This is a genomic window from Sphingobacterium alkalisoli (assembly GCF_005049105.1).
Classification (GTDB): Bacteria; Bacteroidota; Bacteroidia; order Sphingobacteriales; family Sphingobacteriaceae; genus Sphingobacterium; species Sphingobacterium alkalisoli.
On the sequence record NZ_SUKA01000008.1, the window covers coordinates 1 to 57,671 of the forward strand.

42 protein-coding genes (1 of these 42 running past the window's edge) are annotated in these 57,671 nt (G+C 39.7%); 17 read left to right on the forward strand and 25 right to left on the reverse strand.

Features of this window, described 5'->3' with window-relative positions; genetic code table 11:
- Positions 1-1,002 precede the first annotated feature (1,002 nt).
- The 6 genes from FAZ19_RS20180 (at position 1,003) to FAZ19_RS20205 (ending at position 9,214) form a co-directional block, all read left to right on the forward strand.
- The gene (locus FAZ19_RS20180) at positions 1,003-1,632 is read left to right on the forward strand and encodes a hypothetical protein (protein ID WP_136822580.1); all 630 of its coding nucleotides are present in this window, start codon (positions 1,003-1,005) and stop codon (positions 1,630-1,632) included.
- A gap of 81 nt (positions 1,633-1,713) precedes the next feature.
- Positions 1,714-2,238 carry an RNA polymerase sigma factor gene (locus FAZ19_RS20185; protein WP_136822581.1) on the forward strand — a complete coding sequence of 175 codons (525 nt, stop codon included), beginning with the start codon at positions 1,714-1,716 and terminating at the stop codon, positions 2,236-2,238.
- Between the two features lie 115 nt (positions 2,239-2,353).
- On the forward strand, positions 2,354-3,475 hold the full coding sequence (locus tag FAZ19_RS20190) for a FecR family protein (RefSeq protein WP_136822582.1): 1,122 nt from the start codon (positions 2,354-2,356) through the stop codon (positions 3,473-3,475).
- 12 nt (positions 3,476-3,487) lie between these two features.
- Positions 3,488-6,526 carry a SusC/RagA family TonB-linked outer membrane protein gene (locus FAZ19_RS20195; protein WP_136822583.1) on the forward strand — a complete coding sequence of 1,013 codons (3,039 nt, stop codon included), beginning with the start codon at positions 3,488-3,490 and terminating at the stop codon, positions 6,524-6,526.
- Positions 6,527-6,544: 18 nt separating this feature from the next.
- Complete coding sequence (locus tag FAZ19_RS20200) at positions 6,545-8,197, forward strand: RagB/SusD family nutrient uptake outer membrane protein (protein ID WP_169305723.1); 1,653 nt, start codon at positions 6,545-6,547, stop codon at positions 8,195-8,197.
- Between the two features lie 9 nt (positions 8,198-8,206).
- Entirely contained in the window at positions 8,207-9,214 is a 1,008-nt protein-coding gene (locus FAZ19_RS20205) for a metallophosphoesterase (protein WP_136822584.1), read from the forward strand.
- Between the two features lie 240 nt (positions 9,215-9,454).
- Here FAZ19_RS20205 and fabF read toward each other — a convergent pair whose 3' ends face one another.
- The 3 genes from fabF to FAZ19_RS20220 form a co-directional block, all read right to left on the reverse strand.
- A complete protein-coding gene (gene fabF, locus FAZ19_RS20210) occupies positions 9,455-10,699 on the reverse strand; it encodes a beta-ketoacyl-ACP synthase II (protein WP_136822585.1) in 1,245 nt (414 codons plus the stop codon).
- Positions 10,700-10,805: 106 nt separating this feature from the next.
- Positions 10,806-11,360, reverse strand: a complete 555-nt coding sequence (locus FAZ19_RS20215) for a TetR/AcrR family transcriptional regulator (protein WP_136822586.1) — start codon at positions 11,358-11,360, stop codon at positions 10,806-10,808.
- A gap of 96 nt (positions 11,361-11,456) precedes the next feature.
- Complete coding sequence (locus FAZ19_RS20220; protein ID WP_136822587.1) at positions 11,457-11,834, reverse strand: Fur family transcriptional regulator; 378 nt, start codon at positions 11,832-11,834, stop codon at positions 11,457-11,459.
- A gap of 229 nt (positions 11,835-12,063) precedes the next feature.
- Between FAZ19_RS20220 and FAZ19_RS20225 the strand changes: the two genes are divergently transcribed.
- Entirely contained in the window at positions 12,064-12,972 is a 909-nt protein-coding gene (locus FAZ19_RS20225) for an NAD(P)/FAD-dependent oxidoreductase (protein WP_136822588.1), read from the forward strand.
- A gap of 59 nt (positions 12,973-13,031) precedes the next feature.
- On the opposite strand, the gene FAZ19_RS20230 is transcribed toward FAZ19_RS20225, so the two are convergent.
- The gene (locus FAZ19_RS20230; protein WP_136822589.1) at positions 13,032-14,270 is read right to left on the reverse strand and encodes an MFS transporter; all 1,239 of its coding nucleotides are present in this window, start codon (positions 14,268-14,270) and stop codon (positions 13,032-13,034) included.
- A 304-nt stretch (positions 14,271-14,574) separates the two neighbouring features.
- Between FAZ19_RS20230 and FAZ19_RS20235 the strand changes: the two genes are divergently transcribed.
- Positions 14,575-15,882 (forward strand): cryptochrome/photolyase family protein, encoded by a 1,308-nt coding sequence (locus tag FAZ19_RS20235; protein ID WP_136822590.1) that lies wholly within the window; start codon positions 14,575-14,577, stop codon positions 15,880-15,882.
- A 105-nt stretch (positions 15,883-15,987) separates the two neighbouring features.
- Entirely contained in the window at positions 15,988-17,229 is a 1,242-nt protein-coding gene (locus tag FAZ19_RS20240) for a YaiO family outer membrane beta-barrel protein (RefSeq protein WP_136822591.1), read from the forward strand.
- On the opposite strand, the gene FAZ19_RS20245 is transcribed toward FAZ19_RS20240, so the two are convergent.
- The 11 genes from FAZ19_RS20245 to ettA form a co-directional block, all read right to left on the reverse strand.
- The gene (locus FAZ19_RS20245) at positions 17,226-20,645 is read right to left on the reverse strand and encodes a sulfatase-like hydrolase/transferase (RefSeq protein ID WP_136822592.1); all 3,420 of its coding nucleotides are present in this window, start codon (positions 20,643-20,645) and stop codon (positions 17,226-17,228) included. The two genes, FAZ19_RS20240 and FAZ19_RS20245, sit on opposite strands and share 4 nt — an antisense overlap.
- Positions 20,642-21,715 (reverse strand): hypothetical protein, encoded by a 1,074-nt coding sequence (locus FAZ19_RS20250; protein WP_136822593.1) that lies wholly within the window; start codon positions 21,713-21,715, stop codon positions 20,642-20,644. Before FAZ19_RS20250 ends, FAZ19_RS20245 begins: the two co-directional genes overlap by 4 nt.
- Entirely contained in the window at positions 21,715-22,071 is a 357-nt protein-coding gene (locus FAZ19_RS20255) for a response regulator transcription factor (RefSeq protein WP_136822594.1), read from the reverse strand. Before FAZ19_RS20255 ends, FAZ19_RS20250 begins: the two co-directional genes overlap by 1 nt.
- A gap of 1 nt (position 22,072) precedes the next feature.
- Positions 22,073-25,987, reverse strand: a complete 3,915-nt coding sequence (locus FAZ19_RS20260; protein WP_136822595.1) for a response regulator — start codon at positions 25,985-25,987, stop codon at positions 22,073-22,075.
- Positions 25,988-26,221: 234 nt separating this feature from the next.
- Positions 26,222-26,389 carry a cbb3-type cytochrome oxidase assembly protein CcoS gene (ccoS, locus tag FAZ19_RS20265; protein WP_136822596.1) on the reverse strand — a complete coding sequence of 56 codons (168 nt, stop codon included), beginning with the start codon at positions 26,387-26,389 and terminating at the stop codon, positions 26,222-26,224.
- Positions 26,390-26,431: 42 nt separating this feature from the next.
- Entirely contained in the window at positions 26,432-28,822 is a 2,391-nt protein-coding gene (locus FAZ19_RS20270) for a heavy metal translocating P-type ATPase (protein WP_373287748.1), read from the reverse strand.
- 10 nt (positions 28,823-28,832) lie between these two features.
- Complete coding sequence (gene hemN / locus FAZ19_RS20275; protein WP_136822598.1) at positions 28,833-30,197, reverse strand: oxygen-independent coproporphyrinogen III oxidase; 1,365 nt, start codon at positions 30,195-30,197, stop codon at positions 28,833-28,835.
- Positions 30,157-30,621 (reverse strand): Rossmann-fold NAD(P)-binding domain-containing protein, encoded by a 465-nt coding sequence (locus FAZ19_RS20280; protein ID WP_136822599.1) that lies wholly within the window; start codon positions 30,619-30,621, stop codon positions 30,157-30,159. The genes hemN and FAZ19_RS20280 overlap by 41 nt, the downstream gene beginning before the upstream one ends.
- 182 nt (positions 30,622-30,803) lie before the next feature.
- The gene (locus FAZ19_RS20285; RefSeq protein ID WP_136822600.1) at positions 30,804-31,865 is read right to left on the reverse strand and encodes a response regulator; all 1,062 of its coding nucleotides are present in this window, start codon (positions 31,863-31,865) and stop codon (positions 30,804-30,806) included.
- Positions 31,866-31,868: 3 nt separating this feature from the next.
- Entirely contained in the window at positions 31,869-33,062 is a 1,194-nt protein-coding gene (locus FAZ19_RS20290) for a PAS domain-containing sensor histidine kinase (protein WP_136822601.1), read from the reverse strand.
- 1 nt (position 33,063) lies between these two features.
- Positions 33,064-34,746 carry an energy-dependent translational throttle protein EttA gene (gene ettA, locus FAZ19_RS20295; RefSeq protein WP_136822602.1) on the reverse strand — a complete coding sequence of 561 codons (1,683 nt, stop codon included), beginning with the start codon at positions 34,744-34,746 and terminating at the stop codon, positions 33,064-33,066.
- A 250-nt stretch (positions 34,747-34,996) separates the two neighbouring features.
- On the opposite strand from ettA, the gene FAZ19_RS20300 reads away from it, so the two are divergent.
- On the forward strand, positions 34,997-37,549 hold the full coding sequence (locus FAZ19_RS20300) for an ATP-dependent Clp protease ATP-binding subunit (protein ID WP_136822603.1): 2,553 nt from the start codon (positions 34,997-34,999) through the stop codon (positions 37,547-37,549).
- A 55-nt stretch (positions 37,550-37,604) separates the two neighbouring features.
- Here FAZ19_RS20300 and FAZ19_RS20305 read toward each other — a convergent pair whose 3' ends face one another.
- Positions 37,605-38,165, reverse strand: coding sequence for a 2'-5' RNA ligase family protein (locus FAZ19_RS20305; protein WP_136822604.1), 561 nt, complete (start codon positions 38,163-38,165; stop codon positions 37,605-37,607).
- Positions 38,166-38,240: 75 nt separating this feature from the next.
- The gene (locus FAZ19_RS20310; protein WP_136822605.1) at positions 38,241-39,239 is read right to left on the reverse strand and encodes an endonuclease/exonuclease/phosphatase family protein; all 999 of its coding nucleotides are present in this window, start codon (positions 39,237-39,239) and stop codon (positions 38,241-38,243) included.
- 184 nt (positions 39,240-39,423) lie between these two features.
- On the opposite strand from FAZ19_RS20310, the gene FAZ19_RS20315 reads away from it, so the two are divergent.
- The 3 genes from FAZ19_RS20315 to FAZ19_RS20325 are packed head-to-tail and all read left to right on the forward strand — an operon-like array spanning position 39,424 to position 42,780.
- Positions 39,424-40,599: a glycosyltransferase family 4 protein gene (locus FAZ19_RS20315; protein WP_136822606.1), complete on the forward strand. Its 1,176-nt coding sequence runs from the start codon at positions 39,424-39,426 to the stop codon at positions 40,597-40,599.
- Between the two features lie 17 nt (positions 40,600-40,616).
- Complete coding sequence (locus FAZ19_RS20320; RefSeq protein WP_169305724.1) at positions 40,617-41,594, forward strand: lysylphosphatidylglycerol synthase transmembrane domain-containing protein; 978 nt, start codon at positions 40,617-40,619, stop codon at positions 41,592-41,594.
- Positions 41,578-42,780: a glycosyltransferase family 4 protein gene (locus tag FAZ19_RS20325; RefSeq protein WP_136822608.1), complete on the forward strand. Its 1,203-nt coding sequence runs from the start codon at positions 41,578-41,580 to the stop codon at positions 42,778-42,780. Before FAZ19_RS20320 ends, FAZ19_RS20325 begins: the two co-directional genes overlap by 17 nt.
- Positions 42,781-42,800: 20 nt before the next feature.
- On the opposite strand, the gene FAZ19_RS20330 is transcribed toward FAZ19_RS20325, so the two are convergent.
- Positions 42,801-43,439 (reverse strand): sterol desaturase family protein, encoded by a 639-nt coding sequence (locus FAZ19_RS20330; RefSeq protein WP_229707662.1) that lies wholly within the window; start codon positions 43,437-43,439, stop codon positions 42,801-42,803.
- Positions 43,440-43,529: 90 nt separating this feature from the next.
- Positions 43,530-44,333, reverse strand: a complete 804-nt coding sequence (locus FAZ19_RS20335) for an alpha/beta hydrolase (RefSeq protein ID WP_136822609.1) — start codon at positions 44,331-44,333, stop codon at positions 43,530-43,532.
- Between the two features lie 280 nt (positions 44,334-44,613).
- Here FAZ19_RS20335 and FAZ19_RS20340 point away from each other — a divergent pair, with 280 nt between their 5' ends.
- Together FAZ19_RS20340 and FAZ19_RS20345 are read left to right on the forward strand one after the other, a co-directional pair.
- The gene (locus FAZ19_RS20340) at positions 44,614-47,280 is read left to right on the forward strand and encodes a DNA gyrase/topoisomerase IV subunit A (protein ID WP_136822610.1); all 2,667 of its coding nucleotides are present in this window, start codon (positions 44,614-44,616) and stop codon (positions 47,278-47,280) included.
- Positions 47,281-47,450: 170 nt separating this feature from the next.
- Positions 47,451-48,206 (forward strand): tyrosine-protein phosphatase, encoded by a 756-nt coding sequence (locus FAZ19_RS20345; RefSeq protein WP_136822611.1) that lies wholly within the window; start codon positions 47,451-47,453, stop codon positions 48,204-48,206.
- Between the two features lie 25 nt (positions 48,207-48,231).
- On the opposite strand, the gene msrA is transcribed toward FAZ19_RS20345, so the two are convergent.
- Positions 48,232-48,747, reverse strand: coding sequence for a peptide-methionine (S)-S-oxide reductase MsrA (msrA, locus tag FAZ19_RS20350; RefSeq protein WP_136822612.1), 516 nt, complete (start codon positions 48,745-48,747; stop codon positions 48,232-48,234).
- Between the two features lie 195 nt (positions 48,748-48,942).
- Here msrA and FAZ19_RS20355 point away from each other — a divergent pair, with 195 nt between their 5' ends.
- A complete protein-coding gene (locus FAZ19_RS20355) occupies positions 48,943-50,166 on the forward strand; it encodes a C40 family peptidase (RefSeq protein WP_136822613.1) in 1,224 nt (407 codons plus the stop codon).
- A 6-nt stretch (positions 50,167-50,172) separates the two neighbouring features.
- Positions 50,173-51,225: a dipeptide epimerase gene (locus tag FAZ19_RS20360; protein WP_136822614.1), complete on the forward strand. Its 1,053-nt coding sequence runs from the start codon at positions 50,173-50,175 to the stop codon at positions 51,223-51,225.
- Positions 51,226-51,283: 58 nt separating this feature from the next.
- On the opposite strand, the gene FAZ19_RS20365 is transcribed toward FAZ19_RS20360, so the two are convergent.
- The 5 genes from FAZ19_RS20365 to FAZ19_RS20385 all read right to left on the reverse strand — a co-directional run.
- Positions 51,284-52,792 carry a M14 family zinc carboxypeptidase gene (locus FAZ19_RS20365; protein ID WP_136822615.1) on the reverse strand — a complete coding sequence of 503 codons (1,509 nt, stop codon included), beginning with the start codon at positions 52,790-52,792 and terminating at the stop codon, positions 51,284-51,286.
- A gap of 204 nt (positions 52,793-52,996) precedes the next feature.
- Positions 52,997-54,331, reverse strand: coding sequence for a dihydroorotase (locus FAZ19_RS20370; RefSeq protein ID WP_136822616.1), 1,335 nt, complete (start codon positions 54,329-54,331; stop codon positions 52,997-52,999).
- Positions 54,332-54,392: 61 nt separating this feature from the next.
- The gene (locus FAZ19_RS20375; protein WP_136822617.1) at positions 54,393-55,079 is read right to left on the reverse strand and encodes an ATP-binding cassette domain-containing protein; all 687 of its coding nucleotides are present in this window, start codon (positions 55,077-55,079) and stop codon (positions 54,393-54,395) included.
- Positions 55,080-55,347: 268 nt separating this feature from the next.
- Entirely contained in the window at positions 55,348-57,186 is a 1,839-nt protein-coding gene (locus tag FAZ19_RS20380) for a UbiD family decarboxylase (protein WP_136822618.1), read from the reverse strand.
- Positions 57,187-57,262: 76 nt separating this feature from the next.
- Positions 57,263-57,671, reverse strand: the 3' end of a protein-coding gene (locus tag FAZ19_RS20385) for a Rossmann-fold NAD(P)-binding domain-containing protein (RefSeq protein WP_136822619.1). 452 nt of this gene lie beyond the right edge of the window; only the last 409 of its 861 coding nucleotides appear in the window; its start codon lies off the right edge, out of view; the stop codon is at positions 57,263-57,265.

Below are 57,671 nucleotides of genomic sequence, written 5' to 3' on the forward strand. Positions count from 1 at the left end.
GTCTTGTTTTTATATCTATTCCGGACTGACCTGGCTGGTCAGTTATTGCTAACTTATCGTTCTTAACTTTCGCCAAAAACTTCAGCTACTCGTTACGTTACATGATCATTTCCTTAAAGAACTTTCTTCGCATCCGCTTCGCGCTTCTGCTGCTATTTCAAAGCCTTTCGGCCCTTTTTATCTTTTTTAAAATCCCCCTTCGTTTCCGACGGGACTGCAAAGGTAGAAATCTTTCCCGAACTTCCAAAATAAAAAAATTTATTTTTTCGTCCCCTCTCCGATTTCCGCGTTTAAATATTGTTAAACCCTTCTTTTTTCAGGTGCCGGACCCTGCGGCCCGACCGTTCCTCCCTTGCGGAGTGGTGCAAAGATAGGAACTTTACAACATTACCTCCAAGTAAACTAAACGTTATTTTTATAACTTTATTGTAAACCACTGATGCAGATAAAGATAAATTTAGACCCCACAGCAAAAGACCTAGCGCATTCACGCCGCCCGACCGGCAATCCCCGGTTTTCTCCTGACTAACACCCCTTCTTTTCAGCCCGGTGTATTAACCCTGCCTCAGCCCTATCTTGCTCCTGCTTTAGGTCTGTCCGCGAAAATGTAAATAAAGTCTCTTGAACTTTTAAAGACATCCACAACGGAAATTGAAACGCCGTCCAAAGATTTCATGATTAGCGTGACATCATTCTTTAGAGACAAGGGAGTAGGGAGTAGGTATAAGCACGGACAGCTATACATGGTTATTCGACCGTTATTTTAGGGTAGGAAACAACAAAGCAAAGTTTGTTTTAGGTTTTGGATTAGGGCTATCCATTCTGCTGAAATTATTAAAATATACTTTGTTAAGGTATGGGTAGAAAGTAAAATTAATCAAGTTCCTCATTTTTCTTTAGTTTGTCTCTTCTTACACGCGAAGAGAACTCAAAACGATAAAACATCTATTCGTCAGATGTGTTATCTTACCATCAATTCATGATGATAAATTAAATACTGCAATGTTCTCTACACGTTTTGCACGCTTCTGTTCTCCAAAAGCCAAATGTTTCCGATCCTTTGGCATCGGCACAATCTTGCTAAGCAGCTCATTTGTCTTAAGCTCTTGTATCAAACGCTTATATCAGCAAAGTGATTATCGGTTATATGAAAAAGATTTTACGTTATCATCCCAGTCACTGTTGCGTACCGATGGTGTATATGTTTTGGACAGCATCTATTCTTCGGAAACATCACGAGCAGGAACAACGCATCAGTTTTTTACTTTTTTCAAAAGTGGACAAGCCAATTTGACGCTGGATATCGACAATGATATCCATAGCCCAGAGGAATACGAAGAATCAGTGCGACGCCATCTGCAATCGACAAGTAGTTCAGATAGGAAAACGCTTTTTGAAGGATATTTTCGAATTGATGGTAATCGGATCGTGATCGAACGAGCTTCCGTACCTCGCAATATGTTGGTTTACCAATATGGCCGGCTGAATCCAAATCGTCTGGAAATTGTTTCCCAAACAATTAAAGGCAAAGGAAGACTGCGTGATCGGTATTTCAAAAGCAACTACCGTGCGGTTTATAAATTTGTTCCGCTGGATGAAAATCAGTGGAATGAATTGATTCCTGGGTGGTAAAGACGGAAAAACAGAATATTCATATAACCATAACATTTTCTTAACAATCATATCCCGGTGTCACTTTACCTTTGTCTTGAAATGGAACATATTAAAGCGATAAAGGCGGATAACCATCAAGTTTTTAGTTGGGTGTATGAGCAGTATCATCAGCAGATATATGGTTTCATCATGCAACGCACCCGTTCCGAATACATTGCTGAAGAAGTCACTCAGCTCACCTTTATCAAATTCTGGAAACAACGAAACATACTAAACGAAGAGTTGGACGTTAACGTTCAACTCTTCGGTATGGCGCGTCAGGTCATGATCGACCTTCTTCGCAAAGAAGCTACCCGTTTCAAATACGAGGGCGAATCGGCAACCACCCCCTTTACAGATAGTTTGATCGATGCCATAGAAAGCAGAGATTTACTGCAGTTGATGGAGCAAGACATCCAAAATATGCCGAAGATGCGGCGTCTCGTGTTTGAACTAAGCCGTAAGCAGGGACTGTCCCACAAAGAAATTGCCCACCTGTACTCCATCTCTCCAAAAACTGTCGAACAGCATATTGGCAAAGCCTTAATGCAGCTCAAGCAGCATCTGTATTCCATTATGCTCTAAACTGCGTAAAGTTTCACTACCATATTTATTTCCTAATCAATAGTCGCCCACTCCCCCCTATATTAAATAATTGTTAAGCAACTAGGGATACCGTTCTGAGCGCCGTAATGTTAGTATGAAGTTCGGAAAGAAGAAGCCAAGCGATCAAGGTGATCGTCTTAACAAACAGCAGCAGCTACGTCAGAAAATATGGAAAGATCCTTCTATTATTGAAGATATTTTTGCAGACAAGGAGTGGCATTCCTTTGAAGGAAATCCGTCGCAAAATATACCCTCTAACAAGATGGCAAAGCACATCAACGAGGAGATAAACCACGAAAAAGAAAAACAAGAATGCAACGAGCGCCGCAGCTATCGTCTACGGCAATTTACACGTTATGCGGCAGCCGCCGCGGTGTTAGTATTGCTGTCGTTCAATCTGTGGCGTTGGGCTACACAACATCAAGATACAGCAGCACCATCTTTTGTCGAGCAGCACGAAAATTCACGCGTAGCGCAAGATAGTATTTGGATTTCAGTCACAAACAGCGAACAGCAGGTGCAGGTACTCACACTACCCGATCAATCTACCGTCCGACTCTTTGCGCAAAGTAGGGTGCGCTATACGCGTGAATTTTCAAGCCACAGCCGCGATATTTATCTAGATGGTAAAGCCTATTTCTCCGTTGCCAAAGATGCGTCACGTCCTTTTAGCGTATATGCTGGCGAAACGAAGACGACTGCCTTAGGTACGTCATTCACCATTGATACACGTACTAAATCCAAGTATACAACTGTAGAGCTCCATACGGGGAAAGTCGTTGTCGCCTCTCGTGCACAAATTCCCGCTTTCGACAATATAGTCCTAAACAAGGCAGGCGAGTCCCTTTCCTTTGACACAAATATGCGTCTCGTAGCACATAAGCAAGGTATCCCTAAAAAACCAACAACTCTAGCAGCAACACCTGCCGCTGAAAAAAACAAAGCTTCCCTGCTTCAAATGGATAATATTCCATTGCCAGAGGTGTTTGCAGCACTTGCAGCTGCTTACGATACATCGATAAAAATAGGAGAACAAAATATCGCAAAAATTCAATATACCGGCAGCATTAATCCACAACGCGAAACAATACAAGACGTGCTGACAGTGATTTGTCTAATCAATGACCTGCGTTATGTTACGGAAGCCGATGGCTCTTACACGATCTATCATCAAGACGAAAACACAAAAGAAGAAAAAATAAAAGAAAACCTATAAGTAAAAAAAATCATGTTTAACAAACCGTATCAATTTAAAAAAAGTGTGTGGTTTCTAGCGCTGTTGGCCGCAGGTCTTTCCCAGGCAAAGGCACAGCAAGAGCAAGTAAAAGGAGCAACACAAGACGAATCCGGAAAATTCATTTCTGGTGTGAGCATCAAGGCCGTTCATGGTGGCTCGGGTAAAGCGTTCACGACAAGCTCTACCGACAAAGGACTGTTTTCTTTTCGCACTTTACCCGAAGGCGGCCCTTACCAATTTATCTTTACCTCGGTAGGCTTTCAGCCCGATACACTCTCAGGTTATACCATACAACAGGGAAAACCATTAGCCTTAAGTGTGAAACTCTCTCCCATCACGACCGACCTAGAAGAGGTGGTGATCGGATATGGCCGGATTGCTAGAAAAGACGTTACCAGTTCCATCACAACGGTTCAGGCAGAAGATATGAATGTAGGTGTTTTTACATCACCTGCACAAATGTTACAGGGTAAAGTACCGGGATTAACTATATCGACCAATAATAGCAATCCCAATGCCACACCATCCGTTAGTTTACGCGGAGCTTCTACATTACGAAGTGGTGAAGCTATGGAGCCATACTATGTGATCGATGGTGTACCAGGTGCTTCCCTTGCACTTGTTGCTCCCGACGACGTTCAATCTATTGATGTCTTACGCGATGCATCAGCAACTGCCATCTATGGATCCAAAGCAGCTAACGGTGTTATAATTGTGACAACCAAACGAGGTAAGACTGGTCAAACCAGCATCAATTATAATGGTTATTTATCCCTAGATCGGGTAGCTAAGCGTTACGAAATGATGAACGCGGAGCAACATCGAAATTTCGTACTTGAGAATGGATATTCGCTGGAACCAGCAGATGATCTCGGTGCCGATACCGACTGGCAACGTGAAGTAGAGCGTACTGGCGTATCTAACAATCACAATATATCCATCTTGGGAGGAGCAGAGAAAACGCAATATAGTGTGAGTCTCAACACGATCAAAAACAATGGAGTAATTAAGGGTACTGACATGGGGCGCCAGATAGGCCGAGGCTTTTTACAGACCAAAGCCTTAGATGATCGCCTAACTGCGTCATTCAATATAAATACCAGTATCACCAAGCAAAATGATGTACTGGCGCTTGATCAAGGCTTGAGTGTCTATGATGCAATGTACTACTATCTGCCGGTATCTCCAGTACGCAGAGCAGACGGATCCTGGTTTGAAACTCCAGACCGATCGCAGTACGCCAATCCTGTTTCGTTGATTGAAGAGAACACCAATTTCTCGAAAACAAAAGTGATACAGGCGCACGCCAAAGTCGGCTACGAAATTTTACCAAGTCTGACGTATAATATCGACCTCTCTATGCAGAACAGACAGTTTAACAATGCACAGTATTACTCAAGTCTATCTATGGCGGCAAGAGGTCAAAATGGTAGATCTATACGTGCAGCCGTAGAAGATGAGCGTAAGGTCATGGAGATGAACCTAAGTTACGACAAAACTTTCAACGACCTACATAAGATTTCGGCATTGGCTGGTTATTCCTGGGAAGAAAACAACAATAACGACGGTTTCCAGCTAACAACGTCTGATTACTATGATGACGAAGTAGGATACTACAACCCAGGAATGGCGAATGTAGTGGATATGTTGGGATTTGGTCCATATTATCTTTCCACCTTACGTATGATTTCGGTATACGGGCGCTTAAATTATTCGTATAACAGTAAATACCTTTTCCAAGCAACCGTACGACGCGATGGATCCTCTGCCTTCGGTGCCAACAACCGATGGGCGACTTTCCCCTCGGTATCGGCAGCTTGGCGTCTTTCCGAAGAAGACTTTATTCGGAAAGCGGGTATTTTCGACGATCTGAAATTACGAGCCGGCTATGGTGTAAGTGGAAACTCACTCGGCTTTGATGCATTTACCGCGCAGCGGGTCTTTGGGGCGACTAGGAATTTCTTTGACTATGTTATCGATGAGGACAAAGTGACTCCACTTCGTACGCTTGCTGCACTTCGCAATAGCAATCCGAATCTCAAATGGGAAACTACGAGTATGATTAACCTAGGATTAGATTTCGGCTTCTTACGTAACCGCTTGACGGGTTCAGTAGAAGTTTATCAAAAGAAAACCAGTGATTTAATCTATGATTATCAGGTCAGCTTGTCCAAATATATTTTCCCAATACTAACAGCCAATGTGGGCGAGATTGAAAACCGTGGTATTGAACTTACCCTGAATGGAAAGGTAATAGACAAAGAAAACGTCAAATGGAATACAGGCGTGGTCTTATCCCATAATACCAACAAAGTGGTTAGCATTGCCAACGAAGAGTTCACGAGAGACTTTATTGAACTTTCCGATCTAGGAGGAGCAGGACAAACTGGTATATCCCAACAGCGGCTAACACCGGGTGCACCGATAGGCCAATTCTATACTTGGGAATGGGCGGGATACAACGAGGATGGTATATCGGTATTTAATGAACGTGATGAGCAGACGGGAGAACTTACCGGAGGCACCACCGCTACACCGCAGCGCAAAGATCAAACAGTAACCGGAAGTCCACAACCAAAATTGGTCCTCGGTTGGAATAATACTTTTACTTATAAAAATCTGTCTCTGACAGGAATGTTCCAGGGGGCTTTTGAACAACAGATTATGAATGCAACACGTGCGCGCCATTCCAATGTTTTCGGAAATGCAGGACAAAAGAACTTGTTAGCTAGTGTACTTGAAACGGAAAAACCAAGAGATATTAATTCGCACTACTTGTCCGATCGCTATTTGGAAAACGGCAGCTTTTTAAGACTAGCTTATCTAACGTTAGCTTATACCCTACCGATCAAAAACTTACCGATCAAAAATTTGAGAGTCTATACTACGATGAACAATGTTTTTGTATTGACGAAATACAAAGGTATTGATCCCGAAGTAGGACTCGGAGGATTAACACCAGGAATTGACAATCGCCAAACGTATCCACGCACACGTACGTTTATGTTTGGGCTTAACTTTAACTTATAACTGAGGGGAAAATTACAGATGAAATCAAAATTTCTTATTCGCTTGTTTTCAATGTCGGCATTGGCGCTCACAGTAGCTTCATGTACTGACCTAGAAATAGATATAAAATCACAAAACACCGTATTTCCGGACTCGGAACGGGCAGCAGAAGCTATATTAGCCGATGTTTACGCAGCCTATCGCGGCGCACTAGGTCGTGACCATTGGATGGCGCAGACACTATCAGCAGATGAAGCCGTTAGCGTAGCAATGGGTACAGATTATTATGATGGAGGTCGATACCGTGAGCTACATGTGCATAATTGGACTCCAGACAATAGCATAATACCTGGCATGTGGAATTCAGCGTCGGTCGGTATTACCTTAGCCAATAATGCCATTGTTCTTTTCGGTGAAGAAAGACCGAACCTAACAGCGCCGGCGCGGGCTATTCGTGCCTACTATTATTTTATCCTTATGGATAATTTTGGAGCTGCCCCGCTAATCACTGCACCTGTAGATCAAGTTCCCAACCGAACAAGTCGTGCCGAGATCTGTCGTTTTATTGAATCAGAATTGTTAGACGTTATCGATTTGCTACCGACTGAAGTATCCATCGCAACGTATGGAAAATCAACAAAATATATGGCACAAGCACTGCTTGCCAAACTGTATCTCAACTGGGCAGTCTATACCACGGAAGATGTGGCTAATTATAATCCCGCAGTACCAAACGAAAAATTAAATCAAGTGGTGGCAATGTGTGACGGCATCATTGAGTCCGGGAAATTTAACCTGAGCAGCCATAAGTTCATGGAAAAATTCCGTCCCAACAATGGCTATCAAATCAAGGACTTTATTTTTGCAGTACCTTACGACCGGGAAAAACAGCAAGGTATGACTTACTCCCGTTTCTGGATCCACCGTAGCGCACAAAACCAGTTTGCTGCTTTGCCACAAAGTGTAGGAGGCACCTTCCGTGTATTACCGAGTTATCTTGATAAGTTTAATCTGCCGGGAGACGAACGCAATCAATCTTACATTGGAGGTAAGCAGTACTATTGGTCGAACTACACCGAAGACACAAATCGTCCTTTCTTGATAAGGACCTCCAAACGTGGTATCGATCAAGATTACACCGCTGCAGACGCTGATGAACAATTCGACTGGCAATTGGAGACCACAAACGATATCGTGCTACGCCCCGATGGTGCGGCGACGTTGAATGTGGGTAACGATCAAAAAGGGCGATCCATGGGCTATCGTTCCATCAAGTTTTATATGGATGTCGCCGTTACTTCTGCCAATCAACGTAACCAGAGTAACGATGTACCTATCTTCCGATACGCCGATATACTGCTTATGAAAGCAGAGGCTATCCTGCGTGGCGCTGCACCTACAAACGGCGAAACACCGCAATCGCTTATCAATCAGATCCGTGCCTATGTAAACGCACCGTTACTCGCTACCGCCCCAACCTTGGAGGACATACTTGATGAACGTGCTCGCGAATTTGCTGATGAGTCCTGGCGTCGAAATGATTTGATCCGCTACGGAAAATTCGAGGATAGTTGGGGATTCCGATCTTTATATCCCGCTGGCGCAAACGAGAAATACCGCAGAATCTTCCCGGTACCCACTAGTGTACTGAATGTGAATACACACTGGGACCAGAACAACGGTTATCAATAGCAGATAGACATGAAAAGAAGAGACTTTATGAAAAGTACCTTGGGCACGGCCCTTGGTGCTAGTCTTTCCGGCGTATCGCTGGCTAGTATGGCAGCCAACGCTGCTACGAAAATAGAGAGTGAAGATATCAATAGCCGTGCTTTGTTAAAAGATGAGTACGATCTGCATTTCCTAGCCATTGGCGACTGGGGTCGTAATGGGGCTGACCATCAGATACAGGTCGCTAAGCAAATGGGAAAATGGGCTACAGAACATCCTAATGATTTTATAATCTCAACGGGCGACAACTTCTACCCTTCGGGCGTAGTGAGTGAGCACGACCCCTTATGGCATTATTCCTTTGAGAATGTCTACACCGATTTCTCCTTGCAATGGGATTGGTACCCTATTTTGGGCAACCATGATTATAAGTCGGATCCAGATGCGCAGGTACGCTACACTGCTATCAGTCGCCGATGGAAGATGCCGTCGCGCTACTACAGTAAAACATTTAAAATTAAGGAAGAAGCGGAGGTATTGATTGCGTTTATCGATACCAACCCCCTGGTACCTGAATTCTACCAGAACAGTGAGTATGGCCCGCATGTAGCCGGACAGCAACCCGAAAAGCAACTAGCTTGGTTAAACGAGTTACTTCAAACTTCGGATGCAAAATGGAAAATTGTGGTGGGACACCATCCGATCTACACGGCAGGGCCACGGACCGACAACTATGATACATTGGCAGTCAGGAAAGTTTTACAACCTCTTTTAGAGAAACATCGTATTCCCTTATATCTATCGGGTCACGAGCATTCCATGCAACATTTAAAAGTGCAGGAAAAACACTTTCATCAGTTCATCTCTGGTAGTGGATCGGAAGTAACTCCTGTCAAAAAAGGCGTAAATTACAGCCGATTTGAAGCTTCTACCTATGGCTTTATGTACTTCGCCATCAATAAAGAGCAATTGCAAGTGCAGTGCATCGATCACGAAGGAAAAGCGATCTATAGCAGCATCATTCCTTGGAATGCCTAGCTTCGCCGCGTGATACATTAAGCTCTCGAGGCGTAACACCTCGAGAGCTTTTCGATTAAAGATCTCCGATCTTCCCATTCAATTTGATTACCCTTTTCTGTCTTGCCATGATACTGTATCCTGAATGACACCACAAAAATGAATCACGCAAAAACGGGTTGTGTCCCAGATGCTCCCTTTCGGACATCGATGGAGCAGAATAGAACACGAACATCTTTTAAATTGAGCAGCCATTGTCTTCTATTCCATATATTTCTTAAAAATTGTGGTTGCAATGTGTCCGCCAAAACCAAAAGTGTTGCTCATAGCATAATTTACTTCTCTTGTTTGAGCTTTTCCCAATGTTAGGTTAAAAATATCTTTAAATTCTGGCTCAATGTCTACAGCGTTAATCGTAGGCGGAACTATATTATGTTGAATTGCCTTGATGCAGGCAATCGCCTCCACTGCACCGGCTGCGCCCAATAAATGTCCGGTCATTGATTTTGTTGCACTAATATTTAATTTGCTGTTTCGGCCAAAAACACGTTCTACGGCCTTCAGTTCACTATTATCACCTTGTGGTGTAGAAGTTGCATGCGTATTTAGGTAATCTATTGCAGTGGCACTTATATTCGCATCTTCCAATGCTGCAAGCATACCTAAATACGCACCCTCACCCTCGGGATGTGTACCCGTCATGTGGTAAGCATCTGCTGCCATACCACCACCGACAATTTCAGCAATAATTATGGCCCCGCGTTTTTTCGCATGTTCCAACTCTTCTAAAATGATAGTTCCCGCACCTTCGGCCATCACAAACCCATCTCTGTTAACGTCAAAAGGTCTTGAAGCATTTTCAGGGTTTTCATTATGCGTTGATAGTGCTTTAGATGCATTAAATCCACCAACACTACTTTCTGTTATAGGTGCTTCAGATCCACCGGTTATAATCATATCTGCTTTACCCCATTTGATATAATTAAAAGCATCTATAATGGCAGTGTTGGAAGTGGCGCAGGCTGATACGGTTGTAAAATTGACGCCACGTAATCCGTATTTGATTGAAATAAGACCTGAAGCAATATCGACAATCATTTTTGGTATAAAAAAAGGATTAAATCTCGGCGTTCCATCTCCTTGTGCAAATTCGGCTACTTGTTGCTGGAAAGTGCCAATTCCGCCGTTGCCAGATCCCCAAATAACACCAATTCTGTTCTTATTCAAGTTGTCGAAAGTGATATTTCCGTTTTTTATGGCCTCTTCCGTAGCAATTAAAGCATACTGTGAAAACAAATCGAACTTCCGAGCTTCAGATTTCGGAATGAAATCTAAAGGGTCAAAATTTTTAAGTTCGCATGCAAATTTCGTTTTGAATTTAGTTGTATCAAATTTAGTGATGCCTGCAGCGCCACTTATTCCATTGACAAGCGATTGCCAAAAATCTTCAACATTATTTCCAATAGGAGTTAAAGCTCCCATTCCTGTTATCACTACTCTTCTCATTGCTAAATAATTTTGTTAATTAATATTTCGACTAATGGTGCTATGATTGTTACCTTTTTTTGATAATACTGGTTTCAGCAATATTTTTTTCACCATTCTTTCATAGCTATTTTTTAATCAATTCGTTTTTTATTGATTCTTTTAGAACTTCAAAATCATTGTTATTGGTGAGTCGTGAAAGTTGCACAATGGCAAGCATATTAGTTATAATCATTAACGCTTTTGTTCTCGATAAACCTTCGTATTGAAAGACATTTTCAGTTTTTCCCTCTTCCAAAAAATTGCTTACCCACGCCAGCATCAAATCCGAAAATTCCTTCAGTTTATGTTGTACTTTTTCTTCTAATGTATTAAAGTCGCTTGCCAGAGAGCCAACCAAACACACGTTCTTTTCCTTTTGGATGTTGGAATAGATGGAAAAGAACATATCCAATTGCTCAATTGGAGATCTCCCTCCTAGTTTCTCGATAGATACCTTGAGATTATTAAAGTGGTACGCTATAACAGCCACAGCCAAATCGGATTTTTTTGGAAAATGATAATGTATAGAAGCCGTTTTTATACCCACCTTCTCAGAAATTTCATAGAAACTAAAGGCATTGAAACCAATTTGCCTAATCAAAGTATCTGCAAGCTGTATAATTTCTTCTCGCTTTGACATTGTTAATTCTTTCAGTAAAGACACATACCTATTAGTTGGTAGGCAAATATTTTTTATACAATTTATTCAGTTAAAGTTACATGTAAAGCGATCTGGCTACGACGAGCATTCTTTACATGTTCCTGTAAGTACGCAGTTGACACTATCGACATGGTATCCTTGTGGAACAGAAAAATGAACATTTTCGGGTAAACATTCTATCGTTTGACAACGGATGCAACGAAAATGAAAATGATGATTTCTAACACTATTCTCATCGCATTTCATACATACTGCAAAATACTGCTTTCCGTCTTCGGCTACAATCTTGTGAACCAAACCGTCTTCGCAAAAGCGATTCAAAACCCGATAAATAGTTGCGCGATCTATTTCTATGTCTATATTTTGTTCAATCGCATCGTGACTCATTGCCTTTCTTGCATTTGTCAACAAATTTAAAACAGCTTCTTTTGAGGGTGTATTCCTACGTTTCATGTTTAATATTTTCGTCCGAAAATCTGTCTGTCTAAATTAGCTTGCACGAGCAAATTATTGCTATCCTTTTTGGAATAGAAATGCGTACAAGATTTCTCTGTAAATTTAATGTAAAATAGTCGCATTAACATATTGCGATATAATCGCAATAATAAAACATTACTTATCTTTATCAAGATATTTAAATTTAACAACAAAATAGATTATACTATTCAAAAAATTAAACAGTATGGCAGATAATAAAAATTTTGATATAATAATCATCGGCGGGAGTTACTCGGGGCTTTCTTCCGCAATGGCGTTAGGGCGTTCTATGCGAAGCGTTTTGATAATTGACAGCGGATTGCCCTGCAATAGGCAAACTCCTCATTCTCATAATTTCATTACGCAAGACGGCCAGAAACCAAGCATCATTGCAGAAAATGCTAAAGCTCAGGTATTAAAATACAACACGGTACAATTTTACGATGGACTAGCTATTAGTGGGGTAAAAACTGCAAATGGCTTCACGATTACGACACAAACTGGTGAAGAGTTTAATGCAAAGAAACTTATTGTTGCCACAGGTGTAAAAGATATCATGCCCGACATACAAGGCTTTTCTGAATGTTGGGGAATTTCTGTCATTCACTGTCCTTATTGCCACGGTTATGAGTTTCGCAACCAGAAGACAGGGATTATGGCAAACGGAGAAAGAGCTTTTCACCTGGCCTCGCTAGTCAATAACCTGACAGATAAAATTACTATTCTGACTTCCGGAACAGCGGAATTCAATACCGAGCAAATGGCAAAACTGAACAAGCACAATATACAGGTTATCGATCAAAAAATTAGGGTGATAGAACACAAAGACGGGATCATTCAAAATGTAATTTTAAAAGATGGCAGCAAAATTAGCTTGGATGCTATGTATGCGTCGGTTGCATTTCAGCAACATTCGGATATTCCGATGAATTTAGGTTGCGAGCTGACAGAACAGGGTTATATCAAAGTAGACAACTTCCAGAAGACAACTATTGAAGGGATTTTTGCATGTGGAGATAGTACGAGTATGATGCGTTCTGTTGCTAATGCGGTTGCTACAGGCAACTTTGCGGGGGCCATGGCAAATGCAACCCTTACAGAAAAGGAATTTTGATGGTAAGTGACTAGCCCAAATAGGGCTAATCATTTACCGTCAAGAAGTTATGCTTTTAACTACATATTTTGCTGCTCGACCGTTTTGCTTCTTCCTAACTTCATCAACGATGGCGTTAAGAACGAAAGAATTCCTATCAAAATCACCAACCCGCCACAAATTAAAAAGGCATTCGCAACACCAATTCGCTCCGCGATCAAACCTGTAAATAGTAAACCAATCACACTCGGTAAAACGGCCACACTGAAGTACAAAGAAAATACACGCCCCAACATACCCGGAGCGACTTCCAACTGCAAAATAGTGGTAAAAGATGCCGAAAATACAGACAACGCAATTCCACTAAGAATAGTCGCAGCTGCAAAACCAACGAACCATCCTGATGGCAGCCAACCGCATAATATAAAAGACAAGCCTAATACCAGATGCATCGCGTTTATTAGAATAACCTTGGAGGCTTTCACCTTGAAAACGCCTAAAACTGTACCACCAATGAGCATCCCGATTCCCCAGACAATCTCGATAATACTCATTTCCCATTTTCCACCGCCATAATGTCCCGTTGTTAATAATGGAAACATTATCGCTGCCGGCATAATGAAAAATGTGACCATCATGGCATAAAAAAACAGAAAACTCAGCCCTTTATTTTTCAATACGGCATTAAATCCTTCTTTTAACTCAATGACGACTGCGTTGATCGACAATCTTGCTTCCGTTTTAATATGAGGTATGGTCACGAACAAAAGCGAGATGATCGCTGCTGCTGCTCCAATTACATCAAGGTATAACACATTTGAAATCGATAGGTAGGTAATTGCTAACGTTCCGACTGCGGGTCCGGCAATGCTACTCCCCGACTGCAACATTTGATTAATTCCAGAAACACGAAGCAAATCCTTTTCGGGAACAATAAGAGGCGCTATAGCCTGCATTGCAGGTGAATGGAAAGCATTTCCGACTGAACGGAAAGCCAACATTAGGTAGACCCAGTTGAGATTTACCGTTTCGTTTTGTAGCAAAAAGACCATGATTAAGGCACAGAGCGCTAAAAATGCATCTGAAAAGATCATCACTTTCTTACGATTCCATCGATCAATAAATACACCCACAAAAGGTCCTATGATGGCCTGTGGAAGCATGGCAGCAATGCCGGCATACGCTAAAATTTCGGCAGATTTGTGCTCCAGACTTAACCATATAATTACTGCAAAATGCACCGCATAGCTGGTCAACATCGATATAAATTGTCCCGACCATATAAACAGATAGGTGCGCAACCATTTTTTATTTTCCATAAAATTTAATAGTAATAAGTATACAACAATATATGTTAGCCTAAGCTAGGCTATAAGTAAACTGGGTGGTAAATTCAGCACCCTTAGACTAAGCGGTCCAAGGTTTTCCGATGAATGTTGTATAGTTTGCGAACTTCATGATGGCACAAAAATAGAAAATATCTGTAATATTGAAAATAAAAATTATTTTTTTGAATCACGACCATAGCTAGCTTCATATTTTCTGTTCTTTACTCCCTGACGAAAATAAATTGGTATTTTTAGCGAAAATAGTTAAATCGTAGTAGAAAACTTCCTTTTTCAAATGAAGAGTAAACTTGTTATATTTTGGTTCAGACGTGACCTTCGCCTCGAGGACAATACGGGTTTGCAGCAGGCCTTGGCTTCTGGCTACCCTGTGCTGCCTATGTTTATATTTGACACAGAAATTCTAGATAGATTGGTCAATAAGTACGACCGAAGAGTGGATTACATACAGCAAGCGTTGACCTCTGTGAATAGCGCATTACAAGACGCACATACCGCACTACAGACGTATCATGGCAAGCCTATAGAAATATTCGAACAAGTAACAGCAGCTTATGATGTACAAGCGGTATATTGCAACAAGGATTATGAGCCTGATGCAATTAAACGAGACGATACCGTACGAAATTATCTGCTACACAAAAATATTCCATTTCATACATACAAAGACCACGTTATCTTCGAACAATCGGAGATAACGAAAATAGATGGCACGCCCTATACAGTGTATACGCCGTACGCAAAAAAATGGCTATCTGAATTAAAACCGGAGCATTATGCAGCTAAATCAGTTGATTTAACGCCCTGGCAAAAAGTAGATCACTCATCTATCATAACGCTGGCCGATTTAGGATTCAAAAAAACAGACCTAACTTTCCAGGCACCAGAGATAGATCTAAATATCATCATGGACTACGATAAGTACAGAAATTTCCCAGCATTAAACCGTACCACACATTTAGGTATTGCTCTACGATTTGGCACGATAAGCATCAGAAAATGTGTGGCCTTTGCTTTGCAGTATAACGCGACATGGCTTTCTGAACTAATTTGGCGGGAATTCTTCACGCAGATTTTGCATCATTTCCCAAAAGTGGTGGACACCTGCTTCAAAGCAAAGTACGAGCAAATAAATTGGCGGAACAACGAACATGAATTTGAATTATGGTGTAAAGGGGAAACGGGCTATCCCATTGTTGATGCAGGAATGCGACAATTGAACCTAACTGGCTTTATGCATAACCGGGTGCGGATGGTGGTAGCAAGTTTTTTATGCAAACACCTGCTTATCGATTGGCGCTGGGGCGAGGCTTATTTTGCCGAAAAACTAGATGACTATGACCTATCGGCCAACAATGGCAACTGGCAGTGGGCCGCTGGATGTGGATGTGACGCCGCACCCTACTTCCGTATTTTCAACCCTACAGCGCAGACTCAAAAATTTGACAAGGATCTTGCTTACGTGAAAACTTGGTACCCGGAGTACGACCTGCAATTGACACCTCCTATAGTGGACCATACTTTTGCGAGAGAAAGAGCTTTAAGGGCATATAAACAGGCGCTGCAAGACACAGAGATCCAATGATTGTTTAGCAGCAGAAATTGCGAATAAATGGTGCTTGTTTGCATATAAAATCAAATTTGTCTAAGTTTAAGTAATATTACAATACGATCATAAATGACATCTGGAATGAAGAACCTTTTTTATCTTTTTCTCTGTACATTCTTATCTCCGTTTACATCGATGAGCCAAGAAGATGATCTTTCTGCTGATGAGATCTTTCTGCGGGCACGCCATCACGCATTCGAACAGAAAGATTATTCAGAAGCCATAAAATTAAGTAAACAAGCATTACAGAAGGCCCCCGAATACATAGATATCAGCATCTTTCTTGGACGCTTATATACGTGGTCCGATTATATTGACTCCGCCCGAATGGTTTTTACAGATCTGGTTAACAGAAAGGTGGAGGATGAGGATTTCTTCCTCGCTTACGCCTCCCTTGAGTTCTGGAACGACCAGCCTGCTAATGCTAATGCGATTGTAGATAAAGGAATTGCGTTGCATTACGATTCGCAGGATCTGTTGTTGTTGAAAACTAAAATAAATTACAGTAATAATAACTATGAAATAGCGGAGCGTTCGGTAAACCGCTTGTTGGAATTAAACCCAAAGCATACAGAAGCAAGAGCATTGATTAAAAATATTCAAGAATTTACCGCTAAAAATGCGCTTGGAATCACCTATAACTTCACCCATTTTGACAAGCAATTCGAAGATGACTGGCATATCGTCGGCTTGAGCTATCGAAGAGCGACACCGATCGGATCTGTTATTTTTAGAACAAACTACGCTAATAAATTTGCAGATAACGGAGTGCAGTTTGAATTAGAAGCTTACCCACGACTTTCTAAAATATTTTATCTCTATGTCGGAGCTGGTTATTCGGACAACGTGGGAATATTTCCAAATTACCGAACTGGTGTATCGCTTTACGCAAATCTCCCGCAAAGTTTTGAAGGAGAAGTGGGCTACCGTCAGTTGTATTTCAATGATCACATTTGGATGTACACGGCTTCGATAGGCAAGTACTACCAAAATTACTGGTTCAACTTTCGCACCTATCTTACGCCAAGTCAAGAAAATATTTCCCAATCTTATGCAGGTACTGTCCGTTACTATACCAAAGGTGCAAATGACTACCTTGGATTCATTATCGGTACCGGTTTAAGCCCTGAGGAGAATCGCAACAACTTACTAGACAATGCTTCTTATAAATTAAAAACATTTAAAGTAGGTGCTGAGTATAATTTCTCTGTAAATCGCACAAACCTTTTCTCCATTTCTTCCACTTATTATAACCAAGAGTATAGACCTAACGAAAAGGGAAACCAAATAGATATTACCGTTGGTTATATCAAAACATTCTAAGGCTTGCGTCCTTCGAAATAGCCTCGGTAAACGCTATCGGGGAGAAGCTTCTTTTTGGTATGGAAAAATTTATTTTTATGCTTAAATGTTTCAAAACGGTGCAACAACAGCTCACGTGCAGAGACATCCGAGATAAGATCTCCATTCAGTCGTTTATCCAATTTGTAAAGTTTTCCGTCCGAGAGGTGATAATTACGATAGACAAAATCACTCAACTGATTTTTACTTTGCATGAGCGCAATCCCGTTACTTTTTTCGGATATCCCTTCTGCCAATCCCCGGCCAACCCAAGTGACGTGACTGGGTGTATACAATCCAAAGTTCTCCCGGTAATATGCCAAAAGAGAGGGGGCTATATCAAAATGACTGACTGTATTCAAGAAAGTATGAGGTTCTTTCAACAAAGGCGAGTAGATGATAAGCGGAACATGGTAGCGATCCATTTTACTTTGCAAAGGAATCTCTGGCATAGCATGGTCTCCTGTTATTAAGAACAAGGTATTACCGAAGTCAGCTCTTTTTTGATACGCGGCAAAAAATTGGCGTAACGCATCATCTAAGTTCAAGACGGACACCAACTGTTTCTTATTCTCAAGCGCCCATTTTCTATTATCAGCGGCTAATGATAGGCTCGCCACTCTTTGATCAAAAAGTTTATCGTAATAAGCTTCATTATTAATTAAAAAAGGATTATGTGTAGACAAGGTTAGCAAGACATGAAAATAGGGGCTTTGCTGTAAGCCCTGCAATTCGATAAATTTATTAAATACAGCTTGATCCTCGTATCCCCAACTTTCCCCCCCTTGCTCAGGAAGCTTTTTATAAGGAGGTGAAAACGCATTCTGATCGATAAGTTTATCCACTCCACTGTAGTTGATAAACTTACTCATCTGATCAAAACTGGCGTCTCCACCATAAAAAAAACCAGTGGAAAATCCATTTTTTTTCAACACATTAAACAGATTGAAATGCGGAGGCAAGCTGTCTTGTTCTAAAAAACCATGCGGTCCGAAAGGTAATGAACCAGTTAATGTAGGCAATACGGCAAAAGTTCTTCCCGAGGAACTCAGGTTATTCTCCCAATGGAGAGACTGCTTAGCCAAAGAATCAATAAATGGTGTAAAGTTGCCAACGTAACCTAAAGGCGAACTATAGGCGTGCCCCAAACCTTCCACGATAATAATCACTAAGTTGGGTACGGTATCTGTGTTTTTGAAGTATCCACCTAAAATATCTTTTGTATCCTCTTTTCTAAGAAAGGGAAATCCATCGTTCGGATTCGTCGAATCCACTTCATTATCCAACCATCCAGTAAACATACCTGAATGTTCTTCTATATAGATAGTGAGATTAGAATCAAAAAAATATCGCCACTTGCTTCGTCCTGCATTTTGTACAAATAAATCATTTTTGGTGGATGAGAAGAAAATATCTAGGGGCAAAAAGCTCGTTACGATTCCAAGTACTAGCATACCTAAACCTACGTAAACTGTATTTAAAGACCGCTTGCTAAATATCCAAAATGGCAGGTAGCACGCCACTAAAAGAACCACGAGCAACGCAATATTGGTGAAACTTAACATACCGCTCGTATCTAGTATCTGTTTCATCTCCGCGATATTGTAATAGAAAAGGTCCGCCCCAAGTAAATTACGTGATTCTGCAAAATACAGAAACAGGATGTAATGCATTACGACGATGAATGAAAATGAAACTACCAGCACCGTATTTGCCCACCATCGACTGATAAACTGTAATACGAGGTAAATTATTCCGCCTCCTAGAAGCGCTTGAAATGCGAAGTAGAGATTATCTAAAAGAAGTTGTCCTCCGGTATTTACAGCAGCAAGATGTGTAAAACGATGACCATACCACCACCATTCTACGCCCACCGAAATCATATAGAGTATAAGGAATACTAGTGCTATAACGCCAAAGTTTCTCAAGGCAAACGCTAACTGTCGACCTAAGCGTTTCGTAAATGGTTCTTCGATTGCGGCTTGTTGAAAGCCTTGCCGGGTCATTTCTCCCCAGCCATGCTTCTTTCGGAAATAGTCGACTACCCCTCGCACGCCAGCACCTACCACGATCGGGTGAAAATAGAAGGGTTCTAGAATAGCCGTAGCGATTAGCTTGGAAAGATCTTGCTTTTTACTATATACCTGATGACTTACGAGGTCGACCAGGATAGCATAAATAGAATACAAAATCCCAGACGAAATGACCAGCGCAAATAAGGCGAAGAAAAAAGGCCAGTTAATGATCCCGAAGAATAAAAAGAGCAAAAAGATGAAGTATCCTGCAAATTCAACCAGTGGCCCTAAGAATTCAAAGAAAAACCAATAAGGAACACTTATTAGTCCGAGCCGACCATATCTCGGATTAAACATCAACTTGCGGTGCTTCCATAGCGTTTCTATGGTACCACGCATCCAGCGGTTACGTTGTTTCTTTAGTACTTCTTTGGATTCAGGAACTTCTGTCCAACATAACGGATCTGGAATATTCACGACTTCATAAGGTCTTCCCCGCTCTTCCATATAGCGCCGCATCCGAACTACCAGCTCCATATCTTCTCCAACGGTGGTCGTATCGTATCCACCACAGGCTAACACGATCTGCTTATCAAAAGCACCAAAGGCTCCGGATATTAGAATTAAACCCGAAGCCCTGGACCAAGCCATACGTCCTAAAACAAAAGCGCGAATATATTCTAATGCTTGCATTCTGCCTAGCCATGATTTCGGCAAATTTACCTCAACAACCTTTCCGTTCTCAATTTTACAGTTATTGGCCAAACGAATAACACCCCCACAGGCAATGACCTGCTTATCGGTCTGCTCTAAAAAGGGCTTTGCCAATTTCAAAATTGCATCCTGCTCCAGAATACAGTCCACATCTATACAAACGATATAGTCGCCAGAAGATATGTTTACGCCTACATTAAGTGCATCGGCCTTACCCCCATTTTCCTTATCGACGACTATCAACTTCTTGAATGCTGGATTTTTACTCTTGTATACACCTCGTATTTGCTTGGTTTTTATATTCCCCTGCACAAAAAAAGATATCGATTCCAGGTTATACGCTTCAATTAGTTTTTGCATGGAATCGTCCCGACTACCATCATTCACGATAATAATTTCTAGGTTATGGTAGTAAATCGAGAGTAGTGAACGCACATTGTCTATAATGGTCATGCCTTCATTAAATGCTGGAGCGATCAAACTGAGGGTGGGCGCGTCAGTATTTGTGGCAATAAAGTTATAATCGGTAAACGTATTGTCATGCTTGTAGCGTGATACGGCACCATATGCATAGAGCCCGACCCAGATATAAATGAGAAATATTGCTGCTGAATACAAGAGAAATAGCCAGATCACAATTTCGTAAACAATATGTGCGAATTCTATCATACTTTTTCTTGCAACGCGTGTTTAATAACTTGTTTAATTTCTAGGGGTACTATTTCGGTTGCAGCAATATTCTTTAAGTAACTATGCTGTCCTAAAGCAATCAGTGCCTCGGCTGCTGCAATCTTGACCGAAATCGCTGGATTATACCATAGCTGCTCTTGGAGGAACGGTTCACTTTGCGGGCTTCGCGATTTCTTAAGAGTTCGTAAAATCTCGATTTGTGACTCGTGGGGCTGTGTAGCAAAAATTGCTATTAGTTGATAAACGGTATCGACATTTTCTAAGGCCGCTAGGGTACGTATAGCTTGTACGCTAACAGTTACAGACGCATGGTCCAATAAATTAACGACGTCATTGTAAAATGGTAATAACTGAAACTTTCGTATCAAACGGAGGGTAAAAATGATAACCGATTCATTTGGACTGATTAACCAATTTTTCATCCATTTTTCATATGCATCGGGCAATTTTGCTACGGAACGGAGCAAACGCAATTGTTGCCAGTCTGACAAAGGAACTACAAGTGTATTTAGAAAATCTAGACCGTCAAATCCCTTAAAGCCAACTATAGCGTATTGTGCTTCTTGGTAAACCTGTCGCTTTGGGTGGTCCAGTAGGGAGATAATGTCTGGAATAGCATCCTCAACCCGCATGACTGCTAATTCGAGTATTCCGCCAGCGATGAGATACGACTTCTTTTGTTGAAGTTTTTGCCAGGCTGCATCTTCCATTTTATATATTTTAAAGAGATTATTCACTTCATTCCGGGCTACACCCGAGAATTTGCGATCAGAAGCGACCAAAACACCTAAAAACACGTTGCGAAAAGACGGCTCTCGGAGTTGCATCAAGAATGTCTCGTCCAGACTAGCCCCATCTTCACCACGCACAATAGCTTCCATAACCTTTTGCTCGCTCGTTTGTACCCAAGCTTGTCTTCGATAAAGAATCCGGTATTTGTAAAAACTGTAAGACAATACCGTTATAGTCAATAGCAACACCAGGATCAACACCACGACGATGGCGATAACAAGTTCGTGAATGGTAACCCGATGCAACATAGAATTCATTACTTATTGGTTAAACGCTTGATCCTTAAGACTAGTTCATTCGGACTAAAAGGTTTGACCATAAAATCTGCTGCGCCTAGATCGAATGCATCGGCAACGACTTCTTCTTGTCCCAGACTTGACAACACGATAACAGGTAGCTCTTTCTGAAATGACCTTATCGCGGCTAAAATCTCGATCCCAGAAGCGAATGGCATCATAATATCAGTGACCACAAGATCCACATTCAGCTCTTTAATCTTTTCAATTGCGTCTTTGCCGTTACGGGTCAAAATTATTTGATACCCCTCTTTCAGTAGTTTATGCTCTATTGTTCGTAATATTAACTCGTCATCTTCAGCTATTAAAATCAACATGCTATTGCTCCTTTAAAAGTTTCGTAATTAAATTTATTCCTGTTTCAATTTCGTGTTCAATACCCGTTAGCACCACGCTCAGATCGTTGTACGATGACAGGTTGTTTTCCAGTTCAGATGTAGACTTAGCCAATTTGACGAGTCCGGCTGTGGAAGAAGTTCCTCTCAGTTTATGCAGTATTTGCTTTATTCGATCAAAATCTTGCCCCTCTTTCGCTTCTCTGACGTTAAGAGCAGCGTTATTTAGCTCCTTCACCACCAGATCCAAGAAGAACGTCATAAATCCGGCATCATCGCCAACCTGTTGTTTCAATGCCTGCATATCCAAATGGTCGTCTGGTGTCGCAGTAACCATCGTCTCAGAGGGCTCCGGTTTTACAAATTTTTGCAATATGGAATACAGATCTTGTTGTCGTATGGGTTTTGGAAGAAAATCCGACATTCCAGCTGTTAAACATTTCTCCCGCTCTCCAATTACATTTCCTGCTGTAACTCCGATTATTGGTGTAAATTGGTAACCGGGAAGCTGACGGATTTGCTTCGTCGCTTCTATACCGTCTACCTGTGGCATTTGGACATCCATCAATATTAAATCAAAAGACTGATGCAAACATTTACTTACCGCTTCGACACCATTTGACACTTCCACTAGCTCTGCATTGGGCATAATCGACGCCATCATGCGTAAGTTCAAAGCCATATTTACGGCATTATCATCAGCTATTAATACAAGTGCTTGTTGCTTATAAACATGGGATATAGAACCTGACACTTTCAATTTAGCTTGCTCATCATCTTGCTTATTTTGCTGAATAACCCTGCGAAGTGCATGGTACAACTCATTAGATTTAATAGGTTTTAACAGACAGAACGAGTTGGTTTCTTGACGAAAGGTAGATAAAACCTCATGTTCCTCTGATGAGGTATGCAAAACTATCAATGGAACGACCTCACCTTGCTTGTGAAACAGTTCTTTAATCTTATCTATCGTCTCTAGTCCGGAAAGGATGGGCATATGGTAATCCATCAGGATAACATCGAAGCGTTCTCCTTTAACCAGTAGTTGCAACGCTTCCATTCCGTTTGCGGCCAGAACAGACTCTACATTTTTATAGCCCAACATATGTTGAAGGATAACCCGATTGTTCGCATTGTCATCTACGACAAGTACCCTACTTACAGGAAGTTCTCCGTTATTGTCCTCGCCTCCTTGCTCGTAAGCCACGTCGATATCAAAATAGAACACCGACCCTTCTCCCAAAACACTTTCGAGACTAAGCTTACTTCCCATATACTTGAGTAAATTATTCGATATCGTAAGCCCTAATCCCGTGCCTCCGTATCGTTTGCTCACTGAGCTATCTTCTTGCGTGAACGCATCAAAAATCCGCTGCTGCTTGCTGAGCGGGATACCAATACCGGTATCCCGAACCGAAAATCGTAAGGTGAGCGTGCTGCTGTCACAATGAATTTTCTCAATTTTTAGCTCTATTTCTCCCTGTTCGGTAAATTTAACAGCATTTCCTAAGAGATTGATCAAAATCTGTTTGATACGAGGTTCGTCGATCCAGATAAAGGCGGGTAATCCCTGCTCTATGTTGAGTAAAAGCTCTACCTCTTTCCGCTGTGCTTGATAAAGTATTACATTAATTACTTGATGTGCCAGATCGTAAACATTAAATTTGTCGATAAACAGTTCCAGTTTACCAGATTCAATCTTCGAAAAATCTAGAATATCATTAATAATATTTAGCAGGCTATTTCCAGACTCGTTGATATAATTTAGGTATTGTACCTGAACGTCATTCAGCGGTGTTTTCAACAGCAGGTCTGAAAATCCAATAACACCGTTTAGCGGTGTCCTTATTTCGTGACTCATATTTGCCAAAAATTCTGATTTGGCTTCGCTCGCTAACACGGCGAGCTCCTTTGCTTTTTTCAATTCTTGATTTACCTGAACCGATTCGCTAATGTTCTGTGTAAAAATAATAATACCACCGATAAGACCATCAGCCATATGCCAGGGTCGTACTTCCCAATTGAAATGCTGGGCTTCTGAAGTACCCCCCACTTCGATTAGTTCATCGACATTTTTATAAGGCTTACCGTCTAGTGCGTCACGATAGATCTGCTTTCGCTTTTCGGGAATATGCGGAAATAAGTTAAACAGATTTTGATTTAGCAAGTCAGCCTTTCCTTGATGAAAGTCATCGATCCACTGATGACTAACCGAAACATAATTGAAGTCCCGATCAAACATCGCGACGGAGGCTGGAACATAATCTACAAAGGCTTGCAGCATCGCTTCTTTTCGTTCTAGCTCCAAAAACAGTGATTTACTTCGATCTATATCTTGAATAATGCCAAAAACCCGTTTACACGAGCCATTTTCGAGCTCGGGTATTCCTTTTACACGCACCCAAATGACTTCGCCCTGCTCCCTACGAAGTCTCAATTCCGTATCATAAGGTATGCCTTTTGTTATTGCACGTTCAAAAATCTCCTTCAGTTTCGTTTGGCTTTCTGGTTCAAAAAAACTAATCGCATGATCAATAGTTGGAACAAAGTCTTTTTGTACACCATGGATCAGCTTCGTAGAATCAGACCAATAGACCTGGTCTTGAGCAAGATCAACCTCCCATCCACCTACCTGCGCGACGGCATTCGTTTGCTCCAAGATCTGCTTAGTATGTAAGAGATCTCGCTCTAACTGTATTCGTTCGGTCATATTCAGCGCCGTACTCACCACATACGATCTGCCTTCGGTGTCGGTTTCAAGCATATTATGATACAGCCAATAGATCTTTTCTCCGTCCTTGGTTTGCAAAATCATCATATCGGAGTCTTCTCCAACCCGAGCAATCCGCTCCAGATATGCTTCCATATTTTCTAAATGACGAGAGGGGATCAACTGCCGGAGATTTAATTTTTTTACCTGATCTTCCGAATACTTTAATAGTTCACGACCTTTTTGATTGACAGCGAGAATATTGCCATCCAAATCGTGCATACTCATGAGCCCAATGGCATTTTCAAAAAATTTTCGAAACCGTCGCTCAGAACTCTCCAGTTTCTGCTGTTCCTCTCTTTCTTTGGTGATATTTCTACCAAAGGCAAAGATCTCGCGATGGACAGGGTCATATTTGAAACGCCACTCAATGGTAATACCATTATCGTCCATTTTCTTCGTAATGGTAGTCAGTTGAAGTCCCGGATCACTTTCAGACACTTTCTCTAAGGTTGTTAATAAAGTATCGTCTTCATTACCAATAATATCGTAAAAAAAATCATCAATGACAGAGGATCTAGAAACCTCTAATCCTTCTGTGAAAGCAGGATTGGCTTCCTTGACACGAAATACTTCATCTAAGACGCAGATCATGTTTTCTGTGAGGTGAAATATCTCTCCGAAATATCCAGCCTGTATTTTTCTTTTTTTTCCAAGAAGAATTTTGGTCACCGCTTTCCCCAATTGCTCCAAAGACGCAATCTGCTTCGTAGTAATGGATTTAGGAACGAAATCTATGACACAAATGGTACCTAAAACAATACCGTCTTCGTCGGCTAAAGGTACACCGGCATAGAATCTAATGTTACCTTCCCTAATTAAGGAGTTGGAAGACGATCTTACATCCTCAAACGTATCTTCGATGACAAGTACCTCTCTCGTCATAATGGTATATTGGCATAAGGTACTACGTCTGTCGACGGATTCGAAATCGAGGCCTACGCAGCTCTGAATACGTTGCGTATCCTCTTCCATCATCGCTATAAGTGACGCCGGACAATCTGTTATCAGGCAAGCAGCGTGCGCGAAAACATCAAGATCAGGATCTTTTCCAAGCCCCAGAAGTTCATAGGATTTCAACCTTTGAATACGATCCAATTCATTTTCTGGGATAGGGAAATTTTTCATGCACGTGCCTTAAGTAGATTTATTTTATTGCTTCTGAAATTAATAAAACTTTTACGAATGCTTAGCAGATTCAGCATATAAAGTTCACTTTTTTTTAGCTACTATTAAAATAAACAGTTTTAATGCAAAATGGTTCAGAAAAGTTCAAAGAACGCAATTTGCGGGTACGGCACGATAGCTTGAACGGTTATCGTTTAATTACGTGAAAAGGAAATGGTAAATAAGAAAACCGAACTATTTGGAAGAAGAGTCATCCTCAGTGACTTCATCTTCAAATAAAATGCGAATGGAAGGTGTGAAGGTATCTTCGTGCTGTCCGCTTTTATTGGCCCAGAAAAAAGCACACAAGAACAATAGTGCGATCAGTACACTGCATCCGATTAACATAAAAATGATGTTCATTTTTTAAACGTAAAAATTAAATAGTTAAAAATCAAGCCCAACCTAAATCAATTTTCTGCGATTTGCATACCAACGGGTCATGAGACTGGTAAAGGAAATGATCGTAACGGTACTGATAGGCATTAATATAGCGGCAAAGAGTGGGGACATCGTACCTTGCACTGCAAAGCTCAAACCTACAACATTATACAGCATGGAGATCACAAAACTTATTTTGATGACTTTTACCGCATCCCCAGCAAATGCAAAGAATCGAGGTAATTTATCAAAACTCACTCCATCTAAAATAGCATCGCAACCCGGTGAAAAATTATTGATATCATCGGACACAGCGATGCCAAGATTGGCTGTTCGGAGTGCGCCCGCATCATTGAGGCCGTCTCCTAACATGCAAACACGCTTGCCCTCGTGCTGCCAAGCTTCAATACGAGTCATCTTATCACTGGGAGTCTGATTGAACAATAATTTTGTCTGCTCTGGGAAGATCAACCGAAGGGTATCTGCCCGTCGCTCATTATCACCTGATATTAAATGTAGATGGTAACTATTTTTCTTTAATTCGTTGATCACATCTGACAAGCCGGTACGCCAGGACTGCTCTAAGGTAAAAAAGCCTTTAATATTATCATTCACACTGACGTAAACTACAGACCCGCCGACTGTCATTCGAGATTGATTCACAAAGCCGGCACTACCGATACGGACAACATAATCCTGATAGATACCTTCCTGCCCCATACCCACTGTTTCGGCATACCGTTCAATGGGAACAATAAAATCTTCAGCAAGCCATTTTACAATCTCCCGACTTAACGGATGACTGGAATTTCGGCAGATCGAAGAAACAATCTGTCTTTCCATCTTCGTAAGTTCTCCTTCAAAATACATAGCAGATGATGTAGGTGAAGAAATCGTTCCAGTTTTATCAAACACAATCGTATCTATTGCCGCCATTTGTTCAATAGCGGATGTATTTTTTATATAGAGTTTGTTCTTATCAAATATACTCAGGGCTGCGGACAAGGTAAAAGGAGAACTCAGAGCTAGTGCACATGGGCAGGCAATAATCAACACTGCCGTGAATGCCCCCCAGGCCCTATCAGCGTTGCCACCGAAAGCCCATAACAAAGCGGCCAGCATTGCAATTGAAATCAATGCGACCGTGAAATATTTGCTTATAAGACCGACAAAGGTATCAAAGTTCTTGTCATAGCTTTTGAAGCTTTCATTATTCCAAAGACGCGTAAGATAGCTTTGGGAAACGGGTTTCACGACCTCAAGCTCTATCGCTCCGCCTATTTGACGCCCACCTGCATATACTAGTTCGCCCAACGTTTTTTCAATAGGTTTGCTCTCGCCTGTGACAAAACTAAAATCTACTGCTGCGTAACCATTTAATAAGATCGCATCTGCTGGAATAATTTCATTATTTCGCACCAATATCCGATCGCCTACTTGCAGTTCCGCAATTTGTATGGGTCTTTCGTCGTGATCTTGTATCACGGTAACCGCTACGGGAAAATAGGAACGGTAATCGCGTTCGAATGAAATATGATAATATGTACGTTGTTGCACCCACTTGCCGATGAGGATAAAAAAAACCAAACTACAGAGGGTATCTATAAACCCCGCTCCCGACTGATTTAAAATATCAAAGGCTGATCGGAGAAATAAAACTAGTATGCCTAGCGCAAGTGGTACATCCAAATTTAACCGCCGTTGCTTCAAACTATACCACGCGGAGGTAAAATAATCGGAAGCACTATAAAGTAAGACGGGTATACCGAATGCTAAATTCATATACCCGAAAAAACTCGCATACTCGCGCTCGAAAACACCCATTCCGAAATAATCAGGAAAACTAATCATCATTGAATTTCCAAAACAGAAACCAGCAACCGTAATTTTACGTACCAATGCCCCTTGATTGATTTTCTTACCCTCTTTAACAACATCCTGCAAAGTGATCTTGGGTTCGTATCCAATGTTAACAAGAAGCTGCACGAGCTCTCGCAAAGAGATTTCTTGATTTTTAAAGGTAATGCTAGTTTGCTTTTTCATAAAATCCACTTGCGAGCTCGCTATAGCAGGATTTAATTTATACAGATGCTCTAACAGCCAAACACACGAACTGCAATGAATAACGGGAATATAAAAAGTGATAACGCCAATCTCTGTGTCTTGATAATCAACAAGCTTTGCAATTATATTGGGTTCGTCGAGGTAGCTTAGATCTGCCTGAGATGATTTTTGCGCCTTGCCCGGGTGCACATTATAGGTATAGTAGCTTTGTAGATTATTTTCGTTTAAAATCTGATAAACAGTCTGACAGCCTAAGCAGCAGAATGTATGATCCTCCATAACATAAGGTGTATCGGTTACTTCATCTCCACAATGATAACACGATGCCACTATCTCTACATTCCTGCGCATTGCCATACTTTTAAATTGCTTGACTAAATAAATTTTCGCGTTCCTTGCTTCTCTGTAATCTTTCGTCAAACGCCATACATATATTCCTTAAAAACGATTTACCTATCTCCGTAGCAGTGACAGTGTATTGATCGATTTCTACTAATCCGTCTACTATCAACGCTTGTAAACGCGCTATAATTGCTGTATTCAACTGGAATCCAACTATTAGATTCACCTTACTTCGACACATCATATCTAAAATATATTGACGAATAACAACATCTTCTTCATTTAACAAATGTCCTTTGACTACCGGCAGCCTCCCTTCACTAATGAATGTATGATATTCCTCCACTGTCTTGACATTCTGTGCAAAAGCGGTCCAAACATCACTAATAGACGACACACCTAGTCCAATCATAAGGGGCGTATAACGATCTGCATAGCCCATAAAATTACGATGTAGCTTTTTCTCTCGCGAAGCGATAAATAACTTATCCGTTGTTTTGGAAAAATGGTCCATACCAACGTCTTTATACCCCACTTCCTCAATCATCCTCTTTCCTATTTTATACAGATTTAACTTATCTTCTCCCACAGGAAGATCTTGCTCCGTAAACCGTCTCTGACCTGGTTTAATCCAAGGCACATGCGCATAACTGTAAAAGGAGATGCGATCGGGCGACATCAACAGTGACTGCTGCACCGTCATCTCGACCGATAAGGGGGATTGTAAAGGTAAGCCGTAAATAAGATCGAAATTTATAGATTCATATCCGATAGCGCGTGCTTGGTCCATCACCCGCGATACATCTTCTACTGGTTGATGGCGATTTATAACAAACTGCACCCGTTCATCAAAATCTTGTATCCCTAGACTCAATCGTTTAAAACCCAAATCGTACAAGGTTCTCAAGTGTTGTTCTGACGTATTGGCGGGGTGTGCTTCGAAAGAGAACACGGCATCACTGGCTTTTTTATTTCCGGCTAAAATACCATTGATTAGTAAAGCTAAACTTTCAGGCTGAAAAAAAGTAGGTGTTCCTCCTCCCAAATGAATTTCACTAATGTTAACAGCTTCACTTCCTAAAATCACTTTGTACATCTCCCATTCTTTGAGTACCGATTGTATATAAGGATCTTCTACTTGATGGTTTTTAGTAATACGCGTATTACAGCCACAATACGTACATAAGCTTTCGCAATAGGGCAAATGGATATATATGCTGATTCCTCTTTCTTTTGATAGCGTATAATTTTCATGTACCTGCACACTCCAATCACCACTGTTAAAAGAGCTATTTTCCCAAAAAGGTACAGTTGGATAACTCGTGTATCGGGGAGCGGCAACGTTATATTTTGTAATTATCGCGTTTAAACCTATTTCTTTCATCTTCCAAAAATTTCTCTCTTTTCGCACATTTCATGGTACACTGACAAGCGGAGCCTGCACAACCATTATTGCTCCACTGATTTAAGTTTACCACCACTTGATCTGCGATTCCTTTAAGTGACTGATCATTAAAGGGTGTATTAGCTACGTGCAGTTCCAGGAGGCCGGCGTGCATTAGATCAATATGAGTTGTGGATATAGAACGTGTAACAATATGTTTGATTCCAATATTATTTAATTCATCAAGCAATTGCGTATCCAGATTGTCCCGATCTGAAATGATGACCGCATCTTTCCCTCTTGCATAGTGAAGGGTACTAAAACTTAGTGGATTGGAAATCAGTGTTAAGTCATGAACTTTCGCATTTGCTTTGGCAAGCAACTCTTTTTCGTATTCTTGGATATTATATGCTACTACTTTCATGATTAAGATCAAAGCTACAGGAGAATTGAGTAGTAGGGAGTGTAGTGCATCAACTTATTAAATGACTTTCATCACAGATTATATCTATCACAATTCGATATCTAGTAGAAACCTGATAAAACTAAAGGAGAGCGGTGCTCAATCGCACCGCTCTCCTTTAGTTCTCCAATAACAGGCTACTTTTACTGCTTAATATTCCGGAGTTTGCTGATAGAAAAAATTCGAATTGCGTTTCCTTCTTTGATAATCAGCTTTTCGTCTTTAAAATCTGCCAGCATACGACTGATGGTTTCATTCGCCGTGCCTGCTAGCGCAGCAAGATCATCTCTCGATATTCGAATTAAGACTTCGTCTCCATTTTCTCGTTTAGCAGTTTTATCAGCAACGTTTACTAGCGCGTTGGCCACACGCTTACGAACCGAGTCATAAGCAAACCCCAACATCTGCTCCTCCTTTTCCTTCACATTGCCTGATAACAGTTTAATAAACTTTCCTGCAATGCCAGTTTTTTTGATCATAAGTTCATAAAAACGCTCTTTTGGAATTAATGCTAGCTCCGATTCTTCCAAAGCTGATGCATTATCTGAGTACTTTTCATTCAGCAAAAGCGACTCGTATCCAAAAAATTGCTCATCGATATGTATACCTGTCGATAACTCCCTTCCATCCTGATAATAGAGATATGACCTAACTTTACCTGAGATAATAAAATAAAGGAAAATTGGATTGTCTCCGGCCTCAAAAATCGATTGCTTTTTTCGAAAGGTTTTGATCCGAGAATCTTTAACCAAGTCCTGAAGGAGGTAATTTTGCTCCTCTTCACTCAACTCCAGATTCGATCTGCCTTCGGCGCTAACCAAGAGCTTATCTCTTTTTCTGAAACGGCTTTCGATGGCATTAAACAGTTCAACATCATCGAAGGGTTTTATTAAGTAATCGTCCGCCCCCATCTCCATCGCCTTACGCATATCTGCACGTTCTGATTTTGCTGTTAAAAAAATGAACGGAATTTTAGAGGTTGAATCATACTTATTGAGCATATATAATACACCATAACCATCTAACTCAGGCATCATGATGTCGCATAGAATTAGATCAGGCAAATGTTTGGTCGCCATTTCTACGCCCAACTTACCATTTTCGGCTGTAAGAATATTATACCCCCCGGTTAGTTCTAATATCTCGGCTGTACCTTCTCTAATCTCAAAGTTATCTTCAATAATTAAGATCGTTTTCTTTTCCATATATTATGTATTTTGTAGAAAGGTCATTTTAAACATCGCGCCCTGATTGATAGCGGACTGGTACTCCAGAATACCGCCCATCAATTTTACGTACCGTTTTACTATATTTAACCCCAATCCGGTACCCGGAATATTGCCGGTATTGTGCGCCCTAAAGAAGGGCTCGAACAGATTGACTTGGTCTTCCTGCGGGATACCGATACCATTATCTTTTACAATGATCGTACAGGCATCCTCATTAATCTCGGTCGAAAACTCGATAAACGTATCCTCTCCAGAATATTTCACTGCGTTAGATACTAAATTTATAATGCTGTTTTTTAGGAGATGTCGATCTAGAGAAAACTCAGCTTTGGCACCGGTATGTTGATATACAATAAGCTGATTGGTTTTACAGATCATCTGCATTTCCTCCGTGATCTCTTCTCCCAAATGCACCAGGTTAATAAGGTTATTATTCACTGCTACGACACCCGCTTCGAGCTTTTCCAAAGACAAAAAATCATTTAGTATGTTGTTTAACAATTGAACAGCTCCCTTGATACGAGATGTATGTTTTTTCACAGCAGGGAAGTCAGGACGCTCAATATATTTCTCTATTAAGGAAGCGGAAAGCTGAACTGAGCTCAACGGTGTACGAAATTCGTGAGAGGCCATCGATACAAATCTTGATTTCAACTGGTTAAGCTCCTTTTCTTTTTCCAAAGAAGTACTCACATCAGCTTTCGCACGCTCCAATTCGGAAACCAAACTAATTAGGTTTTTGGTACGCTCACGAACAACTTCTTCTAGCTCCAAGGTGTGCTTCAATAATCGATCCTCTGCTTGCTTTTCTTTTGTTAGATCATGAATAAACCCTGTGAAAATACTTTTATCTTTATAAAAGACCTCGCTAACAGCCAAACGAAATGGGAATGTAGTCCCATCTTTCTTTTTTCCGCGCACTTCCCGACCAATACCTATGATCTTTCTGTGACCGGTTGCCTGGTAATTATGAATATAATTGTCATGATTACTTCGATCGGGCTCAGGCATAAGTATAGAGATATTGTTACCGATCACTTCTGAAGCTCTATAGCCAAAAAGCTCTAAAGCAGCTGGATTAATAGACTCTACTATCCCCCTGCTATCAATTGTAATAATACCATCTATAGCGGTAGCAATGATTGCTTCTAATAATCTCGCGGTTTCTAACACGTTATTTTACTAATTTTCTATATTTAATACGTTTCGGACCTATATCGCCCAAACGCTTCTTACGGTTTTCCTCATATTCTGAATAATTACCCTCAAAGAAGTAGACTTGTGAATCACCTTCAAAAGCAAGGATATGTGTACAAATACGATCTAAAAACCACCTATCGTGGGAAATGATTACGGCGCAACCACCAAAATTTTCAAGTCCTTCTTCTAAAGCGCGCAGTGTGTTAACGTCAATATCGTTGGTAGGTTCGTCTAAAAGCAATACATTAGAGGCATTTTTCAACGTAATAGCCAAATGTACACGATTTCGCTCCCCGCCTGAGAGTACGCCAACTTTCTTTTGCTGATCTGCACCATTAAAGTTAAACTTGGAGACGTAAGCTCTGGAATTTGTAGGACGATTTCCTAATAAAATATTGTCATTGCCTTCTGTTATATTCTCCCAAACGGACTTATCCGGATCAAGATCATTATGCAATTGATCTACATACCCCAACACAACTGTTTCGCCAACCTTGAAAGTACCCGTATCAGGCACTTCCTGGCCAGTTATCAATCGGAAAAGTGTGGTCTTGCCAGCACCATTGGGGCCAATAATTCCTACAATCCCTGCTGGAGGTAACGAAAAGCTCAAATTTTCGAACAAAATACGATCTCCGTACGATTTAGAAATATCACTCGCTTCAATAACCACATTGCCCAATCGAGGTCCTGGTGGAATAAAAAGTTCTAATTTCTCTTCGCGTTCTTTGGTTTCCTCGGAGGCTAGTTTTTCATAATTATTAAGTCGTGCTTTAGATTTTGCGTGCCTTGCTTTAGGAGCCATTTTCACCCACTCAAGCTCGCGTTCTAACGTCTTCTGCCGTTTGGTTTCTTGCTTTTCCTCTTGTGCTAAACGCTTTGATTTTTGATCTAACCAAGACGAATAATTCCCTTTCCAAGGAATGCCCTCGCCTCGATCCAGTTCAAGGATCCAGCCTGCAACGTTATCTAAGAAGTATCTATCGTGCGTCACGGCAATTACGGTTCCTTTGTATTGTTTGAGATGCTGTTCTAACCAATCAATAGATTCGGCATCCAAGTGATTGGTAGGTTCGTCTAACAATAATACATCGGGTTCTTGAAGTAACAAACGACATAATGCCACCCTTCTGCGCTCCCCCCCTGACAGATTGGCAATTTTAGCATCGGGCTCTGGACAACGGAGGGCATCCATGGCACGCTCCAGTTTACTGTCCAACTCCCAAGCATTTGTGGCGTCAATTTTATCTTGCAATTCGCCTTGCCTGATCAAGAGTTTATCCATTTCATCTGGATTTTCGTAGACTTCAGGAAGCCCAAATTTCTCATTGATCTCTTCGTATTCTTTTAGGGTATCTGTTATTTCCGCGACCCCTTCTTCCACAATCTCCCGCACCGTCTTTTCGGTATCTAATTCAGGTTCCTGCGCTAAATAGCCCACAGAATATCCAGGAGAAAACACGACTTCACCCTGATAGGATTTATCAAGCCCAGCAATAATCTTCAACACAGAAGATTTACCGGAACCATTTAAACCGATGACGCCAATTTTTGCACCATAGAAGAATGATAAATATATATTTTTTAAAACTTGTTTTTGCGGAGGATAAATTTTATTTACCCCAGCCATCGAAAAGATTATTTTTTCGTCAGACATAGATTCAAGCCAATATTTTTAATAAAATCACTTACCTTTCAAAGGTATTAAATTTACTCGCTAAATAAAATACCCTGTCGCTTTAATTCCAGTAGATTCGTTTACTGCACATGGCTTCAGCTGACAATTTGACGATAATCACCTGTGGCGTGATTGTTGATAAAATATAGAAAATAATAGGAACGGGTTTTATAATTAATTACTACATTTATATCATCCTTAACATATTTTACACAGAAAGGTAATATCCATGGAAGCAAAATTCTCACCAAGAGTAAAAGATGTAATCTCATATAGCCGCGAAGAAGCTTTACGCCTTCGGCACGACTATATTGGAACTGAGCATCTTTTATTAGGGCTGATCCGAGAAGGTGATGGTGTAGCGATTAAAATACTAAAAAATCTTACTATAGACACCGGAGCAATACGCCAATCAATAGAAGATGCTGTAAGAGGTTCTTCTATTTCAAGAGCACCGATCGGAAATATGCCGTTAACAAAACAAGCCGAAAAAGTTCTCAAAATAACATATTTGGAAGCGAAGATTTTCAAAAGTGACGTTATCGGAACCGAGCATCTATTGCTGGCGATCCTGCGTGATGAAGATAACATCGCGTCTCAGATACTGCAACAATATAATGTGTCGTACGATTTGTTTAAAAATGAAGTGGAGCAAAACAAGACAACAATAACAGATGAAGCCCCGGGCTCTCCTGCGAACGATGATGATTATGCGGAAGAAGAAAATTTCGCTGCTCCTAAGAAAGTATCGGATATTAAATCTAAAACACCAGTTTTAGATAATTTCGGTCGTGATTTGACCAGGGCAGCAGAAGATGGCAAGCTAGATCCTATTGTTGGTCGTGAAAAAGAGATTGAGCGTGTTTCCCAGATTCTTTCACGCCGTAAAAAGAATAATCCTATTCTAATCGGTGAACCAGGAGTGGGTAAATCGGCTATAGCCGAAGGACTTGCCTTGCGCATCGTACAACGTAAAGTTTCACGAGTTCTTTTCAACAAGCGTGTAGTCACGTTAGATCTTGCTTCTTTAGTAGCAGGCACTAAATATAGAGGACAATTTGAAGAACGTATGAAAGCGGTGATGAATGAATTGGAAAAATCTCCGGATGTAATCCTCTTCATTGATGAGATTCACACTATTGTAGGTGCAGGTGGAGCGTCAGGCTCTTTAGATGCATCTAATATGTTCAAACCTGCGTTAGCAAGAGGTGAAATTCAATGTATAGGAGCAACGACACTGGATGAATATCGTCAGTTTATTGAGAAAGATGGTGCATTAGATCGTCGTTTTCAAAAAGTAATGATTGAACCAGCTAGTCATGACGAAACGATTGAAATCTTAAACCGTATCAAAGACAAATACGAAGAACATCACAATGTTAACTATACTCCAGAGGCAATTAACGCTTGTGTCACATTGACAACGCGTTACATCTCAGATCGCTTTTTACCAGACAAAGCTATCGATGCGTTGGACGAAGCTGGGTCGCGGGTACATTTGACAAATATTCACGTACCACAGTCTATTTTAGATATTGAAGAAAAAATCGAGGAAGTAAAAGTTGAAAAGAACAAGGTAGTTCGCTCACAAAAGTACGAGGAAGCTGCTAAGCTTCGTGATACCGAGAAAAAACTTCTTGAAGAGCTGGAACGTGAAAAAACAGCTTGGGAAGCAGAAACAAAAACGAAGCGCTTTGATGTTACAGAAGATAACGTAGCAGAAGTTGTATCCATGATGACAGGTATTCCTGTACAACGGGTTAGCCAATCTGATAGTCAAAAGCTATTGAACATGGGCGATGCCATGAAAGATAGAATAATTGGACAAGACGATGCTGTACAGAAATTAGTAAAAGCTATTCAGCGTACACGTGCAGGACTAAAAGACCCTAAAAAACCTATCGGTTCGTTTATCTTTTTAGGGCCAACAGGAGTTGGTAAAACGGAATTAGCAAAAGAACTTGCGCGATTCATGTTTGATTCGGAAGATTCATTAATCCAAGTAGACATGAGTGAGTATATGGAGAAATTTGCAGTTTCTCGTTTAGTTGGAGCGCCTCCAGGATATGTTGGCTACGAAGAAGGTGGGCAATTAACCGAAAAAGTACGCCGTAAGCCTTATTCAGTTGTACTATTAGATGAGATCGAAAAAGCGCATCCTGATGTATTCAACTTATTACTGCAAGTATTGGATGAAGGTCAGTTGACAGATAGCTTGGGTCGTAAAGTGGATTTCCGTAATACGATAATCATCATGACTTCCAACATTGGTGTACGTCAATTAAAGGAATTTGGTCAAGGTGTAGGCTTCACTACTGCGGCAAAAGAGAACCAAGCTGATTCGCATTCACGTGGCGTGATTGAAACGGCGTTGAAACGTGCCTTTGCTCCAGAATTTTTGAATCGTATTGATGATGTAATTGTTTTCAATTCATTAACAAAAGAGAATATATTCAAAATTATTGATATCGAACTCAAATCGCTATTTGGTAGAATCGAAGCTTTGGGTCATACGATCGAATTGACACCTAAGGCAAAAGAATATATCGCTGAAAAAGGATATGATACAAATTTCGGAGCCCGTCCATTAAAACGTGCTATTCAGAAATATTTAGAAGACCCGATTGCCGAGGAAATCTTGAAAGGAGAATTAAAAACCAACGCCGTTCTACATATTGACTATGATGACAAAAAAAATGAAATCATAGTAAAGGGGCATGCCGCTAACGACGATGACAACTCTGTTTCGTCCGATGATCTAAAAGGTAAAAACAATAAATAGAAGAAACGCCGCTCAAAACTAAATGAGCGGCGTTTCTTATTCGACATATTGACGTTTAAAACAAGGACAGCTGCCCTTCCTCTCTATTTTTATTCTCAAATGGAAAGGTTTGAATTATTTCATATTGCCCCTTATCTGCGTTAAATTTTCGCAAGGAAAAGCCATCACAAAAAAAACTTTTGTCTATATGGGTAAATAATTTCTTAGCTATAATCATTTTATCTTCATCCAGTTTACGCGCTATTGTAACATGCGGATCAGCGCCTTTTTCATTTAACTCTGGAATATACAGCTTGAGTTGGTGAATTACTCGGCGAAATATATCTTTTAAATAAGCTTTGGAATATAGTGAAGGTTGTATGTAAAATGTGTGCTGCCGATAATTATTAAAGTCACTCAGATATATATACTGGGCTTTTTCGAATCCTGCTAGGTGAGCCAACTTTTCTTTAATTTTTTCGACATTGATTTCATCTGATTCAAATTCACACACACTAATATGTGCTAAAGAATTGACACTAGCATACCAACCAATCTTCTCCTCCAATTGCTTTTTCAGATCCTTTACATAATCTATAAAGTCTACACTTGGATGTATAACTAATGAGTATTTCATGCTAAAATTTACTTTCTACAATATACTAATATTGTACCAAAAATCGCCTTCTCACCAAGTATTAAAACTCAGCTCTTATTTCAAGTCAGTTAATTCCCATTTTAAAGTTAATGCAACGGGACAATGATCTGATAGCGGCTGTCCGTCGATTGTAGAAAAAACACCTTTATCCATCTTATATTGAAGGGGGTAAAACTTTAAATTAGGACTACTTCGGAAATATATTTTATCAATACTTTCACAGCTATCCGTAATTGACAATTTTTCCGCAGGCATAAACGAATACCTAATAGACGGAAACTTTCCGTTATTTTGCAACAGCACCCAACAGTCATCCAAACGTGTATGCTTTAGGAATTCATGCAACCTATCTCCCGAAAACGCATAACTGGCATTAAAATCACCCATTACCAGTAAAGGCTCATCCTTGGAATACTCATTGATAAAAGCCGCCAATTGTTCTAAATTTTGTCGGCGCGCCTTGACGGCTGCAGCCGTATTTTGAGCGGTAGCATGTAAATTATACACATGTACATAACTATCTTTAGCTAACTGTATCCGTGTAAAGGAAAATCCTTTGGGAGCAAGACAGTCTGTACCACTGCATGCTTCCCAGGCAATACGTTCGTGGAAAATAATCGGGTATTTTGAAAGAGTATTTAACCCATCTCCAAAAGGGAGCCCTTTCATCGGCTCAGTACGATATATATGAGAATTCCCCGTTTGATAAAGCTCGTTATTATAACTGAAATCTTCCTGGACATTCACGATGTCATATCGATTCAGCTTTTGCCCGATCACTGAAATACTTGAAGCCCTTGATGTCGGAGCACTCGATAAAGGCTCAGGCAAACCGGCGATATTATACGTGATTATAGACAACTCTCCAATAGTATCCGTAGAAAGATCTACTGGAATTACACCGTGAAAAACCTGCTTTCTACTTGCTTCCTTGAAACCAAATCCGGCCCAGATACAAATACCGAAAACGAAAAAGACGACAAGATGTATATTCCATTTCTTTCGATTTGGATTATAGTTTAAAATATAAAAATAAATAGACCTCGTATTCATCGAATTAAAATTAGATTTCAGATATTAAACCTAGCTCTTTAGTAGATTAAGATTTTATGTAGCAAACATATTTTCTACATAAAATCTTAATATTAAACTTATATCATATTCATAAAATCTTAATATATCATTAGCAATAAAAAAACATCGGAATTTTACCTTTATGAAATGAAAGCTTTTAAAGATGAAAAGAGTTGCTTTTTTTGCCGAAATTTTAATTAAAGATTTTGACGGAGCGTCCCGTACCATGTTTCAATTAATCGATAGATTAGACGCCAGTGCCATGGAGTACTTTTTCATCTACGGAAAAGGTCCCGAGACTTTTCGTCATTACCTCTCCTATCGTGTACCGTCCATTAACATACCCGTTAATGCAGATTATAGCTTAGCCCTACCCTTTATGGTAAAAAAGAACCTAGAACAAGTTTTAGACAATTTTGCGCCAGATGCAATCCACATTTCTACACCATCTCCTCTGGGATATTATGCCCTGAAATATGCTAAAAGGAGAAATATTCCGGTACTGACCATCTATCACACTCACTTTATCTCCTACATCCCTTATTATCTCCGGCATGCACCATTGTTCATTAAGATGGTAGAAAACTGGATTCAACACACGATGCGAAAGTTTTACAATTCGTGTAACCAGCTATATGTCCCTTCAATTGCTATGATACATGAACTTGAAAATCTTGGAATAGCACGGGAACAGATGACGCTTTGGCAACGAGGCATAGACTTAGAGCTCTTTTCGACAAAAAAAAGGGACATCACCTATATTCAACATATTACAAAAAATAAAAAACCGAATATCTTATTCGCAAGTAGACTTGTTTGGGAAAAAAATATCCAAACTTTAATCGATATCTATACGTACATGGAATCCCAGAATATGGATTATAATTTTATTGTAGCCGGCGATGGTACAGCAAAAAAAGAAGCGATGGCCCAAATGCCAAATGCGCTATTTTTAGGCAAACTAAATCATGAGGAACTTTCTAAAGTATATGCTTCTTCGGATGTCTTTCTATTCACTTCGGTTTCCGAAACTTATGGCAATGTCGTTATTGAAGCGATGGCCTCAGGTCTTCCCTGCGTGATTGCAAATGGCGGAGGAAGCGGGGACCTGATCAACCATGGGCAAAACGGATTCAAATGTACACCGAATTGCCCTAAAGAATATGCGTATTTCATTCAGCGTCTAATGGAGCAACCTATTATTTATAAGGATATACAACTTGCTGGATTTAACTATGTGCAACAATTGGATTGGGATAATCTCGCACATCGCTATTTTTCCGATATGCATTTACTCGCGAATCTACCACAAGCACAACTAGCATGGGTTACAAGTTGAGAATTCAGAAAAAACATTTGAAATTAATCCTTCTTTTTAGTGTGCTGGCTTTCATTGGTGTTTTCATTTGGAAAACTGATCTCACAGCTGTCGCCAAGGAAATCAACAACATAGGCTTCCGTGTTATATATATTTTCGCGTGTACTTTTTGTGCCTACCTCTTGGGAACTTGGGGCTGGCGGGCATGTTTAGGAGCTGATAAAAAGAAAATCAGCATATCGCAACTTTTTATTGTGCGTCAAATCGGTGAAACGGTAGGATTGTATAATCCTACAAGTGTGGTAGCAGGTGATTTATTCAAAGTGGAGCTGCTTAAACGATATGGCATTAACACTCAAATCGGACTCAATTCCGTTCTAATTTCGCGCATTACAGCTGTGCTTTCACAAATTCTGTTATTTTTATCGACGATGTTATGGCTACTTCTATCGCCCCTTAATACTAGAATCTCAAATCTATTTGGTATTTGGTTCTATATACTCATTGGTGTATTGATTGTTGCCAAAATAGCGCTATTTGTGTGGCTAGGGACGAGTAAACGTTTCAAAAGGCCCCTTGTGAACAACAACGGATCTGCATGGAAACGAATAAGTGACCACATCAATAGTTCATTATTTGATATCAAATTTTTTTTTCAAAATGATAAGAGGGCGTTCTGGTGTTCATATTTTTTATTCCTTCTACATTGGATCGTTGGGAGTTTCGAGTTTTATCTCATTCTACGTTTTCTCGGATACCATGTCACCGCATTACATGGGCTATTCTTAGATATGTACAGCATCACATTTAAAAGTCTTGGAGCTTTCATTCCTGGTCAATTAGGGATAGAAGAATTGGGAAACAAGCTTGCATTATCAACCATAGGTATAGCAAGCGTAAGCCTATGGATTACAGTTTCTCTCCTACGGCGCACACGTCAATTATTTTGGATCTCGATCGGATTCATTTTATATTTTCTGATCAAAAAAGATGTTGCTAATGTTACCACAGCCTGATTACGAAATCTTATTCGTCAGCCATAAGTACCCTCCCGCCACAGGTGGCATGGAAAAACAAAGCTTTGAACTCGTAGAAGGAATACGTAAACTTACTAAAACACACCATATTCTATTCCAAAAAGAAGAATCAATTTTTTCATTTTTCTGGAAGCTCAATAAACGAATTCTAACAAAAATTAAAGCTCATCCCAATATCCGTCTGATTCATTTTAATGATGGTCTGGTTGCGTCACTCTCTTTATATCATAAAGGTTATACACAACTAAAAAAAGTCGTTACCTTGCATGGTCTGGATGTGGTGTTCCCATTTCCTTACTTCCAGCATAAAATAGTTCCTCAATTCGAAAAATTCGACTTAATCATTGCGGTAAGCCATGCGACTGCTGATGCTGCTATCCGAAGAGGAATCTCTGCTGAAAAAGTAATTGTAATCCCTAATGGAGTAGATCATCGAATAACACAAGCAAATCACATTCTCAGCGATAAGGAAAAGTTGATGCAAAGATTTCCACAATTAAACTTAGATAAACCTTATCTACTTACATTAGGTCGCCCCGTGAAACGGAAAGGATTTTCCTGGTTTATAAAAAATGTACTTCCCTTGATACAACAAGACGTACAATTAATCCTGGTGGGTCCATTTAAAAAAAAAACACCCTTCTTTGAACGAATTCTTACAATTCTACCTAAAAAATATTATCAGCTGGTTACGCTATTTTTAGGCTACCCTTCAGATGCGAAGAACATTCGACATCTCATAAAACAACCTGACATTAACCCTCATGTAAAACATCTTGGAAAGGTGGCCTTCGAAGATCTTCAGCTCCTATTAGCAAATGCTACTGCATTCTTAATGCCTAATATCTATGTAGATGGCGATATGGAAGGCTTTGGTCTTGTCTGCTTAGAAGCTTCGCTTTCGGGCACGTTGGTACTCGCATCAGAAATCGAAGGCATCACCGATGCGATCAAGCATCATAAAAATGGAATTCTACTTACGAGCAAAGATCCAGTAGCATGGAGAAATCAAATTCAACAAATACTGTCTAATCCAGCCGATTACCAACAACTCGCCAATGAGTATAGAGAATACACTCTTCAAAACTATAGCTGGGAAAAGATGGTGGCTGCCTATTTCGAAGTATTTGGGCGTATTACGACACCGAATGAATCTACCTCTTGATGAAATCGCACAACAGTATATTACAATTCTTTTTTTGATTTTCTAGAAAATCCAGAACCGAAAATTAGATCCCATACATACGAACTCACTCCGAATCCCTTTTCTGGGTCGGAATAATGGTGCAACATATGATGATCTTTTATTTTCTTAAATAGTCCAGATTTGAAATTTGCATGATGCATCGCATAATGGCATTCATCATAGATAAGATATCCTGTTAAAAAGCCAGAAAAAAAAGCGGACAATGTATACTCTGCGAAAAACAGACTAAACAAGGCATAAATAATAGTTGCCATAGGTATACTAGCAGAAAGTGGCATCACAAGACGCAATCTATCTTTAGGATAATCGTGGTGCACTCCGTGAAAAATAAAATGGATTCGCTGTCCCCACGCACTTTTAGGTTCAAAATGAAAAACCCATCGATGCAACACATATTCCGCTAATGTCCAAAACGCCAGACCTAACAAAAAAAAAGTTGCTACTAACCCACCAGACATTTCACCTTGCAAGTAAGCTTTTCTGACAAAGTATAGGATCACCGGAACCCAGAATATAATGGGTACACTGTAATGAATTTTTGTTAATGATTCTAAAAATCTATTCTTGAACATCCTGACGGATTCGGTAGAATTTGAAACGTAATTCTTCTTAGCCATACGAACACTGTATTAATAGTACTGACAGGGTAGACAGTAATTTGTATTACAAAATTAGAATTCTGTAGGAACAAGAAAACCTATTAACTGTCATTTTTTTGTCCAATTTTCCAACTCTTTAAGTAGTAAAGGATAAGCTGGATAAGTCATTCCATGATCGTACCCATCTAGTTCAAGATGTTTAACATCGACATGCCCCACTAACCCAAGCATCCTTTTCAAATAGGCATTTTCTTCATATCGGCCTACCATTTCCAACTCCCGATCGCCCGTAATCAGTAAGATACGGGGAGCGTCTTTACGCACCCAAAACAAAGGAGCCAGCTCATCAATAATAGGTTGAAATTCGGTCAACCCTTTTTCTTTACGAGCAGTGAAATGTGTAATAGCCTGCCCGCTAAAAGAAATGATTCCTAACAACGCATCCGTTGAGATATCTCTATTAGCGAGATAGTTCTTGTTCAGCCCTAACATTAAGGATAAATAGGCCCCCGCCGAATATCCTCCTATTACAATCTTCTGTGTGCTTCCACCATATTCAGTAATATGTCCAAAAGTCCATTTGACTGCATCAGCCGCGTCTTGAATAATATCAGCAACTTTTACTTGAGGAGATAAACGATATTCAACTCCTAAAACCGCGATGCCTTTTTTCTTCAAAAAATCAGGTACCTCTTTGTTTCCCCCCGTCAGGCCTCCACCATGAAACCAGATTAATGTCGTAAAATCCTTCTTGTTTGTAGGATAATAAATATCTACTTTACAGCGTTCCTGACTATAATTATCGGTACGCAGAGTATACGTAATATTTTTCTTCTCCTTATAAATTACTTCTTGAGAAAAAAGGGAAAGAGAGATAAATAGAATGCAAAAGGTCGTAATAAGATTTTTCATACAATATATATTTAAAGGTCGTCCGAACCTGCTTCACCTGCATGCAGATTTTCCGTTTTTAAACTTAGAGAAATTTGCTTTTATAAACAATTTCTTCCAATTAAAAATTGAAATAGTAATTTTCTCTCCAAAATATCTATATTATAATTTAAAATAAATATCCCTAAAATACCTTATCAATCGAATTCGGATTTGTACCTGAACTTAGCAAAGATTTTCTTAATTTTACCCCGTTGAAACAAACAATTTTTAATTGGAAACAATTAGTTAAGCAGCTTAAATGAGTGACGAAACGAATTATCCTGACGAGAACGGCTCAGAAGGTTTAATGCCACAAGAAAACGAACCGACTTCAAATACAATACCATTATCGGGACTCTATGAAAATTGGTTCTTGGATTACGCATCGTATGTAATTCTAGATCGAGCCGTACCACATATAAATGATGGGTTCAAACCCGTACAACGGCGGATTCTACATTCATTAAAAGAAATGGACGATGGCCGCTTCAATAAAGCTGCTAACGTTATCGGTAATACCATGAAATATCATCCTCATGGTGACGCTTCTATTGGTGACGCGATGGTACAGTTAGGGCAAAAAGATTTGTTAATCGAATGTCAAGGTAACTGGGGGGATCCTGTAACTGGGGATTCCGCTGCTGCACCTCGCTATATTGAAGGGAGATTATCAAAATTCGCTACCGAGGTTGTATTTAATGCCGATACTACAGAATGGCAACTTAGTTATGATGGACGAAACAAGGAACCCGTAACACTGCCTGTAAAATTTCCATTATTACTTACTCAAGGAGCTGAAGGTATAGCGGTGGGGCTTGCTACCAAAATTATGCCTCACAATTTCATCGAACTGATCGAGGGATCCATCCAGGTGCTAAAGGGAGAAAGGCCCAATATTTTTCCAGATTTTCCGACAGGAGGTCTTGCGGATGTTTCCAATTATAACGAAGGGCAGCGCGGCGGAAAAATTCGTGTAAGAGCGAAAATTGAAGAACGGGATAAAAAAACGCTGGCTATTACTGAAATCCCTTTCGGTACAACGACTGGTGCATTGATTGAAAGCATCGTTTCTGCAAATGATAAAGGAAAAATTAAAATAAAAAAAATAGAAGATAATACGGCAGAGTTTGTAGAAATAATGATTCATCTCGCACCAGGTATCTCACCCGATGTAACGATAGATGCATTGTACGCATTTACTTCCTGTGAATCGTCTATATCTCCAAATACCTGCGTTATCCGAGATAATAAACCTCATTTTCTAAGTGTTAATGATATCTTAATTGAAAATACAAAACAGACTAAATCGCTTTTAAAGCAAGAATTAGAAATACGCTTAAAGGAATTACTCGAGAAAATTTTCTTCAGCAATCTGTTAAAGATTTTTATTCAAGAAGGAATGTACAAAAATCCAGATTATGAAAATTCGGGCGATTTCGATACTGTCGCACAAGTTTTAAACAATTTGTTTACACCGTTCTTTGATCAGTTTTATCGTACAATCACGCCGGAAGACTATAAAAAACTGATCGACAAACCAATGAGTAGTATCACACGCTTTGATGTTAAGAAGGCGGATGAGCAAATGAAATCCTTAGAAGAAGAAATTAAAGAAATAAAGAAGAACTTAAGGCATCTGACTGAATACGCAATTGATTGGTTTGAACATTTAAGATCTAAATATAGCAAAGGTCGCGGTCGTAAAACTGAATTGCGAATATTTGACAGAGTAGAAGCGGCACAGGTTGCACTAGCAAATGCTAAACTATATGTAAACCGTACAGAAGGATTCATTGGTACACATTTAAAGAAAGATGAATTTGTAAGTGACTGTTCCGATATCGACGAGGTTATCGTTTTCCGTGAAGACGGAAAATATCTGGTCACAAAAGTACAGGATAAAGTTTTTGTCGGAAAAGATATTATTTATGTTGCTGTGTTTAAACGTGGTGACGAGCGTACTATCTACAACGCCATATATAAAGACGGCTCTACTGGCACAAGCTATATTAAGCGTTTTGCGGTCACTGCGGTCACACGGGACAAAGAATATGATATCTCAAAAGGGACTAAAGGGTCTAAATTATTGTATTTTACGGCTAATTCCAATGGAGAAGCAGAGGTGGTACATGTTCAACTTAAACCACATACAAAATTAAGGAAACTTACATTTGATCTTGACTTTGCGGAAGTAGCTATCAAAGGTAGAAGTTCACAAGGTAATATCGTCTCTAAATATCCGGTTAAGAAGATAAATTTCAAAAGTGCGGGTATCTCCACGCTATCAGGGCGCAAAATTTGGTATGATCCGATTCTTAAACGATTAAATGTAGATGAAAGAGGAACATTTTTGGGTGAGTTTGACGGCGACGACAAAATCTTAATGATCATGAATGACGGCTCATATGAATTGTTAAATTTTGACCTCAATAATCACTTTGAAGAAAAGATGATCAGGATTGAGAAATATTTAGCGGATCATATATATACAGCTATTCATCAAGATGGTAAATCAGGCACGTATTATGTAAAACGGTTTAAATTTGATGACATCCCTTTAGGAAAACGTACCTTATTTATCAATGACGATCCGAAATCCAAGCTTGTTCTTTTAACCAACAATACATCTGCGGTAGTCCAATTGGATATTCTTAAAGGGAAAACCCAAACACCTGAAACCTTAGAACAACCGTTAAACGAAGTCATAGACCTAAAAGGGATGAAGGCTCAAGGAAATAGACTTTCTTTCCATACCGTAAAAGAAATTAAGATTTTAACAACGGAGATAGATTTATCTTTGAGTTCCGCTTCTGTAAACAAAGAAGCTAAGCCCGAAGAGCTTAATTCAAATAACGAAATCTCTTTGGAGATCACTAATCCTGATGATGTCCAGATAGATGACGATGGACAAATCGAATTATTTTAACCATATAGGTTTAGGGGCGTAGCTGCAATGTTGCACGCCCTAAACCTAATCAACTAGAAACAAGAAACTTATATATTCAACAACTGTTCACATAAATTAAAGCGTATGTTGGCCTTATTTTTGGAATAGGAAATTGTAGCACTAACACCCCTCTAATCGTTCTATTGTAGATGAATTTTTTTAGTAAATTTTTTGGTAGCAAAAGTCTTAATAACAAAAAAGTAGCCGATTTAAGTTGGATGGAAATAGACATCCACAACCATATTCTCCCTTCTATTGATGATGGCAGTAAAAGTATTGAACAATCCCTCCATTTAATACGGAAATTAAACAAGATGGGATTGAAAAATTTTGTATGTACTCCTCACGTGATGGAAGACGTACACCCTAATACACCTGAAACAATTAGGGAGGCGTATCACAAGCTTAGCCTAGCCTTGAAAGAAGCAGATAATGACACTACAATTAAATTTAGTGCCGAGTACATGATTGATTCCGGTATAGAAAAATGGATAAATTCGAATCAACTATGTCCATTACCCAACAATTACATGCTTATAGAAATGTCTTACTTAAACGAGTCTCAGGGACTTTTTAAAACTATTCAAGATATTCAAAATTTAGGATTAAAGCCCATTTTAGCGCATCCTGAAAGGTATAATTATTATCACATGAGTTTTAATACTTATAAACAGATTAAAGATGCAGGGTGTGCACTTCAATTAAACCTGCTTTCCATTAGCAGATACTATGGTGAACATGTAAAATCTACAGCACTTACCTTAATAAAATCGGGTATGTACGATTTTGTAGGAACCGATTTGCATCACGAGAAGCATTTAAATGCATTAAACCAGGTTGCTTTGAAATACGATATTCCTGATTTGTTAACGCCATGCACTATACGAAATAAAGAACTCCTTTAACCAATAAACTCGAAGAATCTCAAGTTTATTGGTTGTTTGATCTTAAATATTTTTGCAGTTTGGGAGCTATGACAGCTTCACAAAACGGATTCTCTGGATTTCGATTAAAATAGTTGTGATGATAATCTTCCGCAACCCAAAATTGCTGCGCCTGCTCCACAGCTGTGACAATAGGATCATCGAAGACTTTCGCTTCCGATAATTCTTCGATCATCTTTTCAGATTGAAGTTTCTGATCATCTGTATGATAGAATATAACGGATCTGTACTGAGTCCCTACATCTTCTCCTTGTCGGTTTAATGTGGTCGGATTATGTGTTTTAAAGAAAATAGCCAATAGATCCGGGAAACTGAGTAACGTTTCATCAAATTCTACATGAACGACTTCGACATGTCCCGTTGCTCCAGAACAAACTTGTTCATAGGTTGGATTCTCCCGCTTTCCCCCCATATACCCAGGTAAAACGGAAAGGATACCTTTTGTATTTAGAAAGATGATTTCAGTACACCAAAAACAGCCTCCGCCAAATGTTGCTTTCATCGAAAAATATTTATTTTGTATTCCGTCTCTCACGGACATTACAAATGTAGAAATTATCTTACTCATTTATATAACTTCTCCGACAAATGCATTTTAATAGTTTATTTTAAAACAAATATGCAACAACAAATAACTTTTTTAAGTTTATTCGCATTTTATTGCGTTTTTGTTTAACTTTAGTTTAATATTATGACAATGAAAAATCCAAAAATTGTATTAACACTTATTTTTATTCTTTTCTTAGGATTAATTTCCGAGACTAGAGCTCAAATTGATTCGACGCAATATCGTCGCATTGTACAAATACTAAAAGACAACAGCGAAACGGTGGCTCCTGACAAACGAATCAAAATCCTGGAAATCGCTGGAGCAAATATTCCAAACAACGAGTATATTATCCAAACTACAGAGAGAGAATTAGTTACTCAATTGCAACAAAAATTATCTAATGTCGAAGCAAAAATTATATTCAGCACACTCCCCGATAGTAGCGTCGGCGAAAAAATACATGGAATAGCAAATTTATCTGTGGCTAATCTACGCACCCGACCTAGCCATGCGGCCGAAATGGCCACACAGGTGTTGTTGGGAACCCAAGTAGATATTTTGCAGAAAATTGCCGGTGATTTCCGTATCCGTACACCAGAGGGCTATATTGCCTGGGTTCCAACTTCTTCTGTAACTGCTATGACAAATATGGAATTGAACCTCTGGAGGAAAAAAACTAAATTGATTTATATAGAAGAGTTTGGAAGGTCGTACTCTGCAGCAAACAAAACTAGTCTACGTGTTTCAGACCTCGTGTACGGAAACATTCTCTCATTGGTAAAGGAGGAAAAGGGATATTATAAAGTGGAATATCCAGACAAACGAGTCGCCTATATTTTGAAGGATGAAGCTATTCGACTCGACGAATGGATTAATTCAAGACAAGCGACACCGGAAAATATTATTTCAAGTGCCAAGAGCATGCTCGGTCTACCTTATCTATGGGGAGGCACATCGGTAAAAGGCGTGGATTGTAGCGGTTTTACAAAAACGTCTTTTTACATGAATGGATTTGTCATTCCACGTGACGCATCGCAACAGGTGTTGGCCGGAGAGAGAATTGAAATTTTAGATGAAGAGGGAAATTTCAGTCCAGAATTGGCCTTAAAAAACTTAAATCCTGCTGATCTACTATTTTTTGCCGGTGGTAAAAACAGAAACTCCAATGCGCGCATAACACATGTTGCGCTATATCTCGGGAATGGAGAGTTTATTCACGCTGCCGGCACAGTGCGTATCAATTCCATGTTAAAGGATGCCGAAAACTTTGATGATTTTCAAACACGCACCGTCGTAGCAGCCAGAAGATATATCGGAACAAAAGATGAGCAAATAAAAAATATTAAAGAGCATTCATATTATACAAACTAATATACCATGAGTTTATCTAATTGGGAAACTAAAAAAATGGGGAAGTTTACCCTGAGATACCAACCATACACGTTGGAAATGAAACACGTATTTACTGTTGCATCCTTCAGTCGCAACACTACGCCTGTTGTATTAACGGAATTAGAATACGATGGAATAATTGGGTATGGTGAAGCCAGTATGCCGCCTTACTTAGGTGAGTCTCAAGAAAGTGTTGTCTCTTTTCTAAAACAAGTGGATTTGGGCTCTTTCAACTCACCTTTTCAAACTGAAGAAATTTTAAGCTATGTAGACGCTCTCGCAAAAAAAAATACCGCAGCAAAAGCAGCAGTAGATATCGCATTACATGATTTGTTAGGCAAAATCATGAATCAACCATTTTATAAAATCTGGGGGTTAAATCCAGACTCTATACCTCCTACTTCTTATACAATAGGTATTGATACCGAAGAGATGATTCGTAAAAAAGTTTCAGAAGCAGGTCAATTTAAAATCCTGAAGATAAAATTAGGACTGGCAACAGACAAGATGATCATAAATACGATTCGTTCGGTTACTGACGTTCCGCTGTGTGCTGATGTAAATCAAGGTTGGAAAAATAAAGAAGAGGCGTTAGAAATGGCGTATTGGCTTGCTGAACAGAATGTGGCATTCTTGGAACAACCGATGCCAAAAGAGCAAATAGATGATAATGCCTGGCTCACCGCCCATTCTCCGATTCCAACTATTGCAGACGAAGGTTGTCAACGTTTGTCAGATGTAACCAAACTTCAAGGTGTGTATACGGGGATCAATATCAAACTGATGAAGTGCACTGGTATGCGTGAAGCAAAACGAATGGCAGAATTAGCGCGATCATTAGATATGAAGGTGATGTTGGGCTGTATGACAGAGACATCATGCGCCATATCAGCGGCATCTCAATTGGCTCCCTTGGTGGATTGGGCAGATCTTGATGGAGCGCTGTTAATCGGGAACGACATTTATAGTGGTATGATTGTTACTGATGGGATTTGTAAATTACCCAATCGACCGGGCATTGGCATTATTAAAAATTAACTATTCCCAATATTAAAAGAGCGAAAGGCCTTGAAAATTAGCAAGGCCTTTCGCTCTTTTAATGAATCCTATTTTTAAATGTCAAATCGTTAATACCCTTCGACAAATCGATGAGATAACCATTAAAAACCGCATATTTCAAATTACCGGATGAATCACCTAAATAAAAATTGGTGGTTCCGCCCAAATCAATCGAAGATGTCGTAAAAAATTGCTTTTGTGTAAATAAATGAACAGGTAAACCATGAAGTTTACTTTCTCTTGTGGTTCCAACTGTTTTGACAGGAATAGCCATAAATCCTTTTTTCAACAAAGCGTAAGCTTGTTCCATAGTTAAAGACGAAATATCATTAACCACATTGGTAGCTAACTTTGCTGCAACAAAATGGAGTCCATCTGCGTCTATCTCATCATAGCCGATAGATTCAGGTAAATCACCTATATCTTCCACTCGTCCTCTCACGAAATAATCTCTTCCTACCGTTGTTTCGCCTCTTCGGATAGCAATATCCGTTTTTAACGGAATACTGTCATTCCCAAGGGATAAATTTCGAATAACTACATCATGCAAAAGAGAAGCATTGAACGGAATATCTTCATAATGCGTTGCTTCGTATTTTTTGTAGCTTCCTTCGGCAATTTGAATCAGTGCATTTAAGATGATAATAAAATTCAATCTACGGATTTCCTGTTTCTCTGGATCTCCCTTAAGTCCACCGGATTCTATAAGTACAGTACTTGCACCCCACGATTGAAAATTGTCACCAAATCCTCTAGGCGTATAGGTATCATCATACTTTGCTACCGCATCGGGAATATACTGTTGTAAAATTTCATTCATACCGACGATCAATTGCATCGCACCTTCACGTACTTCATTTATTTCCCGTCCTTCATTGTAAGCTGGTGCCAACAACGAAATGGTCACAGGATTTTTAGTACCGGGCACATTGTAATATATACTTTGATCGTGTAGATTAAACCCGTACTGTGGAACTATTGCTTTCGCTCGGGTTTTAAGCAACGCACCTTCTACAGTCTGTCCCGCCCGGGCATCTCGATTCAGATCGATACTTTGTGCATTCCTTCTATTATAAATTTCCGCTCCATCTGGATTAAGCATAGGAATAAAATGGATGCGTAATTTATTCTTAAGCAGGCCTCTTATTTCAGACGCACCGTCATCTTTTCCTTCTAAATAATTAAACAGGTCAAACAAAGCCATGGTTGCCGTCGGTTCGTCTCCATGCATCTGCGACCACAGCATCACGTTAATATCTCCCTCACCATACGTTAATTCATAGATCGATCGTCCCTGTACGGATTTCCCTATTTGATCAACGAGGAGCACTTTATTTTGTGCATGCACTTTTATCAACGAATCAACGTCGCTATGTTTAAAACGTCGATAAAACAAAGCCGGTTCTTTATATTTTTCATGTAGGGTATTAAACTGTGTTGTATCTAATTTCATTGCTTTTGAAAAATCTGAATCAGAGGTTGACGAAGGTGGGTTACCGCAGGAGGCGAAGACCGTAATTGCTAATAGGACAAGAAGTGATTTCATCTATTTATTTTTTTCAATGGTTGATGAGAGAGCTCGATGTAAATAATCATTGCCTTGTGTGTCAATATTATTTATATCTCGGTTTCATATGTATATAACCTATTTTCTAATGATTTGTTCAATCACCGCGCCAGAAAATTCGCTTCCCCGACGGAAATTGCTCCTATCCTAATCCTAATGTGTTTAGGAATGTTCTTTTATCCATTAGCGATTAAATAATAAACGATGACCTGTCCCCACTTCAATGATTTCGCCTCTGGAATAAGCCAGATTCCCAGAGACAATGGTATGCTCAACAGTTGATGAAAATGAGTGATTTTCAAAAGGAGACCAACCACATTTGGACAAAATATTTTCCTTTTGTACGGTATATGGTTTATTCAAATCCACCAAAACTAAATCGGCCCAATAACCTTCACGGATGAATCCGCGTTGTTCGATTTGGAAACAAATAGCGGTATTATGTGCTGTTTTCTGAACAACCTGTTCTAACGTCATCTTACCTTGCTTAACCATGTCCAAAAGAGCGAGTAAAGCGTGCTGTACTAAAGGTCCTCCAGATGGAGCCTGCAAATAAGATTGTTGTTTTTCTTCTAATGTATGAGGAGCATGATCCGTAGCTATAACGTCAATATGACCATCCAAGACTGCTTTCAAAATTTGATCCCTATCTTCTATTGTTTTAACAGCTGGATTCCACTTAATAAAATTCCCTTTAGTGCTATAATCTTTATCTGAAAACCATAAATGATGTACGCATGCCTCCGAAGTAATTCTTTTTTCAGCAAGCGGTATAGCATTATCAAATAAAGAAGTCTCCCGACCGGTTGAAATATGTAAAATATGTAACCGAGCATTATTCTTCTTTGCAAGCTCCACCGCTTTAGCGGACGACAGGTAACAAGCCTCGGCCGAGCGAATTTGCGGATGCATTTCTATCGTTATCGCCTCTCTAAATCGTTCTTTATAACTGGCTAAATTCGCTTTTATAGTAGCTTCGTCTTCACAATGTGTTGCGATCAATGTCGGTGAGTTTCTAAAAATATTTGCCAGCGCCGTTTCATCGTCGACCAACATATTTCCAGTGGAAGACCCCATAAAGACCTTTACTCCACATACATCGCGCGGGTTCGTTTTTAAAACTTCATCCAAATTATCATTACCCGCCCCCATAAAGAAGGAGAAATTCGCTAATGAGGAATCTTGTGCGATATCGTATTTATCTTGAAGAAGTTTCTGTGTCAATGTATTGGGAACCGTATTGGGCATTTCCATAAAGGAAGTCGTCCCTCCGGCTACTGCAGCACGGCTCTCGGTAAAAATACTGGCTTTGTAAGTCAATCCAGGTTCGCGAAAATGCACCTGATCATCTATTAATCCAGGCAAAAGATGTAATCCCTCGGCATTTATCTCCTTATCTGACAGTTTATCGATCTGATTTCCAATAATTTCTATACGCCCATTTTTGATATATATATCCTGAACTTGTATAGTTCCTTCATTTACAATTTGGGCATTTTTTATAAGTAAGGTCGACATGAAGTTTGCGTATTTAATCCGTATTACAAACTTAATAAAAGTATTTAGAGTTCCCCTTAAATTAGGTATCAAAAGTACCTTCAGGCACATAAAATAATTCCAGTTCCTTTTTGTCTTTTAATATACGGCAACCTCCATTCTGTAATAACAAGATCTTATTACTAATTGCCAATACGTTGGTATAATCGTGGTCTGAAATCAAAAATCCTTTTTTAGCACACTGATTTACAATCAGATTTTGTATTTTTTCTTTATATACGGGGGATACGCCAGAGAATGGTTCATCCAACAGAAAGAATGTCGCCTTTTGATTTAGCAATAACAAGATCTCTAAATAACGTAATTCTCCTCCCGAAAGATCGGCAATTTTTGTTTGCCAAATAGGTTTTAAAACTCCATCCTCTTGAAACTTCGCCCTACTATTCTTGTCACGCACCATGAAATGGACAACCTTATCAACAGTTTTTGCTGTAGGCAGAAAATTTTGTTGCGGTAGATAACATACTTCATTAGTCAGAAAGGCTTTTTTATGTATACGTTTACCATGGAGTCGAATATAAGCAAACTTTGGCTTTAGCGTTCCAAAAATGATCTTCATTAACGTAGACTTTCCACTCCCATTACGTCCGAGCAATCCGACAATTTCGCCAATTTTTATATGTAAGTATACGCCACTCAATAATTGCCGCTTACTCGAATAACTAAATTCAATCGAGTCTACATATAGCTCCTTCTGATCTATATCCATATGATCGCTAACAAAAATAACGTGATAATAGTATTAAACAACAGTGATCCCAATAACAGCTTTGTTCTCGAAAAGCCTAAGTTATAATATAAGTACATCGCATTATTTTCGAAGAACCGGACAAGAAAGCAGGATAAAACAAAGCCGATAGTTGCAAAGATATATGGCAGCATACGCGGGTATCCTAATCCAAAAGCTACAGAAAGGCTAATATTAACAATAAGTATTGTTTTATAATAATTCCAATAAATGTACATTTTTAGCGGTATTAAATAATCCCGTGTAAAGATCCGCCTTTTGCGCCCAGTTGATCTACCTTTCGTTCAATCATCTCGTCTTTAATCAAGTCAGGTGCATGATGCGGTTTACGACGCGCGTCTATAATTACGGGGCCACGACAACCCCAATGCTTATATTTTGTAAAACTATTTACACCATATATATCATAAGCCGGATTTGAACGTGTAAAAGTCACCCAAACGAAATTGTTGATATTCTCGGCGGTATACGCAGCATCGTCGGCCAGTACAATCAATTGAATGCCGTCAAAATTGATGTCACGCATCGCATCACACCAATTACCCAAGATTATTTCTTCTTGCTCATATGAACTAAAATTAGCTCCATCTACAACAAGTATTCCAGGTAAAGCCATCTTCGCTTGATTAAAGGGACGAGGAATATCCAACCCATTCGGAATTTCAGTAGCAAGCGTCCTTTTTTTGGAACCTGCTGCGGCAAAAATGACCTTAGATCCCGCATTCAATCCGTCTCCAGAATAATCCAATGTATCTATTGTCGTATTCGTATGAAAGTGCAGATCACGGGATAAATCGATACGTTCTAATATATGGGTAAAAAATCCCTTCACATCGTAAATATCTAGTTTTGGATTATCTTCTATCGCTCCTATGAATAAGTATTTAGCCAGACTTAATTGGTTCTTACCTAAAGCCTGACTTGCAATGGTCAAAATTTCTTGCGGTCGATCCACTTTATGATACGGAGTGTAGCTCTCTCTACCTATCGCAAACAACAGCGGATGCACCCCTGCGGCATCTACAGCGTGTACAGCCTGCAGGCCGTTAATCTCTTTAGGAATGGCCGCTCCTGTTATTTCATGTATCAGATTGCCGAAGCTGGTATCTTCTTGAGGAGGTCGTCCGACCACCGTGAAAGACCAAATAGGGTCTTTTTTATGATAGACATTGTGTACTTTCATCAATGGAAAGGGATGCGTCAATGAATAATAACCAATATGATCTCCGAAGGGACCTTCGGGTTTAGTTTTATTAGGATAAACAGTTCCAGTAATTACAAAATCAGCATCCGCAGAAATGCAAAACCCTTCTTCGTCGTAAAAATACCGGAAACGTCTATTTCCTAATGCACCTGCAAAGATCATTTCGGACAGTCCTTCTGGCAGCGGCATCACGGCAGACAACGGATGTGAAGGCGGTCCCCCAACAAAAATACTCACTTTCAACGGTCTGCCTAATTCATTTGCTTTCATTTGATGGATTCCAATCCCCCTGTGTAATTGGTAATGCAAGCCAATCTCCTTATCTTTAATATACTCGTTTCCAGAAATCTGAATACGATACATCCCTAGATTAGCTTTCATGATACCCGGGCTGCTGACATCTTCCGTATATACTTGTGGCATAGTGACAAATGCACCACCATCCATCGGCCAATTGACTATTTGGGGCAACTTACTGATCTGGGTCTTACCGTACAAGATCGGAGCATTTGATTTTTTCCGCCAAGGTAATGCACCTAATGCCACCGCCGAAGATCCGATATATTTGAATGGATTTTTTAACACTGCTGTAGGATCCATCTTCACATCGACTAATTTTTTGATATGATCTAATGTATCGCGGAACATAAATTTAGACCGATCCAATGTACCGAACAAATTGGAAACAGCTGGAAATTCGGATCCCTTAACATTTTCAAAAAACAAAGCGGGACCTTCTACATCAAAAACACGCATGTGGATAGCCGCCATTTCCAAGTATGGATCCACCTTTTCTTTGATACGTATCAGATGACCATTTTTCTCTAAATCAGCGACACAGGCTGTCAAACTTGAATATCCCATTTTCTATAAAATAGTTGAATCACAAAAATAGCAGAATATTAGCTTAGTCCATAACAAGTGGGAAGATAAATCAGAGTTAAATCCCTTCGTCGATAGATGTATATTTAAAGTCGAACTGCTTTCCCCAAATTGAATTGTCTACAGGTGGAGATTTGCTTAATTCAAGAATATAATCGCTATATAAGTCGTATTTGATACCATAGAAATACTTATTACAAAGTTGGGGGAGCAGCTTATTTGTAAAAGGAAGTATTTTAAATTTCACATTAGGCTTTCTTTTTTCGGCATATTTTTTAAAGATATCATAAAAATCAATCAATTTAGGACCTCCAAATTCCACATATTGATTGACGAACGAGGTCCGCCAATCGATATTTTTGATCCATCTAAACACATCTTTTAGTAACACGGGATTAAACTTTATCGCCGAATTCGGTTTAAATAGAAAAACAACTCCGTGTTTTAGCATTTCATTCATAAAGCGA

Coding starts and splice junctions, on each gene's coding strand:
- FAZ19_RS20180 (WP_136822580.1), top strand. CDS start 1,003: ATGTTCTCTACACGTTTTGCACGCTTCTGTTCTCCAAAAGCCAAATGT.
- FAZ19_RS20185 (WP_136822581.1), top strand. CDS start 1,714: ATGGAACATATTAAAGCGATAAAGGCGGATAACCATCAAGTTTTTAGT.
- FAZ19_RS20190 (WP_136822582.1), top strand. CDS start 2,354: ATGAAGTTCGGAAAGAAGAAGCCAAGCGATCAAGGTGATCGTCTTAAC.
- FAZ19_RS20195 (WP_136822583.1), top strand. CDS start 3,488: ATGTTTAACAAACCGTATCAATTTAAAAAAAGTGTGTGGTTTCTAGCG.
- FAZ19_RS20200 (WP_169305723.1), top strand. CDS start 6,545: ATGAAATCAAAATTTCTTATTCGCTTGTTTTCAATGTCGGCATTGGCG.
- FAZ19_RS20205 (WP_136822584.1), top strand. CDS start 8,207: ATGAAAAGAAGAGACTTTATGAAAAGTACCTTGGGCACGGCCCTTGGT.
- fabF (WP_136822585.1), bottom strand. CDS start 10,699: ATGAGAAGAGTAGTGATAACAGGAATGGGAGCTTTAACTCCTATTGGA.
- FAZ19_RS20215 (WP_136822586.1), bottom strand. CDS start 11,360: ATGTCAAAGCGAGAAGAAATTATACAGCTTGCAGATACTTTGATTAGG.
- FAZ19_RS20220 (WP_136822587.1), bottom strand. CDS start 11,834: ATGAAACGTAGGAATACACCCTCAAAAGAAGCTGTTTTAAATTTGTTG.
- FAZ19_RS20225 (WP_136822588.1), top strand. CDS start 12,064: ATGGCAGATAATAAAAATTTTGATATAATAATCATCGGCGGGAGTTAC.
- FAZ19_RS20230 (WP_136822589.1), bottom strand. CDS start 14,270: ATGGAAAATAAAAAATGGTTGCGCACCTATCTGTTTATATGGTCGGGA.
- FAZ19_RS20235 (WP_136822590.1), top strand. CDS start 14,575: ATGAAGAGTAAACTTGTTATATTTTGGTTCAGACGTGACCTTCGCCTC.
- FAZ19_RS20240 (WP_136822591.1), top strand. CDS start 15,988: ATGAAGAACCTTTTTTATCTTTTTCTCTGTACATTCTTATCTCCGTTT.
- FAZ19_RS20245 (WP_136822592.1), bottom strand. CDS start 20,645: ATGATAGAATTCGCACATATTGTTTACGAAATTGTGATCTGGCTATTT.
- FAZ19_RS20250 (WP_136822593.1), bottom strand. CDS start 21,715: ATGAATTCTATGTTGCATCGGGTTACCATTCACGAACTTGTTATCGCC.
- FAZ19_RS20255 (WP_136822594.1), bottom strand. CDS start 22,071: ATGTTGATTTTAATAGCTGAAGATGACGAGTTAATATTACGAACAATA.
- FAZ19_RS20260 (WP_136822595.1), bottom strand. CDS start 25,987: ATGAAAAATTTCCCTATCCCAGAAAATGAATTGGATCGTATTCAAAGG.
- ccoS (WP_136822596.1), bottom strand. CDS start 26,389: ATGAACATCATTTTTATGTTAATCGGATGCAGTGTACTGATCGCACTA.
- FAZ19_RS20270 (WP_373287748.1), bottom strand. CDS start 28,822: ATGCGCAGGAATGTAGAGATAGTGGCATCGTGTTATCATTGTGGAGAT.
- hemN (WP_136822598.1), bottom strand. CDS start 30,197: ATGAAAGAAATAGGTTTAAACGCGATAATTACAAAATATAACGTTGCC.
- FAZ19_RS20280 (WP_136822599.1), bottom strand. CDS start 30,621: ATGAAAGTAGTAGCATATAATATCCAAGAATACGAAAAAGAGTTGCTT.
- FAZ19_RS20285 (WP_136822600.1), bottom strand. CDS start 31,865: ATGGAAAAGAAAACGATCTTAATTATTGAAGATAACTTTGAGATTAGA.
- ettA (WP_136822602.1), bottom strand. CDS start 34,746: ATGTCTGACGAAAAAATAATCTTTTCGATGGCTGGGGTAAATAAAATT.
- FAZ19_RS20300 (WP_136822603.1), top strand. CDS start 34,997: ATGGAAGCAAAATTCTCACCAAGAGTAAAAGATGTAATCTCATATAGC.
- FAZ19_RS20305 (WP_136822604.1), bottom strand. CDS start 38,165: ATGAAATACTCATTAGTTATACATCCAAGTGTAGACTTTATAGATTAT.
- FAZ19_RS20310 (WP_136822605.1), bottom strand. CDS start 39,239: ATGAATACGAGGTCTATTTATTTTTATATTTTAAACTATAATCCAAAT.
- FAZ19_RS20315 (WP_136822606.1), top strand. CDS start 39,424: ATGAAAAGAGTTGCTTTTTTTGCCGAAATTTTAATTAAAGATTTTGAC.
- FAZ19_RS20325 (WP_136822608.1), top strand. CDS start 41,578: ATGTTACCACAGCCTGATTACGAAATCTTATTCGTCAGCCATAAGTAC.
- FAZ19_RS20330 (WP_229707662.1), bottom strand. CDS start 43,439: ATGGCTAAGAAGAATTACGTTTCAAATTCTACCGAATCCGTCAGGATG.
- FAZ19_RS20335 (WP_136822609.1), bottom strand. CDS start 44,333: ATGAAAAATCTTATTACGACCTTTTGCATTCTATTTATCTCTCTTTCC.
- FAZ19_RS20340 (WP_136822610.1), top strand. CDS start 44,614: ATGAGTGACGAAACGAATTATCCTGACGAGAACGGCTCAGAAGGTTTA.
- FAZ19_RS20345 (WP_136822611.1), top strand. CDS start 47,451: ATGAATTTTTTTAGTAAATTTTTTGGTAGCAAAAGTCTTAATAACAAA.
- msrA (WP_136822612.1), bottom strand. CDS start 48,747: ATGAAAGCAACATTTGGCGGAGGCTGTTTTTGGTGTACTGAAATCATC.
- FAZ19_RS20355 (WP_136822613.1), top strand. CDS start 48,943: ATGAAAAATCCAAAAATTGTATTAACACTTATTTTTATTCTTTTCTTA.
- FAZ19_RS20360 (WP_136822614.1), top strand. CDS start 50,173: ATGAGTTTATCTAATTGGGAAACTAAAAAAATGGGGAAGTTTACCCTG.
- FAZ19_RS20365 (WP_136822615.1), bottom strand. CDS start 52,792: ATGAAATCACTTCTTGTCCTATTAGCAATTACGGTCTTCGCCTCCTGC.
- FAZ19_RS20370 (WP_136822616.1), bottom strand. CDS start 54,331: ATGTCGACCTTACTTATAAAAAATGCCCAAATTGTAAATGAAGGAACT.
- FAZ19_RS20375 (WP_136822617.1), bottom strand. CDS start 55,079: ATGGATATAGATCAGAAGGAGCTATATGTAGACTCGATTGAATTTAGT.
- FAZ19_RS20380 (WP_136822618.1), bottom strand. CDS start 57,186: ATGGGATATTCAAGTTTGACAGCCTGTGTCGCTGATTTAGAGAAAAAT.